The following is a 49,975-nucleotide window of genomic DNA, read 5'->3' as shown; positions in this document are numbered from 1 at the left end:
ATGGATATGCATAGTAAAGAAATAAATCAATAGTCCTTTTTAATAATGGAATAAAATTTCAAGTTTTTCTATTTATCAATAAATATTTAAGCACATTATGTATACCTGCTAAAAGTGCTAAACTCATTATATATAATATTATTGTAAATGCAAATAAAGTATCCCTATCATTAAGGTTAGCAATAAAATACCTAGATATTAAAATACCTAAACCAGCAAAAAAGTACCCTGCGTTTTTTATTGTTTGGCTTTTTTTATGAAAATACCCTTTTTCTATTTGTTTTATTTTAGAAATAATCAAATATAAAATACTTATAAGATAAATACATATCATTGCTATAAATATTAATTTATTTAGATTGAGTTTATATAGCGTACTAAATGAACCGGCTAATAATAACAAAGAAATAATTATGGAAAATACTCCTCTATATAAAGCCCAATTTTTAATAAGCTGAGACTCATCAAGAAGAATCTTTTTAGTATAAAATACCAATAAAATGCTTGATAATATCATAAATGATATTATCATTATATTCAATAAACCATATACTCCGATAATAATTGTAACCCCAATATAAATACCTAATAATCCCTTAATGTTTTTTTTAATACCCTCGTTATCAATCTTAATATGCTCATAATTTATATAAGCATCTATTTTCTCTCTATCAATTTCTAAAAAATTTTTCATTAATCGCATATGATATAGGCTATACCATTTCTCCTTTCATTCTATAGTCTTAGCTCGTTATGCAACATTACATAACGAGCTAAATTTATTGTTTTATTTAAAAACCATATTGCCAAGTAAAGTTATATAGATTATGAATTGCAGCTTCTTTGCCAATTTCACTAGGACTTTTATCTTCAAACATATATGCATTAGTATCACTTATATAGTCAGAGTAACTATTAAACCAATGAGACGTTCCTTTTTTAGCCCATTCTGTAATGGAATGACCATTAATTTTTTGATTATTAATAAGATAATCTAGACCTAGAGAAGAGCCTATCCCTACGATTGCACCTGGTATACCACCTATGGAAGTACTAATCAAAGTATAAACTAAACTACCAGATTCTACAGAAGCAAACCCAAAGCTTATATCAACAGTTAAATCAGAAATAACATTTGAAGCCTCAGTACCGTTCTCAATATTTTGTTGCATATTCTTACCTGCTACTGTAAAAACTTGAAGCTTTGATAAATTTGTTCCTAAATTCTCAAATATTTTCAAATCCTTTATGACCTCAGCAACTCTTGTAGCTACTAATTTATTCCATTGTCCAATCCCAATATTATTAGGTCTTTTTGCACTTTTAAGTATCTCAGGAATATATGTTTGACCTAATTTAGAAACTGAATCTAATACCTTTGAAGTCATGTTTAAACCATCTTCTGCTGAATTAAGATAATCAGCTGTCGTATCACTATTTTTAGTTTTTTTACCACAATAACCACTCGGGTCTACTAAGTTAACAGGGTTATTCTGTACGTAGGAGTAAAGATTAAGCCCGTCGCCTCTAAAACTATCTTCTTGAATAAATCTCCCAATTGTAGGATTATAATATCTAGCTCTTAAATAATATTGACCTGTTACATTATCATATTGTTCACCAGCATAATTATATCTGTTAAGTACTAATGCCTCTTTTGAAGTTATGTTACCATATGCGTCATAGTTATATGCATTTAACATTTTACCTTCGCTATTAACAATGCTTGTTATATCTCCATGAACATTATGTAGATAGTAATTAATTTGGTTAGTATCATCTTTCGTAGCTATTTGTTGATATCCTCTTATGATATTTTGTCTAATTTCACCATAAGAATTATGCTCACTAACTACTTGTCCAGCATTATACACAAATCCTGTATATACACCATTTTCTTCAATTGCTTTTCTTAAGTTACCTACTGTATAATAATTAGTTTGATATTGTCCATCTGGTTTAGTAACGTTAATTAATCTATTATACGCATCATAATTATAATAAATTGTACCTGATTTTGAATTATTTTCATTGATCAAGTTACCATTTTTATCATATGAATATGTAGTTATTATATCATTTTCTATAGATTTTGTTAACTGGTTTAGATTATTATACTGATAGTTTGTAGTTATTTCTTTTACTATCGGTGAAGATTGTCCGTCTAATATAGATTCTTTTAATGTTCTTTTTTGTCTATTACCTGAAACATCATATGTATATTTTTCTTCTATATTATTTGGATAATTAACCTTAGTTAATTGATATAATTGGTCGTATTCATATTTTGTTGACTGTTGGTTTTCTAGTTTTTCTATAATATTGCCATTCAAATCATAGATATAATCATAAGTATTTAGAATCTTGTTACTATCCTTTTTGTGAGTAATTCTTGTAACTTGATTATCTTTATTATAATCATAATTAATACTTAATCCATTATTATAGGTAACAGCATCAAGTTGATTATCTTTATAATTGTAGGTTGCCAATGTACTAGTATTATCTTTTACTTCTTTTATCCTAGCTTGACTATCATAAGTATAATTTATAGCATTTCCTTGTATATCTGTTAGAGATTTTATTTGATTATTCGCATTATACTTATAGCTTAATATAATCTCATTGTTCATTATCTTATCTGTTATCAAACCGTTTTTATTATAATTATATCTCTCGATACCATTATTGGATATTGTTGCTTGTAACCTTCCGATTTGATTATATAGATAATATTGATCTTGATTCTTGCCTTCAACACTTTTTTGTATTAAATTATTATCCCTATTATATTTATAATGAATATCTTGTCCTGCTCTATCTGTTTCTTTTATGACTCTTGCTTCTAAGTCATATAAGTATTTTATTTCTTTACCTTGGGGATCAATTACTGTTTTTAACCTATTTTGACTATTATAAACGTATTTAGTCTTATTACCTTTTGGGTCAATGCTAGAAGTTACATTACCTGCATAATCATAAGTATATCTTGAAGAATTACCTTTTGCGTTAATAATTGTTTCTGCTCTTCCCCATAAATCTCTTACATATTTAGTTACATTGCCCTCTGCATCTGTGATAGTTATAATATTATCTTGGGCATCATAGGTATATGTTGTATTCTGTTTGCCTTTTTGTTTTAGTTCAGGTGTTGTTATAGCAATTAGCCTACCACCAATATCATAGGAGTACTCTGTTTTACATCTTGTATCGTCGTTAGCCGCAGATTGATATCCTTTTGGGTCTATTTGTTGTATGAGCTTGCCTTTAGCGTTATAGATATTTTTTTGTACAACCCTATTTTCTTCATCTCTAACAACCGTTAATCTTCCAAGATAGTCATAAGTATAAGAGACTGCTTTTCCATCATTAGTTTCTTCATTATAATTTTCTGGCTTGATTTCTTTAATAACATTGCCTTCTTCATCATACTTATAACAATATATGTTGCCCTCTTTATCTTTTTGTTTGATTAAATTATTTTGTAAATCATAAGCATATTCAATCACGCCTTCTGCATCAGTCTCTTTTATCAGATTTCCTGCCTTATCATATTCATAAGATGTTTCTCTGATAACCTTATCAGTACCTTTAGCATATGTAGTATTAATTATTTTATTTTTTATTTGGCTTATTCCTAATTTTTTGTAATTACTACTGTTATTATGGTCTAACCATTCACTTATATAGGTTAAATCATCTGTATCAACTTTTCCATCATTATTAGTATCATATTTGTACTGATAATTTGTATTGACTCCATTTTGACTTATTTGTTGTGCCGCTAATGTTAAGTCATTAATTTCAACCTTTTGATTTAGATTGAAATCAGGTCCCGTTATATCTAATCGTTGACCTGTTAATTCTGAAAAAGGTTTTACTTCTCCATTTTTATTTTTATAGGTACTTTCTTCTGTGAATGTCACATAACCTAAACCTATTATTTGACTCTTAGCTCGTAGCTTTATTTTTAGGATATCTGTTTTACCTATATTATATACTTCACTACTGGATATAGATATTTGACCTATAGTATTTGTGTTAATCTCTATACTTTCATTTTCTTTTTCGATTCCTTCTATATCAAATACCCTTGGGTCATATTTTATATTTAGGTTAATATCTGATATTTTTTCAGTAGTATCAATGTTTACATTATAAGTATATATATTATTCTCATATATTTTGTCTTTATGTGAATAGATATTAGCTTTTACATGTGTTTCATTCAACCAATCTTTTTCTACTTCTTCTTCTTTTTTTATGATTCTATTGTTTGCATCATATGTAAAAATAGTTTTATATCCTAGCGGAGTTTTTATCTGTGTTAAATTACCATTTTTATCATATGTATATTCTGTTATCGCTTCTTCTTTTTCATTAGTACTACCAATATCTTCACCATCTATAACTTGGATTTCCTTTATTATTCTCCCTAGCTTATCATATACATATTTTTTTATACTAAATACATCATCACTTATTTTTGTCTTTTGCTCTACTAATTGTGATTGATTATTATATTTGTACTGTATATTAGCTCCTGATGAATCTGTTACCTTAATTACTTGGTTATTTTTATTATAACTATAATTAATAATATTATATTCTTCAGCATTACCATCTTTTAAAACATAATCTTTAGATTTATATTCTTTTATTACTCTACCTAGTAAATCATATTTATATCTGGTTTGCCTATATAATACTTTACCCTTTTCTTCCTTTAATGGTTCTTGTTTTACTAATAACCAACCTGCATCATTGTTTTTGTATAATGTTTCATAACCATCACAATCAACAATCTTAATAATATTACCAACTTCATCATAGATATTTTTACTTATTGTATTTCCGTCTTTATCTTTAATAGCTACTATTCTATTCAATGAATCGTAAGTATAACTTATACCTTCTCCATCATCTGTTGTCTCATTATAGTTATTAGCTGTAATAGATTTTAAAACATTACCTAATGGGTCATATTTAATTGTAGCTTGTGCTCCAGAAGGATTTATAGTTTTTATCAATCTTTTGTTAGTATCGTATACAAAGCTCTTTCCTTCTCCGTCATCTTTTACGTCATCATATGTATTTGGATTAATTACTTTAGCTAAATTACCTGCATTATCGTATTTATTAGCGTATATATTACCTAATGGATCAATAGTTTTTATTATTTTATCCATGTCATTATACTTATAGGTTGTTCCTATACCATCATCGGAAGAAATATCATATTGATTAGGCTTTATTGATTTAATTAAATTCCCCATCTTATCATATTTCATTCTAGTAATATTACCATTTTGATCAATTACTTTCGTAATATTATTTAGATGATCGTATTCATATGTTAATGTACTATTATCTTTGGTAACTGTTTTAACCCGATTTCCATTATCATATGTATAATTTGTAATATTACCTTCTGGGTCAATGACCTTTATAGGTAGAGGACTATAATCATTATATTGATATGATGTTGTATAGCCTAATGGATTAGTACTTGATAATCTTCTTCCTGTATCATCATATGAAAATGTTGTAACTGCTTTTGTGTTTTCATCTAATTGTTTTTCAATTTCAGTTAAATTATTTCTTGCATCATAAGTATAATTTTCCTCTACACCATTGGGTCTAGTAATTCTAGTTACATTGTCGTTTTCATCATAATCTAACTTAGTTTCATAATTATGAGGTTCTGGAGATATTGTTTTAACAATATTATTCCTATCATCATAAATAAAGGTCGTAACATACCCATTTCTATTCCTTGATGTTTTTTTATTACCTTTTTCATCATAAGTATATTCTTCATAGGTACTGTCTTCATATATTTTTTTTGTAATATAACATCTTTTATTATATTGATATCTTATTTTCTCTCCAGTTTTTACATTATGATAATAATTTTCTTTTGTTATAATATTATAATCATAATTAATCTCTCCACCATTACCATCAGTTTGTCTTATTACTCGTCCAAATTCATCATAATCATTGGTTATATATACTTTTCCATTCTTATCTGTGATTGATTTTATTTTATTACCCTCATATGTATACTTCGTATATGCACCAGCATCATCAATTACTTTTTCTATTAAATTATTATTATACGTATATGTAATACTTCTTCCTAAAGAATCCGTTATTTTTATAATCTTACCTTGGTCATAAGTTATATTAATATATTTACCAAGAGCTCCTTTTACTTGAATCAATTGGTTTTGTGAGTTATATATTAAGCTAACTTCATTACCTTGTATATCTTTTATCTTAGAAAGTTTTTTATTAATGTTATAAAAATATTTAGTTTTATTTTTTAATATTAATGTATAGGTTCCATCATCTTCTTTAATTAATTGGTCATAGAAACCTGGTAAAGCTTCATACTCATTTTTATCTTTATTATATATATATACCCCAGTTCTTCCATTTGGATATATAACCTTTAAATTATTATTTCCTTCCATTTCTTGAATATAGCTTTCATAATTAAATCTCCATGATTGTCCAAGAATTCCCTGCCTCTCATCTTGAGCATTGTAGTATCTTGTTGCATTAATACTCATACCAAGATCTAATAACTCTAAATCAGTATCAGTAGAAAATGAATTACCTGTTATAATATTTACAGGATCACTAACAAACTGTTCTGATGAATCATTACCATGATTTGATTCTTTCATTTCTTTTGTTTTGTATTGAACTTTATATATAGCTTCATATATATGCTCATATTCTATTGATTTTATTGTCCCTTTATAATATCCAATATTATTTTTTGTTGTACCTTCAACTTGCTTTAACTTTTTCTCGATTGTATAATATTTTCCCTCCCATTCATCTATTATTGAATAACTACCATCAGAATTATTCTTTCTTTCAGTTTTTAATCGTTTTGCACTTTCTTTTATGTATATGTTATCATTTTTATCTTTGAAAATATCATGATCATTAGTATTATCCCATGAGTAAGTGACCCCAAGATATTTCCCTTTGGCATCATAATATTTAGTGGATATATTTATTTTTGTTATGTATTTTCTTTCATAATAACATACTAAGTGTTTTCCGTATTTGATTTCACTATCAGTACTTTGTAGGGTTAGTTCGCCTGAATATATTTCATTACCTATTTCTTCAGAATAAGTATACGTATCCGATGGTTCTTCTAAACCAAAATCAATTCTAACGCTTTTTTCTAATGTTTTCTCTATTTCTTTTTCATCAATGATTCTTGGTTTATTTTTGTTTTTTCTCTTACCAATTCCTTCTAAATCTTCATCTGTAAATTTTCTTTCATCAGTAAATGAACTTAAATCTGTTGATCTATATACTTCTTCTTTTTCAGTTATTTCACAAAAATCGACATCTAAAAGTCCAGCATAAACACAATTTGTACCAATAACTGCTACATTAGTTAGAATTACTAACATAGCTATAATCTTAATTTTAATTATTATATCTTTTTTCATAGAGTTTACCTCACATATTTAGTATAATGATGGGATGTCTAAGTCATATATCTCTGATATGTCTATTATATGTCCAACGGAATCAACCAAATTTATTTTATCTACATTTATTTTTGTATTATCTAAGGTTCGTAGATTAAGTGTAATTCTATAAACATTGACTAAATCATTATTTTGTGCTTTATTTCCTGTTAAAGATAAATTAAGATAGATTCGTCCTGTTTTTTCATCTAAATTAATATATTGATAAGGATTTTCTTCTAAATAAATAAGCTGATTAATACCATTAGCTGTTATGTCTATTTCTTCTTTATCATAGGTACATTCTATTTCAGCTGAATAAATATCATTGATATTTTTAGTCATAATATATAAATCAATTGATTCATAATTCTCTTCGTCTTTAATTCTTTCACCAATATAAGCATATGATGAAGGTTTATCATTATATTTAATGTATGTTTTATAAGAACTCCATTGTGATATGCCCTTTTCAGTGATTGATCTTACTCTGAAATAGTATTTTTTATTTATTTTAATATCTTTTTCAGTATAAAAATTATTGAATCCATTTTGCACTTTTACACCATTAATTTCAACTTCATATAAAGTCTCGTCTTCTACTTTATCCCATGTAAGAAGAATATCATTTCCAACTTCTTGAGTATTTAAATTATATGGAGCTTCATCTTTTTTTACATATGCTTTTTCTACAATATTAAGAGGAACTGCTTCATTAGTTCCACCTATTACATAAAGATTTTCATCTATAACAGCAACTCCTGAAGCATATCTTTCGTTTTTTAGAGTCGTTTGATGAATGAATTTATTATTATTAGGATTATAGAGCTCTATGGTATTAAAAGGTATGGTATTATATCCGCCCACTATCATTATTTGATTATTAAGTAAAGTAGTATTAAACGAATACCTTGGTATAGGCATCTGTCCTTTTCTTTCCCATGTATCAGTATCTATATCATATACTTCTACATCTCCTAAAACGAAACCATTATATCCTCCCATAACATATATTTTGTTATCATATACAATAGCATCCATTAGGCTTCTTTTTGTTGGCATAGACTTTATAGTTGTCCATGAATTCGTCTTAGTATCATATACTTCTACCACATCTAACACTTTTTGTTGGCTATTATAACCACCTATTACATAGATTTTATTATTATATTGTACTGCAGTTGCCCCACTTCTTTTGGTTGGCATAGATTTAACTTGTTCCCATGAATCCTTTTCCAAATCATAAACATCTACAGTATTTAATTCTTTTTCTTGGTTATTATATCCTCCAATAATATATATTTTGTTATTATGAGCTACAACACATGGCTGCATTCTATTGGTTGGTATAGTTGTTTTTATTTCCCACATTTTTTGTACTGGATCATATTCTTCTATTGTACTTATATAACCATCACCATATCCACCTACTATATATATTTTATTATTAAGTGTTACTGTTCCAAAACCATATCTTGGTTGTATTAATTCTTTACTACTTTTCATGATGTTTATATGTTGTAATTTGGGATTAGCTGTTTTTTGAGTTATTATAGAACTCCATTCATTTCTACCATTTTCATTTAATGCTCTGACTCTATAATTATGAGTTGTTAATGGCATTAGATTTTCATGCTCAAATATGGTGTATTGACTATTATCTATTACTACTCCATCTACTTCTATTTCATATTGCTTACAATCATCTACCTCATCCCATGATAATACAATCTTATTATCGTTAGAGGTTGCTTGAATATTTGTTGGAACTGATGGAAGTGAAGCTCCTTTAACAAATAAGCATGAATTTAAAACTATCAAAAAAGTCAATAGTATAAGATATCTTATCTTTTTCATTTATTTTCCTCCTTGCAAATCTAGAGCAATTATTTAATTCTACTTATATAGTTAAGTAAGTACATGTTATCAATTACTAAAATCATTAAGAGAGAACTCATTAACATATTATCAACATATATGTTAATGAATCCATCTTTTTATCTTAATTAGATTGTACTTCTTTTACATCAATTGCCATTATTGAGTCAAATAAAATATATTTTTTACTACTTTTATATGCACCATATCTATTCTTTGCTATTAATGTGAAATATGGTAAACCTTTTTTAACAGTATTATCTTGATACCAACTCATAAATTTAACTAGTTGACTGTGAGTTATGACATATTCTTTAGTTGAACCATTTTTCATTGTTAATGATAAGAGTATTTTTTGCTCTATATTATCTTTTACTACAACTCTTACTTGTTCGGAAGTTTCACTTTCACCTTGTTCATTTACAGCTATTATTTTATAAAAATATGTTTTGTCAGATTCAGCAGTCACATCTTTATAAGATATACCTTTTACATTTTCAATTACATTATATGTACCATCTTCAGTCTCAGAACGCATAACATTATAACTTACTGCATGATTAGCTGTATCCCATGTGAGATATACATTATTTTCTTTTACTTTGGTGATTATATTTATAGGTTTTTCTGGTAATACCTGTCCAGGTGTACCTTGTATTTCTTCACTATTATTACTGATACCTATAGAGTTATTAGCTGTTATCACATAATAATATGTTGTACCAAAAATCAAGCCTGAATCACTAAATGATGTGTCTGTTGTATTTTCCAATATTGTTTCATAAGGTCCGCCCGCTGTTTCGGAACGTTTTATAGTGTAACTACTTGCATTATATATTGGATTCCAAGATAAGTTTATTCCATTTTGTTGTGATTTTGCTGTTAATCCTGTAGGTGTTTGTGGTAATTTTGCACTTGGTATAACACTAGCTTCTAATGAATTATTACTTTCTCCACCTTTGTTAACTGCTGATACAACATAGTAATACTCTGTTCCATTAATAACTCCAGTATCAGTGTATTGTAAATCCACTATATCTTCTTGGATAACTGTGTAAGGACCACTTGGTGAAGTGGAACGTTTTATTTTATAGCTGTCTGCATTATCTACTTTATTCCATTTAATATTAACTCTTGTATCTTGAGAAATAGCATTTACACCTTGTGGTGTGTTTGGGGAGGTTTGGGTAAATTCGTATTTTATTAATTCTCCGGTATTTGCTAATGTTTTTTCTGAAAAAAATGCAAAATTAGTATTCTTTCTTAGTTTTAAATTGTTTTCATAATCATAGGATAAAGCTGTAAAAAAAGTCACTTTTTTAGGGGCATAATCATTACCTGTCCATAGATTAATTTTTGATATTCCAATGTTATCATCTAGTTTTAAAATAAATCTAGCCCATTGCCCATTGCCAAGTTGACTACCTATATACTTCGTATCATTATTATCATGTAAATTACCATATCTATAGTAATGATTCTCTTTTTTATAAATTCTACTTTCTGGATCATAGTCTATTGGAGTATTAAAGCATGCAGTTTGAGAAACTCTATAATTTATAATATCATCGTTATTATCCAATATATTCAATTCATAAAGTCTACTAGAATTATATGTAGTATTATTTGATTCAAATAATTCCATTATAACAAACATACATTTTGTTGTTTTCGCAGATACTGTTCCCAAATCTATAATATTACCTAAAAGGTCTTGAGCTTCTACTTTATAATAATATGTCTTTTGATTGTCAACAGTTTTGTCAGTATATCTGGTTGTTAAAATATTGCCTTCAATAACATTAAACGGACCAGTTTGATATTCTGCTCGCTTAATCATATAGCTTTTGACACTTGCTACAGAATTCCATTGTAAACTAACTTCTTTATCTTTACCTTGTGCCTCTAAACCTGATCTTAAAATTTCATATTTTGTATTGTTAGCATTAGTGAAAATTACTTCACCAAAAGTTTGTGGATTTTTAGAATATGATGTTTCAATAGTCTCATAAAAATTGGCTCTAATACCATATCCATTAAAGCTAATTTTTTTTATACCGATATGTGGTTTTAATTTTAAACCAATACGAGTTGTTGGTATATAATCTGAATTATAAGTATTTGAATTTGCTGAATTTAAAAACACTCCATCATTTTTAATAGCTGAAACCCAATTATAATATGAACCTCTAATTGTTGGATCATTAAATGATCCCTCATCAAAATAAATTTTATTATCTTTTTCGTCAAATAATTCTAACTTAGCGATTGATGAATTAAAACCATATATCTCAATCCATAAGTAATTTGATTTTGATGGCGTTGCTTCCACAATTTCAGACTCTTGTCCTTTTCCCTCAGCATTTTTAGCTATAACTTTATAATAATAAGTTTTTGCATTTTCGAGTTCTGTATCTTCATATGTATTCTCTAATAAGTTATCTTCAATAACAGTATAATTTCCCAATCTTGTTTCTGCTCTTTTTACTATATAACTAGTAGCATTAGAAATTGTAGACCATCTTAATTTTACCCCACCGTCTAAAGATTGAGTTTCGTATACTCTTACTTTTGAAGGTACAGTAGCATGTGTATCTATACTTACAATACTTACTAGTAGTACTAAAAGAAGCACTTGACTAATTATCTTTTTTATATTCATTGTACTTTCCACCTCATCCTTCTATTTCTGCATATAAACTTTATATTCATTGAGTTGATAATATAAAATAGTATTAAATCCTATATAATCTTTACTGTTTTCAAAAACGTCTTCTTTTTCTTGATTAAATAAGGTAAAAAATGGACTTCCAATTCCATTAGCTCTATTTAAATACCAGTTTATGAATTTAACAGCTGTAGATGTATCTACATCATATTCTTTTTGCATACCGTTATTAAGTACTACAAGTAAAATATATCTTTTATCTACAGAATCTTTTACAAGAGCTGATACCGGTTCTGTTTCTGGGCTTTCACCTAGACTTTTAACAGCAGATATAACATAGTAGTATAATTTATTTTCTTTTATACTGTTATCAACATAGTTTGTTCCTGTTATACCTTCACTTAATACCGTATAAGGACCATCTAAATTCTCTGAACGTTTTATTTTATATACATCTGTATTAGATACTGGATCCCATGATAATTTTATTTCTTTATCTACTACTTGTATGATTACATTATTAGGCTTTTGAATTCCTGGTACAGCTTCTTTCTCAATAGATGGCTCACTTTCACCTTTTTCGTTTTTAGCAATTATAATGTAGTAGTATGATGTTCCATTATTTAATCCTAACTCAGTATAGGTTGTTTTTGTTAAATTATTAGCTACTATTGTATAAGGTCCTCCTGAAGTAGTTGCTTTCTTGACTATATAGCTATCTGCATTAACAATTTTATTCCATGTCAAATTAACTCTTTTATCTGCTGTAGATACGTTAATCCCTGTTGGTGAATTAGGTTTTGTTATATCTGGTAGTGATATTACTTCAGTTGAATTTGCACTTTCTCCTTTGGTATTAACTGCAGATACTACATAATAGTAGCTTGTTCCATTAGTTAAACCAGTATCTTTATAAGTAGTACCAGTGATGTTATTAGCTACTAATGTGTATGGTCCGCCTGAAGTTGTTGCTCTTTTTATTTTGTAAGTAAAAGCTCCATTTGTATTGGACCATGTTAGATTGACAGATTCATTACTGCTCTCAGCTATTAAGTTCGTAGGTATTGCTGGTGGTCCATTTAATGGTATAACAGATATTTCATCTGAATTTGCACTTTCTCCTACTTCATTCTTTGCCAGAACTACATAGAAATATGTTTTTCCATTATTTAATCCTGTATCAGTGTAAGTCGTTGTTGTAATATCTGTTGCTATTGTTTGGTAATTGCTTTCTGATATTGACTTTCTTCTTATAATATAACTGTCTGCATCTGAAACACTACCCCATCTTAATTTAATCGACAAGTCATTACTTATAGCACTTAAGTTAGTTGGAGCTAATGGTTTACTATTAGGTACAGCTGAAACTTGTGCTGAATTATCACTTTCTCCAGCTTTATTTTTTGCAACAATTATATAATAATAGGTAGTACCATTAGTTAAATTTGTATCTGTATAGTTTAACGTAGTAATATTAGATGCTACAGCTGTATATCCATCATCTAATGTTGTACTTCTTTTTATTATGTAGCTTTCTGCTCCTGTTACTTTATCCCAATTTAATACTACTCTTTTATTATCTCCTGTGGCATTTACATTGGTTGGAGCTGTTGGTACTGTTATTGGTTCTTTTGGTTTTGCTGTAACTTCTGTTGAGTTTCCACTTTCTCCTGCTTCATTTTTTGATACAACTACATAGTAATATGTGGTTCCGTTACTTACTCCTTCATCTGTATAAGTTGTTTCTGTTATGTTATCTGCTACAACTGTATATTCACTTCCTGATGTTGTACTTCTTTTTATTATGTAGCTTTCTGCTCCTGTTACTTTATCCCAATTTAATACTACTCTTTTATTATCTCCTGTGGCATTTACATTGGTTGGAGCTGTTGGTACTGTTATTGGTTCTTTTGGTTTTGCTGTAACTTCTGTTGCGTTTCCACTTTCTCCTGCTTCATTTTTTGATACAACTACATAGTAATATGTGGTTCCGTTACTTACTCCTTCATCTGTATAAGTTGTTTCTGTTATGTTATCTGCTACAACTGTATATTCACTTCCTGATATTGTACTTCTTTTTATTATGTAACTTTCTGCTCCTGTTACACTATCCCAACTTAATTTTATAGTATGACTCGCACTTGTTGTACTCACATTAGTTGGTATTGTAGGCACTATTGTCTTAAATGTTGCTGATACTTCTGATGAATCGATTGATATACCATTATTAACAGCACTTACCACATAATAGTAGGTTTTACCATTAACAACATTCTTATCTATGAAAGTTGTTGATGTTATATTTTCAGCTAATATTGTATATTCTCCCCCTGAAGTTGTTGCTCTTTTAACTGTATAATTAATAGCATTTAAAGCTGTTAACCATGAAAGATTAATATTACTAATTTTTGGTATAACTGATATATTTTGTGGTTGTTGTGGATAATTAGGTGCATACAACGCATAAATATATGTTGGATTCAACACACTTCTTGCATTTATCCCATTTCCTAATTCTCCCCAATAATTTGATCCCCATCCCAATACGGTTCCATTTCTTTTAATTGCTATAGCATTATCACTTCCTACTGCTATTTTTATAACATCTGTTAGTATTTGTACTGGGATAGCCTTTTCTTTTTTTGTTCCGTCTCCTAGCTGCCCATAACTATTTATACCCCAAGCCCATACTGTTCCATCATTTCTTAGTGCTATACAGTAATCACTCCCTATTTGCACAGATTTAATATCCAATAAATTTTTTACTTGTACAGGTATAATCCTATCACCAGTTAATGTTCCATCTCCTAATTGACCATTGCCGTTTCCTCCCCAAGCCCATACTGTTCCATCATTTTTTAGTGCTATATTATGATACATATCAGCAGCAATAGTTTTTACATTTGTTAGTATTTCTGTTTGCACTGGAGTTAACCTATCTGTTGTTGTTCCATCTCCTAATTGTCCTTGATCATTTTTTCCCCAGCCCCAAACTGTTCCATCATTTTTCAGTGCTATACTATGAAACCAATTAATGACAATACTTTTTACATTTGTTAACTCTTTTATTTGCATTGGTATTAACCTATCTGTTGTTGTTCCATCTCCTAATTCTCCATTTTCATTTTTTCCCCAACCCCAAACTGTTCCATCATATTTTAGTGCTATATTGCGATACCAATTTACAGCAATAGTTTTTACGCCTGTTAATCCTTTTATTTGCACTGGAGTTAGTCTATCTATTCTTGTTCCATCTCCTAATTGTCCATTATTATTCGCTCCCCAAGCCCATACCGTTCCATCATTTTTTAGTGCTATAGTATGACTACCTCCAGCAATAATGTTTTTAATATTCGTTAATCTTTTTATTTGTATTGGTATTAACCTATTTGTTGTTGTACCATCCCCTAATTGTCCATGATGATTAGCTCCCCAAGCCCATACTGTTCCATCATTCTTTAGTACAAAGGTATAACCATCACCATCAATGATAGTTTCAATATTCGTTAAGCCTATTACTTGAACTGGATAATTTTTACCTATTGTTGTTCCATCTCCCAATTTTCCATCATGATTAGCTCCCCAAGCCCATACTGTTCCATCATTTTTTAGTGCGATGGTATGGTTACTTCTAAGAACATAATCAATGTATCCTTCTGCTAAATCTTGTGCATATACATTTATATTTATTTTAAATTTACTATATAATATAACACATATAACGATATATATAATAACACTGAAATTTTTTCTTATTATTTTCATAATTTAATCCTCCTCTAAATTAATCAACTAGATCTACTATTACTTACTTTTTAGTTAAATATTTTAGCAACTTTACTTTGATACGTAATTCAATAATTTTACTATTTTAAATACAATTATTCTTATTATATTCTAAAATACATTTATCCATATTATTCCTATTTATATACTGTAACTAAATTGCAGTTAACGTCATTTTTCACACCTCCATAAAAATATCTCCTCTTATATAAGGCACACAATCAATAAAAAGTTACAAAAAAAAGTAACAAATTATTAATTCGTCACTTTCTATAACTTCACTGTAGACTATTGTCGTTTTTTAGTATAATTTATCTATATATAAATTATCTCTCCTTATAATCCGCTATCCTCTCCGCCAATTCATTCAAATACTCCCACCTATCCATCAACTCCACCAACTTACTCTCCAACTTCTCTTTTTCTTCAGTAAGTTCCTGTAACCTCACAAAATCACTGCCACCCTTACCTATCTCTTCTTCCACCTTACTTATTTTATCCTCAACTTTTTCAATCTTACCATCAATCTCCTCATATTCTATCTTCTCTTTGTAACTAAACTTAGGAGCTCTTTCTCTTTGCTTATAGTTAGATTTTGTATTTTCTTTTTCTTTATTATTAACTTTTACATTCTCTTCATTACTATCCATAACATTAGGATTAATCTTGATATAATTAGTATAATTTCCTGTAAACTGTTTAACCTCACCATTGCCCATGAAAACAAATAATTTATCACATATCTTATCCAAGAAATACCTATCATGAGATACTGTAATAACTACACCCTTAAAGTTCTCAATATATTCCTCTAGAATAGTAAGTGTTTGTACATCAAGGTCATTAGTAGGCTCATCTAGTAGAAGTACGTTAGGATTCTGCATCAATACTCTAAGCAGGTACAATCTTCTCTTTTCCCCACCTGATAAACGATTAATAAAAGTATATTGCATTTCTTTTGTAAACAAGAACCTTTCTAACATCTGTGAAGCTGTTATTTTATAATTATCTCCAGCAGTTATATATTCTGCAACTTCTTTAATATACTCAATAACCTTAAGGCTTTCATCCATTTCAAGATTTTCTTGTGAGTAATAACCGATAACTACTGTTTCACCTATATCTATACTTCCATTATCAGGGGTTAGTCTACCGTCAATCATATTAAGTAATGTTGATTTTCCTATTCCATTAGCACCTATAATACCTACTCTATCATCTCTAAGAACTGTATAGTCAAAATCCTTTAATACAGTATTACTATCAAAACTCTTAGATACATTATGGATATCAATAATTTTCTTACCTAGTCTTCTTGACCCCACTGTAATATCCATATTCTGCTGTCTTAAATCAACTTTTTGTTCTTTTAGTTGTTCAAATCTATCTATTCTAGCTTTTTGTTTGGTAGACCTAGCTCTTGCTCCTCTTCTTATCCATTCTAGTTCATTTCTAAATATATTTCTTCTTTTTAATTCTTTATTAATGACTTCTTGCTCTCGTTCGGCTTTCTTTTCTAGATATAAACTATAATTTCCTATATAGGAATATAACCCGCCTTGGTCCAGCTCCAGAATTCTGTTGGTAACTCTATCAAGAAAATATCTATCATGTGTAATCATTAATAATGCACCCTTACGATTATTAAGATAATCTTCCAGCCATTCAATCAAAGTATCATCAATATGGTTTGTGGGCTCATCTAGAATAAGTAAATCTGATGGTTGAATTAAGGCGGCTGCTAAAACAACTCTTTTTCTTTGTCCACCTGATAAAATCCCCATTTTTGACTCAAAGTCTCGTATACCAAGCTTAGTTAGAATGCTTTTAGCTTCACTTTCCATTTTCCAAGCATCGTAAGAATCCATGTCACTATTAAGTTTTGTTAATCTTTCTTGTAATTTAACATTATCGTATTCTTTTTCTAATTTCTGGACTACTAGCTCATATTCCCTTATAAGTTTCATTTCTTTACTATCACCTTGAAAAATCTGTTCAAGTACTGTAGATTCGTTATCAAAGTCAGGATTCTGGGATAGGTATTGAATTTTTACGTCTCTGCCAGTAACTACTTTTCCTTCATCAAGAGATTCTATACCTACTAAAGTCTTTAGTAATGTGGATTTTCCTGTACCATTAACGCCTATTAAACCTATTTTTTCATTATCATCAATACCAAATGTAATATTTTCAAATAAAGTTTTCTCTGAGTAACTTTTAGAGAGATTTTCTGCGGACAATATATTCATGTTTAAACCTACCTATCTATAATTTATTTATGGGTTAATATTAAATATTTGTAATTTAATTTTTCTCAATATATTTATATTAGATTATACCATAATCGTTTAGATATACTCAACTATGTAAGTTTGTGTTAGTTTAATTGAACTAACGGATATGATGTGAGTGTAATATGGTTCTTCGTAAAATGGATCATATTACACTTTTTTTCTTGTTTATTTCAATATTATTATGTTGTAATTATGCACAAATTTCAACCAAATTTCATCTTTTATTTTGTTATTTTTTAATTTTACATGCATTTTATCCCATCAAACGTGCAGTTCGTTAGGATTTGTTGAAAAATATTTTTTATAGTATTAACATTATGGTATATGAGTATATTAAATATTTTAAACATACATAATATTTAACAACTTATTTATTGGTAATATATCTACTTTTAAAAGATTTAATGTTGTTTTTATTATGTATGCTTATTAAAACTAGAATTTTATAAAATATTATGATAATATGGAGGTGAGATTATTTCTGATTTAACAATATGCTACCAAGAATTAAGTGAAAATGAAAGTAGAGTAAAAAGTATTGCATCTAATGTTGACAATGTAAAAGACCATTTTAATTCTATACGTAATTCAATGGACTGGGATATTAAATCACGAAATAGTATAGATAGTACTATGAGGAATCTATATCATGAATTGAGTAAACTTGAGGATGAAATCTTCAGGTTAGGAGATTTTATAAACTCCTCAGGACAAGCATATAGTCAAGCTGAAAATAGTATTAGTAAGTTAGTTGGTTTAGATAATCTTACTATTAATTCTTCTATAGGTAGCAATGAGAATTCTAATTCTGCTACAGGTAACTATCCTTTTAAGAATTTTGATTTTAGTTCTAATATAAAACATTTACTTAATTTTTTCAGTATAATAGGACAAATCACTGCTGACTTTATGAGACATGAATTTCCAATAACAGAACTTAATTATATCAAACAATTTTATTTAGACAATGGTATAAAAATTAATAATATATCTAGTGACTATATAGCAAAATCAATAGTGACTGATAAAAATCCCGTACTTATACAATCTACTGCTGACCCGATGGTTCAATCTTATTTAACTCAAATTATTAAAGATTTACCTGCTTTAGATAATTGTCTTAATAGGGCTCCTTACAGTGAAGAAGGTAGATTAGAACAAATTAAGGAATATCTCAGAAACCAAGGTTATGATGTACCTTATACTGGTGGACTTGAACCAAAAATGTTTAATACACTAAATTATCTACGAGGTTCTAATCAGTATGTTTTTGAAAAGATAACAAGTACAAATACACAGTTAGTCAACAATAATGAGACCGATGAAGATGAAGGCTGGTTTTCATGGGTAGATGATGTAGGTGATTGGATTGGAGACAGAGCTCAAGATGTTAGTGATTGGTATGTTGACAATCATATAGGTGAATATCTATATACTGGAGTAGAGATTGTAGGTGGTGTTGCTACAACTGTTGTATCCGCAGGAGGGATATTCTTTTCATCAGGTACTGCAGTACCTGCTTATGTATCATTAGCCCATGGTATTAATTCTGTATATAATGGTATTCAAGATTTTAAACATATAAATAACAATGATTTTAAAAGCGTAGGGTCTGAAAATTTATTTAGAGATCATGTTTACAAACCAACTGGAAAAATGGTTGGCTCACTTATAGGTGAAACAGTTGATATCGGTAATATGGTTTTAGGAAATGAAACTAATTATAGTGAAAGTGGAGGTAAACTGGGTGAATCTATTGGTGAACTAGGCTATTACGGCGTTGATATCTTTGGTGGTGCTTCTGGTATTAAATCTTCTGTAAATGCTATGAGAACTAAAGTTACACATTTAACTAGTACGTATTATTATGCTGGTAATGATATTATAGGTTACACGAGAATGAATGATATTAAACTAATAGACCGTCCTTCTAATATTGCAAGATTATATGAAGCTACCTCAATACTCTTAAATTCTTCTGGTATATTTTATAACCTAAAATCTTTAAAAAATGATTATATTGATAATGAACCTGATGACATAAATTACGATACACAATTAAATTAAATAGTCAAAGGATGGAAAAATGAAAAACGATAATCGTGAATTCAAAATACTGGCTAGGAAAAAATACTGGATTATTATTTTCTCAATATCATTTGTTTTAGTACTACTTTTAACAGTGATGGAATTAATAATAGGTAATGAAGTTATGATTCAAGAAAAATTATATATGTTTATCTCTTTGGTATTTTGTATATTTATTATTACATTATTAGTAAGTCTGATTAGATATACAATAAGGGATTTTAGAGAATCCAATAAAAAAGGAAAGTTATTTATTGTTATCTTACTTATTCTCTTCACATTAAAAGCTATAATGGAAATATTAAAGTCTAGATAATTATAATTACATAATTAAAATAAAGGAGCTGGCTCATAGCCAGCTTCTTTCAACGTAATATTTACATAGTCTAATTTTATTAACTTTTACTCTTCTGAGTTACTTTAATTTGACTGACGGATATGATGTGAGTGTAATATGGTTCATTTTACTTCGCCTTACTCCTGAAGGATCGGTCTTCGTAAAATGAACCATATTACACTTTTCTTTGCTTGTTGATTTCAATATTATTATGTTGTAATTATGCATAAATTCCAACTGACTTTCAGCTCTTATTTTGTTATATTTTAATTTTACATGCATTTTATCCCATCAAACGTGCAGTTCGTCAGGATTTGTTGAAAAATATTTTTTATAGTATTAACATTATGGTATGTGAGTATATTAAATATTATAAATTTACATAATATTTTACAGCATTATGATATTTGATTGATATTTAGTTTTATTTCAAGTAGTAATTCTTTTATTAACTTCATCTTGTTGACTTATTATAACTAGAATTTTATAAAACATTATGATAATATGGAGGTGAGATTATATCCGAATTAACAATACACTACCAAGAATTAAGTCGAAATGAAAGTAGAGTAAAAAGTATTGCATCTAATGTTGACAATGTAAAAGACAATTTTAATTCTATACGTAATTCGTTGGACTGGGATATTAAATCACGGAACAGTATAGATAGTACTATGAGGAATCTATATCATGAATTGAGTAAACTTGAGGATGAAATCTTCAGGTTAGGAGATTTTATAAATTCATCAGGACAAGCATATAGTCAAGCTGAAGATAGTATTAGTAAGTTAGTTGGTTTAGACAATCTTACTATTAATTCTTCTATAAGTAGCAATAAAAATCCTAATTCTCCTATGGGTAACTATCCTTTCAAAGGTTTTGATTTCAGTTCAAGCATAAAACATTTACTTGACTTTTTCCGTAAGATAGGTCAGGCAACTATTGATTTTTTTGTATTAGATGACCCAAGAAATGCTCTAAAAACAGCTGATAGTTTTATTGATATAAAGCCTTGTACAGGTATTGCTTACAGGGCTGGATTACCTTCTTATAATAATATACTTATTGAGACTGGTGATTTTAATATAACAGGCAATGACCCTCTTATTAATAAATATGAAGGAAAATATACTGCAGTTGATAAAACTAATGATTTTGAATCAGTATTCTCTAATGTATGGAATAATATCTGGTCTCATATTAAAAAGATAGGTGAGTTTTTTGCTCCTGTTTATGAAAATCTGAAAGATTTAGCTATAAAACATCAAGAAGCTATGAAGGAATTACCTAATGATATAGCTACGCTAGATTATGAACCGTGGATGAGTACATTAAATACTTTTCCTGATTCAGAAGATAAGTACAGGTGTGCAATTAGTAATATTCCATCTTATAAAGAGGCTGGGCATGCTATGGTACTAGGATGGATGGCAACTGACCCAAGCAGCAGAGGGATCAATCCTAAGTATTACCCACAACTATTGGCTACCCTTATGGTATATAAAGATAAGGAAGCATTAACTTTAGAGCAGATAGATGCTAAATATCTTGAGATTTATAATCGTAACGAGGAAGCTATAAGAAGGGCAGAAGAAAAGGAAAAAGAAGAGAACAGCAGTGTTTTAGATACAGCTTTAGAATGGACACATACAGTACTTGATATAGTTGGATGGGTACCATTTTGTGGTGATGTATGTGATTTAATTAATGCTGGATTGTACTTATTACAGAATGATTTTGTGAATGTTGCTCTATCATGTATAGCTTTTATACCAGCTATTGGACAAGGAATAAAAGGAATACTTAAAAAGATATTTAACGCAGGTGATGACGCTAAGGCTATAGCTAAGATATTATCTAAAATAGATAATCCAAAAGCTATTATAGAGAAAATTAAAAAAGCTTGTACTCATATGATTTCATGGTTAAAGAACTTACCTAATTCCATTGATAATCTCCTTGATAGTCCTTTTATTAGTAAGATGCTAGGAGGAGCCAAAAAAGGTGTAAGTAAGATTATTGATGGTATATCATCTATGTTGGATAAGTTTACTACCAAGATACAAGATACTATCGATAATGTAGTAGAGAAGATTGAGAAGAAATTTACTAAGAATTTAGATGATATTATTAATCCAAAAGTTGTGGATGAAATAATCTCCACCGAAAAAGGGTTAAGACCAGATCCTTCAACTTATATGCCAAAACAATATATTGATAAACATTTAGCAAAGTTTGATGATGGTGTAACTAAAATAACTTGGCAAGCACCAAATAGACCAGTTGGACCTCCTAGTGGAACTTTTGTAATGCCAAAATCAGTTGCTGATGATTTAATTGCTAAATCAGGAGGAGATGTATCTAAACTAGAGCAATTATTAAGCCTTGAACCAGGTACATTAGGCAATACACCTGTTCGTGTAGATATTGATAACCCAACAGGTTTAAGAATGCCAAGTGGAAATGAGTTTGGTGCTAATGATCAATGGATACCAGGTGGTTTTACCGGTGGTGGCATACCAGAGGCTACAATTGATCAGGTACCATTAGATAAAATAACTGTTACAAACTTATTTAATTAAAGGAGCGTGAATATATGAAAGTCATATTCTCTGATTACGGAATAGATATTAGTGAAGAAAATGGTCATTATTACATAACATTTGATGAAGGTGGATTTGCTATTCAAATGAAGACATATGAAATAACAAAATCAGATGCTGAAAAAGCTAAATTAAGCGCTAATGATTCTTATCAAGTAGTAATAAAATATCAGAATAAAGAAAAGAAACATAATTGAAACTTTTTCTAATAAAGGAGCTGGCATAGCCAGCTCCTTTACAACGTAATATTTACATAGTCTAATTTTACTCTTCTGAATTACCAAATAACCAGCTTTCATTATTACCAGTAATTCTATAATGAATATTCATATAGTCTGTTTCCTGCATACCTGAACCATTATCTAGTCCTAATGCAATCTTCATATTAGCCCAATCTCCAGTACTAACACTTCCACTTGAAAGTTCTGATAGTGGAATAACCATCTCTATTCTACCAGAAGTACTTTCCCATTGAGGTGCAATAACACTAGTGATTTGTTTATCCAACTGCCAATTGTTATTAGAATCTACATTGTAAGCTGTGTAATTGGAATCATCACTTCTTCTAGTAACCATGTAGCCATAGTCTCTATCTAATGTAGCACCGTAGAAACTGTTGTTAGTAGTACTAATACTTCCATTACTAAAATCTTGTGAGTAAACGGATACTACGAACTTATCACCATTTACGTTATAATTAGGTAAAGTATTTCCTACATTGTCAATTCTGATGTACATATTATTATCATCATTGGAAATATATATTTTTTCAATATCTCTTGTTGGATCACCAGCAGTATTATCACCTATTTTATCTAAGTAATAAGGTATGTATGTCCATTGATGCCAATCTGATATAGTATCATAATCATTACTTGTATCTCTGCATCCATCATGAACATTAACAGTATATCTAGCTCCTGCATTATATTGATTTGGTGTAATACGCATATCAAATTTATCTTCGTAAGTTAGAGCAGTCATAATATATGAAGCTCCTGTGATAGGCTCTATCATAGTACTTATACATGGTTTCAATGTAACATTAGAAACTGCTTCTCCTTGTGGAGCATAACCTAATGCAGTTCTATCAGCAAACCATTCTAGGCGTCGTAGAGCATTGTCTCTAAGAGAATCATAACCGCTGAAAATTTCCATCATAGCCACCCACATAGTCATTTGTGTCCACGAAGGCTCGTCTTCAAAAGCTTCGACTCCACCTGGATCCCAAGAATTTTTACCTGTATAGAAGGTATCTCCTTCATATCTTGTTACACCATATGTATCATGAGATATTGTATTAGTCACTTTATTATAATGGTCATAAGCACGCTTTGACATCATATCAATAACACCATAAGTAACTAAAACATCACTTGAAGCATCTACTGTTGTTCTTGGTGTACCATCTAGATTAACAGCTCTGTTGTAATATCTATTATTAGGATCTGTTTGATTCCATAATCCTGGTACTGAATCTGTTGAACTTCTTTGGATAGCTGAACGTATGGAACCTGCGGCACCATTATAACTATCTGCCAAAGACTGTAGTCCTTTAGCTTTTGCCATTTCTTGAGCAGCATCTAAACCAGCAGCATATAGAGCTTCTGTAAATGCATTATATTCAACCTGTTCTTCCCATATAGAACAATCTGCTTCACCAAAACCGTTTGAATCAATGTTATTCATTACAAAATCTGCTGACCTTTTATAATCATCCCATATATTGTTTAGGAAGTTAGTTTTAGCTGGTTCATCCAAACTTTCATAATGCCTATAAGCTCCTACTAGAAACATACCTATAGAATCATACTCTGGTTCTACAAAAGAAACTGGTTCATTATTCCATATCCAATAACAAGTCCAGAAAGTACCTGGTTTCTTCCAACTGCCTTGGTCAGTCTTTATTTGACGATCTGCCAGCCAATACCAATAGCTCTCAGCTTCATCAGTATGACCTGAAGCATCTAGTGACATAGCTGTAACAGCTGAATCTCTTGCCCATACCTTATAAGAATAAGCTGATGGATTAGTAGTAGCTGGTAGTGATGCAAATTTAGCTACATCTTTTACACCATCATTATATGTTCCAGGTACAATTGATTGCTTTAATGCTACAGATATATTTTCATAACAATAATTTAATTTTGGCTGGTCAAAGTTTACAGATTTACCTTCGTTCAACCAATTTGAGTAATTAGTTTCCATAGTATTCATCCAATAACTACCATTTTGTGCTGTTATTGTATTAATGGTATTTTGAATTTCTGAACTATCTTTACCTATTGTTAAATAAAAATATATATCAGTTGATTCTTGTGGTTGTAGAGTAACTGACTTAGTAAATGCAGTGGATATATCTCTACAAGTTACAGAACTGTTATTTTTCAAAGTACCATCGTTATTAAAAGTATGCCATGGTGAGCAAACATTATTATTTCTATCTGATACTGTATCATCTGCTACTTGGTAGTCATTAATAGCTGATTCCAATGTACCATGAGCAATATAATACTGTCCTGCCCCACTCATGTCTATAGTAGTTACTTTATTAGTAGAATCATATGAAGCTGTTATATCATTACTACTATGATTATCCACATGAAGCATATCCATGATATTATAAGTCTTTTCATTTCCTGTATTATTCTTAACAATATATCTTACAACCATAAAATTCTCATTTGGAATGGCTGCATAATCTCTTGATATCTCTGGAGACATTTTTTCTCCTGCATAAGTCTCATAAGCAGTATAGAAAATACCATCATCATCAAAATGACCTGAAGCTCTGAAATTACTTCCAGTTGTATATACCTTGTTATCAGTTTCATTTCTAAAGAACATGCTGTAATTCTTGATTTCGTTTCTATTATAATCATCAACATCTGTTTTTTCATAGAATCTTAATTCATATATAGATGGACCATCATTTAATAAAGGTTGTGTTATATTATTTTGAGTTTCTTTCCATAGGTATACTGAGTCTTTCCAGTTATTCATATATACTCCTCTTACACTCTCAGATAGCTTAGCAACACGTAAGTTATCTAAATTAATGTAACCTGTATATTCATTAGTGACCAGCACTACTAATCTATGTCTACCTGGTAATAGATGTACACCTTTTTCAGCTATTCCCCAAGTATCCCAATCTGATAATGGTTGGAAGGATATCTTACCTTTGTTCTGATTATCAACAATAAGTTCCCTGCTGCATTCACTACCTGTTGCATTAGCATATGAAAAACTTAATGTATAATCCCCTTCTTCTTCAACTTCTATGTCAAAAGAAACGCTATCCCATGTTTCTCCATAGGAATCAACAAATCCTGATCCTGTATAACCATAATGATTAGTATTAGTACTTACATCTTTTTTAATTGAATCTTCTGCTTCATATATTGATGGTTCACTTTCGTTACCAAATGTAAAATAAATCATATCCCAATATTTTAACTCAGGAACTGTAAAACTAATATACTTACCAATACTATCTGTACCTGTAGTAAATGAAAGATTCTCTGTCATACAATCATTTCTATCTGGACTAGCCATATATAAGTTAGATACTGATTTATGATAAGGTATATAATATTTTACTTGAAGGTTAGTTTTAGTTGTTGGTTCATCTGTAACATCCCGCCAATTAGTATTAGTCTCTGATGTTAAATTAATTAAATGCAATATACCATAGTCGTCATTTTTTGTTTTTGGTATAAACCATATATTTCCACTTTCACCTGAACCAGTAACACTTTCATTTGCAATACTGATTGTTTGTGTTCCTCCATCAACAGGGTTGATATCTGGATCATATAGAAGATTTTCATAAGCAGTAATGAAGTCATAATGATTTTGCATTTCACTTCTCAAATCATTCCTCATCATTTTGAAAGCTTTTGGATAATATGGGTGACCCAGCATAACTGTATCACAGAAATTACCTGATCCATTAGCCATGCTTAGACCAGTTCCCATTTCAATATGCATGGCACCTGATGCAGCTATTGCTGAATCTGTTAAACGAACTGAAGCTTTGTTAAAAGTACCAAGTGTAACACTATCCACACGAATATCTCCAGTATTATCACTGTCATGTTGAACTTTTATGCTATGATTTCCTGCTGTAAGATATAAAGTTTTTGGATCTGTAAAAGCTGCTTCGTTAGAATAATTAGACCAGCTTGGGTCAGCAGGCATTAATCCAGTTCTAGTTAAATCAAAATAAGCTGTCATAACTTTTTCATTATCAACATAAATATTTTTATCTGCTCTTGCTGAAGCTCCATTAGAGAATCTGAATACTAAGGTATATACGCCATCTTCTGGAACTGAAATATTAAAATCTGCACTATCACCAGCACTATCAAAACCAGTAATATAAGTTGTACCATTATCATTTCCACTTGTTAATCCGTTCAAACTTGCATTTTCGGCTTCGTATAAAGTTCCAGCGTTAGTATGTTGATTCATATAAGCTGCTAGAACCATTGTTTTTCCACCATCTGTTAATTTCTGCCATTCTATATATTTTTTCAAACTATCATATGTAGGAGAATTCTGCCAGATTTCACTGAATTGAAAATCTGTATCAGCATTATTCATAATATCCCATGTAGAGAATCTATCATTTGGTGGTACTGCTCCATTAACAGCATTCATTGTCACATAATTTTTACTGCTATTATTATTGGTCAATGTTTCTTTTGAATCATTTACAAAATCTGAGAATGTTTTACCAAAATCAACGTAATTACCCCAGTAATCATAATAATTAATGTTTCCCCAGAAATCACCCATTTGGTCTATTTGGATACCATCAAAACCTAAACGGTTAACAGCTGAAGTATATTGATTATTCATGAAATCCTGCCAATCCTTATTAGCTGGGTTCATGGCAAATAATATAGGTGCTGGACTTCCTTCAAGTGGGAAAATCAATTGATCTATGTTATTAATAGTTGATGGGTTATCTTTATCATAGCTTATATTGTAATCTTTGTTTCTATAAAGACCCCATTCTTTCTTAGCACCATAATCTTCATAATCTTCACGTACCATATATGCCATTTGATAAGCCATAGCACTTTGGTTGAGAGCATGTCCCTTATTAATTCTATTTTGAAGAGTTGTTTCACTAATAGTGTTACCAAATAAATCAACCCATGTATTTCCTGTACTAGGGAAGTTCATATCATGTCTATACATCCAATCATAGTATTGAACAACATTGATATTATAATCTTTTGCTAATTTTTCTATCATTTCATTACTTTCTTCTAACGTTTCTCCCACAGGAAAGTCTACAGAATATCCATATCTAGGGTATCTTGTAAAATCATTGGACACATCAACTCCAGTAGTAACCTCAACACCATCACCTATGTCTGCTGATATTAAATAGCCTGTGTAATTGTTGCTAGGTGCTGTCCATGTTACTGTATGAGTAGTAACTGTATTAGGCTGAACATCAACAACTGAACTATAAGTATCAACAAGATTTTCTAAATGATATATTTTAGTTGTTACTGTTTTTGATACTGCCATGCTATCCGGGTTATTTATTTCAATAGAAATAGTAACATTATCACCAGTATTAAATCTTGCTTTATCAACGCTAACTTCAGTAATAGTACAATTATCAGCAGCGAATGCAATATTACCAGTAGTGTTTATTGTTAATAAAAGTAAGCTAAGAGATAAAAATAAACTCATTAATTTTTTCATCTTTCCACTCCTCATTTTCATATATAGTATCTAACATATCTATCCAAGTTTAATTACGATAACTGTCCACATTTCTAGTCTGTTTATGTCCATTATTAATATATTTCCTCTTTCACCAGCTACTATATTGTAAGGGCATTTTATAGGTGCAGCTTGCTCTGGTGAAGAAATATATACATCTTTTACTTCCTTTTCTACTTGAATCTTAAGATTAATAGCAGAATTCATCTTTGGTTGTTTCTTTCCCTTATTCCATATCACATCATTTCCTTTCAAATTAATCAATGAGATTAGTTTCGTGTCAGCACTTTCTCTTATAATTGTCCATATTTTATTAGAATCAGCTGTTGCACTAAAATCATCGCCTTCAAAAACGTATTCCATATTGTCTCCATAAGCATGAGTCATAGATACGTCTATCAAGCTCTTATCATAGAACAAGTCTGAATATCTAATCATAAAATCATAATACTTCCTTATTTCACTAAACAGATTATCGCTTATCTTGGTATAATCCACATAGTAGCCTTGTGTTAAAACCCCTTGATTTTCCCCAAGTATCAAATGATATGCTCCATTAGAAATAATTGCTGCAGTCAATATTTTCAGAGCATATGCCCCTGCTTCTTCACCTTCATCCATAAAAGGTTTCAAATAGGCAGCTAGTATAATAGGTTTATCTGTTTCTCTTCTAGTATCTCTAATGATAGATTGTATGTGATTATAAGTGCTATAAGGATCCCACACTTCTATATAAACCATATCCTGGTCCGCTACACTAGTAGTACTAACAGGCCAATTCCCAACATTATTAAAGATTAAAGTAACATCTCTTTTTACCTTACTTAATTGTTCTCTTGTATTATTGATCAATACAGGAAACTCATTTTCTAGATTAACTATGTGATTATCATCACTCAATTTACTTACGGCTTTTTTTGGATAACCATAAGTATCCATATGTATACCATCAAAATCCAAGACTCTAATAGCTCTCTCATACTCATTTATGATATGTCTATGCCATGGAGATTTCTCTTCAATATTCATAATTATGAATTTATCTATAAAAGATATTGGCTGCATGTTGCTATTATATAACGCCTCATCTTTATGGTTTTCATAAAATGGTTTGCTTGCTGCATAAACAGCACCATAGGCAATTGCTTTCATACCATTTTTATGACAAAGGTCAATTTTATTCTTAATTGCATTCAATGATATTTTTTTACCCATGAGATCAGTATAGTTTTCTTCTTCATTAACTAAATCATCATGTCGATACATCCAATCATAGAACTGTACCATATTGATATGAAGTTTTTTCATGGATAATACATCTTCATCATCCAATACATCTTCTGATTCAAAGTCGCTAAGGAAACCATATCTTGGAGAATCCTTATGACTTGAGGCTACATCAACAGCAGTTGAATAGGTTGCTACAATCTTTTCTTCATCAAATATACTAATGTCTACACCATATCCATTAACTTGCAGAGGTTCTATTTCTATTATTGAATTTCCACTTTTATTATCAACTGCTTTCGTAATGGACAGGTACTTATCATCTAAGTGAGAAACCACTAGAGAAATACAAACATCAGTTGGCTTAATATCTGGATTCCATTCTATTACAATTTCTACGGTCTCTCCTTCTAGATATTGAGCTTTGTTAGGGTAAATATCTTTTATCAAATCTTTCATAATATCACCTTTCATTTTATGTAATCCTGCAATATTTATCTATCCTTTCACAGAACCTGCTGTAATACCTTTAATAAAGTACTTCTGGAAGATAATAAATATTACAACTGCTGGTGCTAAACCAATCATTGCTGCGGCTGCCATTAGATGCCACTTTGCTCCATATTGTTGATAGAACATGGAAATAGCAAGTGGAATGGTACGCATAGATTGTTTTTGTAAGAAAAATATAGCTTGAGCATAGTTGTTCCAGATATTCAACCCATTAATGATTATTACTGCTGATGTAACAGGTTTTAATATAGGAAAAACAATCCTCCAGAACGATCCTATTTTTGTACAACCATCAATGATAGCTGCTTCTTCAATATTTATTGGTAATCCCCTTATAAACCCAGTAAATAAGAAAACTGAAAAAGGTAAAGCATTAGCGGCGCAGACTAAAATCATTGCCCAGTGTGTGTTAATTCCACCTATTTTAATCATCAAAGTATATAAAGGTACCGTATTAATAATACCTGGAATCATCATACACCCTAATATTAAATAATATATTATTCTGTTGAATTTATTATTTACTCTAGCGATAGCATATCCAGCCATACTAGCAAATGAAACAATAACTGCTACTGATCCTAGAGTAATAATCAATGAATTAATAATTGAACGTCCCATTTTAGCCTTTTCCCAAGCGACACCAAAATTCTCGAAATATGATTGTGGAAGGAGAATCAATTCTTTTGAAAAGTTCATAGATGATGGTGTAAAAGCTAATAAGCTAAGTATATAAAACGGGAATAATGCAAGTAATGTAATTAATATTATAACTAGAATTCTTAGAAATTTTTTCAACCATGTCGCCTCCTTACGCATCATATTCTTTTGATTTCATCAATTTCAGTGATAATAAAACAGGAAATAGAATTAATAAAAATAGGATAACTGCAACTGCTGTGGAGTATCCAGTGAAACTACCATAGCACTTTCTCATGATATAGATACTTAATGACTCTGTACTATATCCTGGACCTCCATCAGTTAATGCCATTATTATCTCAAAAACTGATAATGATCCTATAATGTTGGTTATAACATTAATCTTAATAGGCTGAATCATCATAGGAAGAATTATATATCTTATCCTTTGACCGTAAGTAGCCCCATCAATCTTCCCTGCTTCGTGCATTTCTTCAGGTATAGCTTGTAATCCTGCTAGATAAACTACCATAGTCATTCCTACGAACTGCCATACATTAACCACAATAATTACCCACAAAGCCATATATCTATTCCCCATCCAATTGGCATTGGCAACATTAAGACCAATTCTTTCAAGAGTTGCGAATAAGAATCCTCTTTGTGGCTGTAAAATAAAGTACCATATGTAACCCATAATCAATGGACTTACAACTGCTGGTAAATAAATAATAGTTCTTACTATACCTTTACCTTTGAACTTACTATCCAAAAGTAAAGCATATAGGAAACCGAATATATTCAATAGTGGAGCACTTCCCAAAGCAAATAGAACTGTGTTTATTACGTCATTCTTTGCTCGACTATCATGAAAAAAACTGGTAAAATTCTTTAATCCTATAAAATTGGCTTTAGTCATACCATCATAATCTGTTAAGCTTAAGCCAATACCTTTTATCAATGGATATATAAAAAATATAAAGAATAAAATAAAAGCTGGTAAAATCATAAAATTATGTAATTTGGAAACTATCTTATTTCGAAAAATCACTCCGTCATCACTCCACTTTAATTATCTTACTATATGTACCTAATTAAACTATAAAAATATAGGGGCTGCCTATTGTATACTATATAACCTAGTACAGCCCCTAAATAACTAGTTAGATGCATTCCATGCTTTATCCCAAACTTCTTTGTAAGCTTTTGCAAAATCTATGGAAGCAGCATATTGTCCTGCATATAATTCTTGAACCATTCTTCCTGCGTCATCACCTGAGAATCCTGAAGGACACTCATTACTAAATCCAATGTTAACTCCATTACTAAGTGCATTATTAACCTGCTCTTTTATTGGACCCCAATCTGCATCAACATCTTTGAATGCACATGGTGATTTTATTGATTCACTATATTTCTTTAAATTCTCTGCTTTAAATAGATAATCTAAGAATTCTTTTGCTTCTTCTGGATGTTTTGAAGCTGAAGTAATAGCATAAGCTGAATCTTCAGCACTTAATATTACTGGTTCAGTAGAATCTGTTATAGCTGGATAAGGCATGAATCCAATGTTTTCTGCCATATCTGGGTTTTTATCTAATATACCACTAAGAGCCCACATTCCTTGACTGATAACAGCAGCTTCACCATTAGCGAACATTTCAACTTGATTATCATAAGTAGCTGTCAAGAAATCATCGTTGAATAATTTCTTATCTCTTCCACTTATAATTACAGAAGCAAAACTATCCATTGGTCCACCTTCAGCACCAAGCTGAAGTTTGGCATCATCATTAGCTAAAAATGCTTTTTTGGAATCAGTAACACCATAAGTCTGTTTAATAACTCCATGTGCCATAAACTCTATTAGATGTCCTAATGTCCAAGAATCTTTTCCAGCCATGAAAAGAGGTACAACATCTGGTTTGCTTTCTTTAATCTTAGCTAAATCTTCTTCAAACTCTTTCCATGTTTTTGCTTCATCTATTCCTAGTTCATCGAATATTGCCTTATTATAGAATAAACCAGCCATAGTCATATTACTTGCTACTCTATACTGTTTACCACTCTTAACATCTGTACACATATCTTTTATTGCAGGTTGGATACGGTCCCACCATGCTTCATTGGATAGATCTAAATATTTCCCTTGATCGATGTATTCCTGTGCAACTACAGTAGTAATATCAGGAATGTCACTTGATGCAAATTTGACTTTGATAACATTGCTTGCATCTTTTTGGAACTCTTGTTCAACTACAATTCCAGGATGTTCTTTATTGAAATCATCAATGATTTCATTCATCAAATCAACTGTTTCAACTTTTCCTGTAAAAAATTTAATATGCACAACTTTATCTGAATCTGTTTTTTGTTCTTTGTTCTCTTGGTCCACATTATCTTCTTTCACAGGTGTATTATCTACAGTTTTATCTTTTTCTTTTGAACCACACCCAGTAAATAATGAAAAAGTCATGATAACTAGTAACAAAGATATAAATTTTTTCATAGTCTTGTAATCCCCCGTTTTCTTATTAATTTGGAAATTTGATAATTCCCATTGTTATTGCTGTAATTTTATTGTATAACCACCACATGAAAAAATAAATACCCTATATTTTCGATGATGGTATGTTTTTTTTATATATAATCAATAAAATATAAAAAATATGGTATAATTAATTAGTAATTTTTATGTACTGAGCAAGCTAACTACCTAATAAGAAAGAGAAAAGTTTATAGGAGTATGATAAAATGCGAAGAATAAGTTGTAATTTTTCATTTAAACTTTTTATATGCACAGCGCTGCTTACATTAACGTCTATTTTATTTATATCAATATACTCTTATAATAAATATAGTGACAGTATTATGGAACAATCTTCACAAAAGGTTCAGCAGATAGTTGAACTGACGTCACTGAATATTAGAACATATTTAGAAGACCTGTATAGATTATCCTTATCTCCTTACTATGACCAAGATGTAATGGATGCATTAGATAAAACCATTGATGACTCTGACCTGAAATCTCTATATAGAACAAGAACAATAGAAGATTTTCTTGAACAGATTCTGATTATTCCAAGAAAAGATATACTACGAGTATTTATATTGACTGATGAAATATATAAAGGTGAACGTATTACTTCTACGATAAAATCCAATCAGGATTTTACTAAGTATCATTGGTATAAAAAAGCTCTAGAGAAAAAGCAGCCCATATTTGTTTCAGCTCATCTTGAACAGATTATCAAAGACCCTAAGAATATTGTTTTTTCCATAGTGAGTATTCTAAGAAGTACCAGAAATACTGATAAGATTCTAGGAGTAATCAAGGTAGATGCTAACTATTCCGGTATTAGTGATATCTGTAACAAAGTAGACTTCGGAAAAGATGGAGGTATTATAATCGTTGATGCCAATCAGCAGGTAATATTCTCTAATGTACCTCATTTAACTTCTGATGATATAGATGATGTATATACAAAAACCTATAATGGCAAAAAACCTTATACAACTATTAACTGCAATAACAAAGGATACTTGATTAATAAAAATGTTATAGAATATGCTGATTGGACTGTAATTGGTGTTACTTCATTATCAACCATCAATGAAAAAATATCAGATGTAAGAAACAGTGCTTTCATAGTAGCTTTGATTAGTTTTATCCTTGCACTTTTACTAATATCATTTTACCTGTATATGTTCCTTAGCCCACTGAATAAGATAATAAATAATATACATAAAATTCAAGATGGAGACCTTGATGTAGCCTTTCCTATAAAATCTAATGATGAATTAGGCTATCTATCAAGCTCATTGAATAACATGGTGGGTGAACTTAAGAATATGTTCAAGGAAAATCACAAATTGGTTCGTGAAATCTATGAAGCGAAATATCTCCAAAAAGAAGCACAGATCAATACACTGTTCAATCAGATTCAACCTCACTTTATATATAATACTCTTAACATGATAAGTATGTTAATTCAGTCTGACAACTTGCCCCAGGCTGTTAATACTATAAATAAGCTAAGTATTATTCTACGTGGTTTGACTCATATGGATAAAGAAATTACTATATCTGTAGAATTACAATTGCTGGACGCTTATTTAACAATACAAAAAAATAGATTCAACGACCGACTAAACTATAAAATCCATGTAGATAATCACCTTAATAATTATATTATTCCTGCTCTATTATTACAGCCTGTAGTTGAAAATTCTGTTATTCATGGATGCGAAGCTAAAAAACAAACCACAACCATTGAAATAACAGATACCATCACAGATAATAATGTAATCTTCATAATCAGAGATAATGGAGTTGGAATGGGAGAACAAGCGCTAATAATATTAAGGGAAAAGTTGAACACTGAAAAAGAAATTGGAGAAAGCTTTGACTTATCTGCAAAGGGTAATGGTATTGCCCTAATTAATGTAAACAGACGTATCAAGATAAAATATGGTATTGAATATGGTATTGAAGTTGAAAGTAAGGAAGGTATAGGAACAACAGTTAAAATAATTTTACCAAAGACATCATTATAGGGAGGTTTAACCATGTATAAATTATTAATTGTTGAAGACGAACAGTTGACAAGAAATTTTCTGAAACAGATTATTCCAAAATTATGTGATAAGTGGGAAATCGTTGATGATGTAATGGACGGTGCAGATGCACTTGAAGTATTAAAAAACCAATCTGTAGATCTGATTTTGACTGACATAAAGATGCCAGTAATGGATGGATTAGAGTTATGTAAACAAGTAAATATCCTTTATCCAGAAGTACATTGTGCCATATTATCAGGCTATGGGGAATTCGATTATGCCAAATCTGCAATTAAATACAACGTGAGCAGCTATTTATTAAAACCAATAATCAATGAAGAATTAAAAAATATGCTTGAATCTGTAGCAGAAATATGCCACAAAAATCAATGTGAACAAATTAAATATAATGACCTTATATCAGCTTCTAACAAATATAAAGAAGCCATTATAGCCAAGTTTTTGAAAGCTCTCATTACAAGTTCTCATATGGAAATCCAATCACTATATCCTATAATGTATGACTTGAACATAAATCTATTCGATGCAGAAGGAATTATACTCATACTTCAGATAACAGAAGATAACCTGATTGAAAACAATGTCAAGATAACTAATCTGATTCTACTGAAATTATTGCTTTTCAATACAGCAAAAAAACATACTATGGATACCTCTACAAAAGTATTTATAGATTCTAATGAAAACACTGTATTGCTTATACCCATTGATGAACATGAAGATTATAAAAAAGTTATTATAGATATGTATGAAAAGATTGATACTGCTTATTATAAAGAAACTAACTTACACATATTTTCTATAGCAGGAACTAAAGAGAATGAATTACTCCAATTAAATGTTTCCTATGAAAACGCAAAAAAGGCTTTCTTACAAACCTTATTCACCAAAGATGAACCTAGTAATATTCAGTTGTATTCTGAACAATTCTATCAAAATTATATAAAGACTTTACATAGCTATATGGCAAATTTGATTTATACCATCCATAACAATGATACAGTTAATCAAGAAGTACTATCCAAAGATATTAGCAACTTCTTATATGAACAGATCAACAGCTGTTACTTATTAAAAACACTAAACTACATAATAACTCAGTTAAAAACTAATATTCCTCTAAACGAAGATGTTATCAATAAAATATATAAAATACTGATAGATTCAAAAGACAACTTAACTGACAAAAAAAATATATCAGCCTTTATTATCAACATGTCAAACATAATAATAGAAAATCTGCATAAAAAGAATTCAATGTGTGATGAAAATCTACTCATAGAGCAGACAAAACAATTCATATACAAACACTATATGGAACCAATCAGTCTGTCTCTCATTGCAGATGAATTAAGTATTTCCTATTCTTACTTAAGCAACTTATTTCATGAATTAGAAGGCCAATCCTACATAAAATTCTTGACAGAAGTAAGATTAAAACACGCAGCCAACCTACTAAAGAACAACGAATTGAAACTAGGTTACATCACCAAAAAAGTTGGTTATATAAGCGTAAAACACTTTAGTTATGTTTTCAAAAAATACTATGGTATCTCCCCAGGAGAATATAGAAAGAGATTTAAATAAATTCTCCCACAACATTAACTGGAATATCAACCATCTGTTTTAATTTATCAAGATACCCGATATCCATAGCCAAAACAGCACAAGTAGCAGGTCCACCCGATTTATTTACATCAACACATACATCCTCATAAACCTTGAACTCCAAATTACCAGTCCTAGCCATTTCACTTGCCTCATAAGCAATACCTTTTGACCCAACTGGTAAAACATCTTTTATAAACTCAAGGCTCTTGATCTTCTTAAGAATATCCAATGTCATTATCTCACCTTTATCACCTACTACTTCGTTGCCTACTTTTGGAATCCCCACAGCAACAGCTATATTACCCTCTTCAGCCTTAGGAAAACTCCATATATCTGTATTCACCTTCCCAATAACCGTCAACCCTATCCCCGTAACCGTAACCGGAATATTCTCTTCAGTACTCCCTGTAACCACAGACTCCTTATCCAACCCAATCTTATCCAAAGCATCATTAATACCATCCATAATCCTTCTACCCGTATCATTCATTTCAACCGCAAAAGTATTAACGACCGTAATAGGTTCAGCCCCCAACGCAATAGTCTCAGACAAAGAAACAACCGCCGTATAATACCCCGTAACATACGGATCAACCTTTATCACATCATTCTCCTTATTACCAATCCCCCCACAAGAATCACAAGCAACCGTCAATATACTCTTATCCCCCAAACGAAGTATCGTAATATCCCTAAATTTCTCAATCATTGTTCTTACTCCTTTTAATTATATTTTGTCTATATCTTTTAATCTATATATATCTTTTTCTCTTAAACAAATATCTGTAATCGCCAAAAATCACTCACATAGAAGAAAAAGTGTTTTGTAACGGGCAATCAAGTAAGTAAAATAGTATATGTATATGTGGAGTAGTGAGGCAGGACGCCGAACCCAGCTTTTAACCTGACAGCCCTACTGGACTGTCAGGAATAATAATGGACTCGATGTCCATTATTATTCGTTGGGCTCAGGACGAGCAAGTTGCTGGCGTAACATATACATATACTATTTTACCAATGATAAGTCTATACAAAACACCATTTCTGACATACTTGCAAGATGACTAATTATTATCTCTCATTTGAACCAAAACCCCATACCCATTCTTATACTCAATCTCAATTATCATCCCAGGCAATATCTTAAAATGCCACCTATCCTCACTATCCAAATCCAACAAATACATTATTGCTGTTCTTATAACTCCTCCATGAGTCACAATCACAGTAGTCCCATTATCATCCTTTATCTTATCAAGAAAACTAATCACCCGTTTATCGAAATCCAGTACATTCTCACCTTCAGGAATAATATAATTCCTATAATCATTCATAAAACTATTATATTCCTCTGGATATTTCTCCAAAACCGAATTAGATGTCATTCCTTCAAAAATCCCATAATTCATTTCACTCACTTCTTCAGCCACTTCCGCCTTCTTACCAATACATTCTCCAATCTTTTCAGCAATAATCCTAGTTCTTTCAAGAGGACTAGAATAAAAATAATCAACTTCTTTTAACTTTATATAATCCAATATCCTATCTATTTGATTCAACCCATTCTCAGTAAAATCCGAATGAGTAACCCCATAAATAAGTTGTTCCACATTAGCACGAGTCTCACCATGTCTAACAAAAATAAATTTCATCCTTAATCCCCCATCATATATTTTAATAAACTAAACTAACGTTTCCAACAAATAAGCACTCAATAAGAATACAACCTGTGAAAACTCAACAGTCATACCAATAACATCACCTGTTATACCACCAAGTTTCTTACTGATACTAGCACTAACCATCATCACAATTACACTGGTTATAACAACAGCTCCTAACAACAAATATTCTTTCAACAAAATAATCAATACAACTAATAATAAAAATCCAGCTACAACATGAAACCACTTAGTATTATCTATAAAATCTTTCCCCATACCTGATTCTTTTGCATATTCATTAATTGAACACACAAATAATGCAAAACATCTCCCAGCAACAGGAAAAATCAATATAGTAACTGGATTACTATAACCAAGTAACGCAAACATACTCATGAAATATAGTATCAAGGCAATAACACCAAAAGAACCTATCCTGCTATCCTTCATAATCTCAAACATTCTATCCCTATCCCTGCAACTGAATATCCCATCACTCACATCTGCTAAACCATCCAAATGCAAACCACCAGTAATAATCAAATAAACTACAATTATCAACAGGGATGCTACAATAGGAACCATCTTATCCCCATAATAACTTATTGGATATAAAATCCCTCCTATAATTAGACCAATCACCGGCATATACTTTATCCCTTTAATAAAATCCTTACTATTAAAAGAAAAACTATAACTAATAGGAATTCTCGTTAAAAAAGTTAACATAAGTATGAAACTCTTCATCACTTATCAGCTCCCTTAATCTTCATAGGTATTGACGATACCATAAAATAAACCTCATCCGCTCTACTTGCTACATATTGATTAATTCTTCCCGCTATATCTCTAAATATATTACCTAACCTATAAGCTGGAACCAATCCCATCCCAACCTCATTAGTAACTAATATAATCTCCTTATCATTACTCTCCATGAAATCAAGAAGCTTCTTAACTTCACCAAACACATAATCTTCAACCATCTGTATATCCTCATTACTACAACTATCATAATCAACATCTTTATCAAACATAAGATTAGTCACCATCGTAGTAATACAATCCAACAAAAACAAATCAGTTGACATAACTACATCTTTTTCAATAGAATCAAATCCCTTATACCTCTCAATAGTCAACCACTCCTGAGGTCTTGACTCCCTATGCTTCTTAACCCTATCTTCCATATCCTTATCAGTAACAATAGCCGTAGCAATATAAGCAATATTCCTACCCCTAACCTTAGCCAATTGTTCACCATAAGTACTCTTACCACTACGAGCACCACCCGTTACCATAACAATTCCCACAACGTTCACTCCTCATTATAATAAATTCAATATCTTTAACTACTAATATTTAAAATAAAAAAAATCTAAAGGTAAGATATCTTACCTCACATTCAATTCATTTCCCATTCACCACTACCCCAGTAGGTAAATATGTATACAAATAAAGCGACTTACAAATATTTGAAAAGAAAATCTTAATGAGTGGAAAGAAATATTACGTTAAGAACCTTAACTGTTTGACGAAGGAGTTGTTAAGGTTTAGTAATATTTCTTGGAACGAATTTAGTTTTTCTTCAAATATTTGTTAAGAGCTGTTTTGTATACATATTTAACCTACGGAAGTTCACCACTAAATAAAAATCTACAAAATTTTATTTAACATACTAACCAGCTTTTCATTATCCCCATGCCTCTTAACCGCAATCCTAACAAACTCCTCACTCAACGATTTAAAATCATCACAAACCCTAACATACATATTATCCTTCAATAATTCCAAATTCAACATATTTCCCGAGAAATAATCCAACTTACATAAAAAGAAATTACTATAACTCTTATACACCTTAAGATTTCCTACACTACATAAACCCTCATACATATATTCTCTTTCTCTTTTCACCCATTTATTAACATTTTCACAAAAATCACTGTCTCCAATAATCTTTGGCACAATATCAAGAGCAAAAGTATTCATAGTCCAAGGTTCCTTATATTCTTCCATCTTTTCTATAACCTTATCATTAGTCACCCCATAGCCTATCCTCAATCCAGGCACAGCATAATACTTAGTCATGGATCTAAGAGAAAACACATGTTCATAACCTGTACAATTCCCAACAGGCTCATATCCAGTAAATTCAACAAAAGATTCATCTATAAACAAAAAACTGTTTTCTCTCTTTACTATATCTACTATTTTACTAACTATGTCTACTCCAAGATATTTTCCAGTAGGATTATTAGGATTACACAATACTACAACATCTGGCTGAAATACCTCCATCTTCCTAGAAAACATTTCCAGGTCAAACCCAAAATCATCATCACTATCTAATACATAATCATCTATCTCACTACCAGCCAATAAAAAAGCCCTTCTATATTCATTAAATGTCGGTTCAATAATAAGAACCTTTTTAGGCTTCATAGCTCTAGCAAACAAATATATAAGTTCACTAGCACCATTCCCCATAATTATTTTATTAGAATCAACATTTATATATTTTGCTACAGCTTCTTTTGCAGCAGTTCCTCCAATATCAGGATATTTACCTATATTGTCTATACTAGATATTATAGTCTCTCTAATATCATCTGGTAAACCTAAAGGATTGATGTTAACACTATAATCAACAACATCTGAGTTACCATAATATCCACCATGCTTATTCATAGAGTTCATTCCTTCCTATGTTAACAACTATTAAGTCAATCTCCAACAATAATTCTAATCTTGTAATTAAAATACCATCAATATTATATAAAAGATACTGCTAATGATATTAAACAAATCATTCCAACTGTAATAATCTCAGATACATACATAATCTTAGTAGATTTTATTATATGTTCTCCACTTAATTCGTCTTCAATATCACCTATTGTTGGCTTTACAACAACTTCATTAAAATATGTGTTGGTTCCACCTATTTGTATATCTAATAACCCTGCTACTACTGATTCTGGATAGCCGCAGTTAGGGCTTTTATGATTTCTATTATCCCTTTTTAATATTTTCCAGCCTTTTCTAAAATTATATCCTAGTATACCTCCAGCCAATAACATAAAAAAGCTTCCAATCCTAGCTGGAATATAGTTAAAGATATCATCCGTTTTAGCGGAAGCAAATCCTATATCTTTGTAATGGGAATGGAGATATCCCACCATTGAATCTAGCGTGTTTACTGCTTTGTACATAAAAACAAATTGTACAGGCATATTGAATATGAATCCAATACCTATAAACATAAGAGGTGCAAGTATACCGTCTACGGTATTTTCTGCTGTTGTTTCAATGGCTCCTCTAATAACCTCTTCTTTAGTTAGGTGATTGGTATCTCTTCCTACTAGATAGGATAATTGTTTTTTGGACAAGTCTAGATCATCTTTGTCTATGGCTTTCCAAACTTTCAGAACTTCATCCTTCAAACATTTAGCTGCTAATGATGTATATAGGAGATAAGTTGTAACAACATCTCTAACATAAGGATGTATTTTCCCACAAGCAAATAATAGAAGAGTAATTATAGTTACAGTTATCCCTATTGTTGCAAAAAGCAAGATGAAGCCACCTGCTTTTAGAGGTATTTTGCTTTTTCTTATGGTTTTTTCTAGTTTGCTTATTAGTTTTCCTATGTAGATGATAGGATGGGGTATGTTTAGTGGATCGCCGAAAATCCTGTCAAGTATTAGGGCAATACATGTTATTATAATAACTTTCAATGATAACACCTCTTAGATGTAAATTTTTGTAGCTAACTTATCAAAGGGGTCAGGGTAAAGTGTTATAATCACTTGCCTTACCCTGAGAAGCGGTCGGTCTGCGTGATTATAACACTTTACCCTTCTACCCGTAATTGTAGTAGTAAATATCAATTTCTTTTATTTTTATTATAAATCAACTATTGTAAATAATGTCTTTTATTTTTTCTAGGTCGATATGTTGACGTACTAGTTTTGCTAGTTTATCGTATTCCATGTCTTTTAATTTTGCGTAGTCTATGTTGTTGTTGCAATCTAGTCCTTTTTTCTTTCTTATGTTATCAAGTATTTGTTTTCTTAGTTCATCGTTATCGAATATTCCGTGTAGGTATGTTCCGAAAACATTTTTCTTGGCGTTGATGGCTCCGTCTAATCTGTTATCTTGTAGTTTTATTAGAGGAGTACTTTCGCCCATTAGGTAAGTTTTGCCCATGTGGATTTCGTATCCGTTTACTTTTAGGTTACAGGAATTTTTTGCGAAGGGGATTTCCAGCATTATGTTTCCTGTTATTTGGGTTGTTTGTTTGATTTCTTCCATTTCTGTTTTTATTTCTAAAAGACCTAGACCATTTATACTGTTCATGACAGTTTCTACGCCTTTTTCATCGGTTATGGTTTCTCCGAGCATTTGATAGCCACCGCATATACCAATTATGGGGATATCATTTCTGTGAGCTCTGTAGATACCTGCTTTTAGGGATGAATTATGTATGTATTCCATATCTTTGAGGGTATTTTTACTTCCTGGGATGACTAATAGGTCTATGCCTTCAAAATCTTCGGTTTCTTTTATATATCTTACGGATACTCCTTCTTCTAATTCGAAGACAGTGAAATCCGTGAAATTGGACATGTATGGTAAACGGAGTACTCCAATTATGATGTCTCCTTCTGCTTTTCTATCAAATCTTTCTGTAACGCTGTCTTCATCATCTATTTTTAATGGTTCAAAGGGAATGACTCCTAGACATGGTATTTGTAGTTTTTCATAGAACATATCTATGCCTGGCTGGAGAATTTTTTCGTCACCTCTGAATTTGTTTATTATGTATCCTTTGATTCTTTTTCTTTCTTCCGGTTCAAGAAGCATGACTGTTCCATAGATTGAGGCAAATACACCACCTTTATCAATGTCACCAATAAGAATTACTGGAGCGTCTACCATTTCAGCCATACCCATGTTGACTATATCATTTTCCCTAAGATTAATTTCTGCTGGACTTCCTGCTCCTTCTAATACAATGACATCATACTTGGATTGTAACTTGTTGTAAGCCTCTACTATATGGTCTTTTAATCCGGCTTTTGTACCAAAGTAATCTTTTGCACACATATTCTTGAATATTTTACCATTCAATATTACTTGACTTCCAACATCACTTGTTGGTTTTAGTAGGATTGGATTCATTTCGACAGTAGGTTTTATACGAGCGGCTTCAGCTTGTACAACTTGAGCTCTGCCCATTTCGTTCCCGTCTTCTGTTACAAAAGAATTTAGCGCCATATTTTGTGATTTGAATGGAGCTACACTAATTCCATCATCATTTAAAATTCTGCACAAAGCAGCAGTAAGTATACTTTTACCAACGGTAGAAGCTGTTCCCTGAAACATAATATTATTCATTTTATCACTCCATTTTTTATTATAGATGCATTTTATTTAGTACTTTTTATATTTTATCAAGTTATTGATTGTAATATGGAACTTACATTTTTTTGTTTCCAATGGGGGATAATGTTTGCAGAAATGTTTATCAGAATTGATTTATGTACCATAAATATACATTAAAACAAACCCATATCTCCACACGCAATCTGGATTTAATATACATAGTAATCCAAATAAGTATCCTGACTTATACATTAGCCTAATGCAATGCCTTCCCAAATGCTGATTCAGTGGCTTTTATTGCATTAGTAGTAAATACAGTAGCGGTGGCTGTACTGGATTTTCACCAGTTTCCTTATAAATATAGATTACTTTACTCACTTTTACATATTATAAATAATAATGGTGAGCATATATTAAATTATATATATGGAATCATTATATTCTATAATAAATATAAAATCAATAACTTGACATAATTAAGTTTTTGGATTATACTCAAGTAAAATCATTTAGATGTTTGTCTAATAATCTAATAAGCACATAAGGAGTGATATAAACATGAAAAGATTTATTATTTCATTAACAATAATTGCAATGATATTAGTTGGTTGCAAAGGGACTGAACAAGAAAATAATGAAGATACCAAAAACGTAATTAATGATGAACAATCAGATATAAAAGATGATACATCTGATACAGGTCAATCAGATAATGAAGCATTGGTAGATGGTACCGAAAAGGAAATTGCTACAAGCCTCAATAATGCTTTTATGGATAAAGATTTTGAATTCATTAGTAACAACTTTAATTATTCTGCTAAATTAAAACAGATAATTAATGTAGAAATGTTAAAATCAGCAGATAGTCAGATTAATGGTTTAGCTGGTGAGTTTGAAGAAGTATTATCCACAAAAGTAGTAGAAAAAGATAATAATAAAATAGTTATTATAACAAATAAGTATAGTAAATCCAATATCAACTGTACTGTATCATTTAACCAAGATAAGGTTATTGAAAATTTTTCCTTAACACCAGCTCAGGATGTAAAAGAAGTAAGTGTTCCTGAAAATGTTAAAGAAATACCTGTGGAATTTGGTGAAGAAGAGTACAGACTTCCTGGATTGTTAACTATTCCAAAAGATAAAGATAAATATCCTATTGTCATTCTTGCACATGGTTCCGGACCACAAGATAAAGATGAAACTGTAGGACCTAATAAGCCATTTAGAGATATTGCATTCGGACTTGCAAGTAAAGGTATTGGAGTTCTTAGATATGATAAAAGAGTATTTGCTCACCGTGATAAATGGATATCAGAACAAGAGAAATTGACCGTTTATGATGAAACCATAGATGATGTGGTATATGCATACAATTATATTCTTGATAACAAAGATATTAATGCTACGGGTGTTTATGTACTTGGTCATAGTCTCAGTGGTTACTTGATGCCTCGTATAGCTAATGAGATTCCAGATGCAAGCGGTTATATTGTATTTGCTGGTCCTGCTAGACCTTTGGAAGATTTATTGGTATATCAAATACCTTATTTATCTAATCTAGATGGTAAGATTACTGATGAAGAACAACAACAAATTAATTATTATAGGAGTGTTTATGATAAAGTAAAAAATATTGATGAGTCCAGTAATTATACATCAGCAGATTTGGGTGGAGTAGGCAAAGCTTATTACCTTGATCTAAAAGATTATAAACCTACTATAGTTGCAAAAGATATTACTAAACCAATGCTATTTTTACAAGGTAAAAGAGATTATCAAGTTACTTTAGAAGACTTTAATATGTGGAAAGAAAGCTTGGAGTCAAAAGATAATGTAACAATGAAATTATATGACGGACTTAATCATCTGTTCATAAAAGGTGAAGGTACCCCTAATCCTGATGAATATTTTATACCTTCTAAGGTGGATAATAATGTTATTGATGATATTTCAGAATGGATTCTCCTAAATAACTCAAACTAATATTATATATGAAACTTTCATAATAAAGGCTCTGTTTAATTAATCTTCAACTTAAACAGAGTCTTTATTATTATTAATCTCTTAACCTATACATACTTGTTATGTAATTATAATATATTAAATAATAATAAAAAACTTGAATTTAATTGTAACTCCCTTATCCTTTAACAATGCTGGTTAATTCTTTTGCTCTCAAATCTTCCAATTTATAATACTCTCCATTAATTTCATCTGATAATTTTTTACCTAACCCTAATTGAATAAAACCACTTTCAGTATCTATAACCATAGTTTGTATACCTTCATTTCTTATTATCCCAGCCATATGTAAGGCATCATCTATAGGCTTACCATTGTTCAATGAGACATTGGCTTTGCCATCTGTGACGAGTACTATCAAAGGCTCCATATCCGGTTCTTTTACCTTATAAGATTTTAGCAATTCATAAGCTGCATATAAACCAGAAGCTAAAGGGGTTTTCCCACCTGTAGGTATATTCTTCAGCCGCTTATCTGCCATATCTACACTTTTTGTTATTTGAAGTAGAACTTCAGCCTTATTTTTTCTAAAAGCAATCATCCCTACTTTATCCCTCTTCTGATAAGCATCATTCAACATTGAAATGATTGCTGACTTTACAGCCCTCATTCGTTGTTTTGTTCCCATAGAACCACTTGCATCAACTACAAACAATATTGTACTACCTGTCCTTCTTTCTCTTATTTTTTCTCTGATATCTGACTTATCAATAACTATAGATACTTTATCATTATTCCTAAACTTTTGATAAGGCAATGCAGCCCTGAATGTTGCATCAAATGCAATAGAATTAACTTTACCTTTTGGTATGGAATATTTGATATATCTACCCTTTAGAGAATCATTCTTTACTTTAGTCCTTTTTCCAGTACCTTTTATCTTTTTAGCATTATTTGTAGATTTTATTTCCAGGGGAATAATTTTGTCGTTATATAAGGGGTGTTCTATCTTTTCTTGTGAATTAGATTTATTGCTTAATTCATTACTCTTATCATTTTTCTTACTATTATCACCAATCTGTTCATCACAAGTAAAATCATTGTCCTTTTTATTTATAAAATCATCATTAGTATTATCCCTTTGGCTAATATCATCATTTTTTATATCTCTATTTCTTATATCATCAGTTTCATTCTTATTTGTATTTGAACTCGTATTGTTCTGTGTTTCATCTTTATTAGTGTCCATGTCATTATTATTTAGTTTTTTACTAGACTCATTAACATTCGTTATCTCTCTCATCCTATGGGGCAAACTATAACTTGCCGCCTCTTCAATATCATCACCAATAACATTTTTTCTCATATCAAGTGCTGCTATTGCCTTAGCAGTTTCCACTATTGATATTTCAGCTCTGTGACCTGAACAATTTCCCCCTCTAGCAATATCAGCTGCAAAATACATTAGTTCTTCATCTACCACTACATCTCTGATAATCTCTCTAGCAATAGCTATTTCATCACGTATTCTATGATTTTCCTTTTCCCAGTCCTCAATAAACCTAATAGGATCTTCTTCATATTCCATCCTTCTCTTTATTATTTCCTTACGCTCCCCAATATCTCTAGAACCTCTACTCTTCACATATAACCCGAATCTATCAATAAATTGAGGACGCAAATATCCCTCCTCAGGATTCATTGTTCCTATCAATATGAACTTAGATTCATGACTGAAAGAAAAGCCTTCCCTTTCAATTTTGTTAATACCTGAAGATGATACCTCAAGCAAACAATTAACAATATGTTCACTCAAAAGATTGACTTCATCAACATATAAAATATTTCCATTAGCTTTATGTAAAACACCACAATCTACAGCTTTCTTACCTCTAGAAATTGCTGTTTCAATATCTATAGTCCCAATGAGCCTATCCTCTGTAATATTTAACGGAAGATCAACAACACTTTCTCTAATAACACCAGCTAATCCTCTAACCAAAGTAGACTTTGCTGTGCCTTTCTCACCGCTAATCAAAACACCACCAATAGCAGGATTAACCGCATTAAGTATAAGAGCTTTCTTAACTTTCTCCTGTCCAGCAATAGCTGCAAAAGGAAATATCACTTCTGATCTTTTCATAGTCAAACACCTATCCAATAATTTGTTTTACCCTTTCAAAATCTAATACTCCTTCTTCAAAAGGTCTTCTTCTCATTCTATGTGGTAACACTAACTCTGCCGCCTCTAACAAATCCTCTTTCATTACCTTAGTTCTTCCATTAAATGCTGCAATAGTGACTGCTGTCTTAACCATCGTAATATCCGCCCTATGTCCATCAACCTCTAACTCAATAGATAATCTTGCCACCATATCCAATATCTCATCTGTATATTCAACCTTGCTCAACAAACTCTTAGCATTCATAATTCTTTCATTCAATCTATTATTATCTTGGGTATATCTCTCAACAAACTTCTCAGGATTGTCTTCATACTCCAATCTTCTCTTAATAACCTCAACTCTTTTTTCTGTTTCCCTCTCTCCCATAACTTCTACAACAAGTCCAAACCTATCAAGAAGCTGTGGCCGAAGGTCTCCTTCCTCCGGATTCATGGTTCCAACCAACACAAATCTAGCAGGATGAGTATAAGATATCCCCTCTCTCTCAATAGTGTTAACTCCCATAGCTGCCGAATCGAGCAAAATATCCACAACATGGTCATCCAACAGATTAACTTCATCAATATATAGTATATTCCTATTAGCCTCCGCCAAAATTCCAGATTCAAATTTCTTCTCACCCATCTTAATAGCATGCTCAATATCAAGAGTTCCAACAACTCTATCCTCTGTTGCACTAACAGGCAAATCAACAACTTTCATCTTACCCTTATGCTGGGTGACATCTCCAGACTCAATTAAACCCACACATTCATCACAACACTCACTTATTTCATCTGGATTACAATGAAACCTGCAGCCACTAACCTCTTTTCTCTCCGGCAGCAAATCAGCCAAAGCTCTCACAGCAGTAGATTTAGCTGTTCCCTTCTCACCTCTAATCAATACCCCTCCAAGAGAAGAATTAATTATATTAAGCAAAAGAGCTTTTTTCATATTATCTTGTCCCACTATAGCAGTAAAGGGATACTGCCTTTTGATATTTTCCATAACTTTAACTCCTTTTACTATTTTTTAATAGAAATTAATCTTAACTAATTATTTTTATAGAACTAATATTTTTTACTTATAATTACTTATATTGACTTATACCAATTACTTTACAAGTTACCACTACTGTAATTATTGTAATCTTGCAAATGAGTCAGAAAAAATGTTTTGCTCTTACGTGGCTTTTGCAAAATAGTATAGGTATATGTTTCGCCAGCTACTTGCTCGTCCTGAGCTCAACGAATAATAATGGACATCGAGTCCATTATTATTCCTGACAGTCCAGTAGGGC

27 protein-coding genes and 1 riboswitch are annotated in these 49,975 nt (G+C 30.6%); of the genes, 7 read left to right on the top strand and 20 right to left on the bottom strand.

From position 1 onward, the window contains the following. Nucleotides 1–58: 58 nt before the first annotated feature. The 6 genes from AACQ14_RS01155 to AACQ14_RS01130 all read right to left on the bottom strand — a co-directional run bounded on the left by AACQ14_RS01155 (nt 59) and on the right by AACQ14_RS01130 (nt 18,086). Nucleotides 59–694 carry a hypothetical protein gene (locus AACQ14_RS01155; RefSeq protein WP_339361732.1) on the bottom strand — a complete coding sequence of 212 codons (636 nt, stop codon included), beginning with the start codon at nt 692–694 and terminating at the stop codon, nt 59–61. A gap of 97 nt (nt 695–791) precedes the next feature. Continuing rightward, nucleotides 792–7,484 (bottom strand): RHS repeat-associated core domain-containing protein, encoded by a 6,693-nt coding sequence (locus tag AACQ14_RS01150; protein WP_339361731.1) that lies wholly within the window; start codon nt 7,482–7,484, stop codon nt 792–794. A gap of 18 nt (nt 7,485–7,502) precedes the next feature. Next, nucleotides 7,503–9,362, bottom strand: coding sequence for a Kelch repeat-containing protein (locus AACQ14_RS01145; protein ID WP_339361730.1), 1,860 nt, complete (start codon nt 9,360–9,362; stop codon nt 7,503–7,505). A gap of 145 nt (nt 9,363–9,507) precedes the next feature. Next, on the bottom strand, nt 9,508–12,045 hold the full coding sequence (locus tag AACQ14_RS01140) for a fibronectin type III domain-containing protein (protein ID WP_339361729.1): 2,538 nt from the start codon (nt 12,043–12,045) through the stop codon (nt 9,508–9,510). A gap of 21 nt (nt 12,046–12,066) precedes the next feature. Continuing rightward, on the bottom strand, nt 12,067–15,816 hold the full coding sequence (locus AACQ14_RS01135; RefSeq protein ID WP_339361728.1) for an RCC1 domain-containing protein: 3,750 nt from the start codon (nt 15,814–15,816) through the stop codon (nt 12,067–12,069). A gap of 347 nt (nt 15,817–16,163) precedes the next feature. Next, entirely contained in the window at nt 16,164–18,086 is a 1,923-nt protein-coding gene (locus AACQ14_RS01130; protein ID WP_339361727.1) for an ABC-F family ATP-binding cassette domain-containing protein, read from the bottom strand. Between the two features lie 699 nt (nt 18,087–18,785). Here AACQ14_RS01130 and AACQ14_RS01125 point away from each other — a divergent pair. From AACQ14_RS01125 to AACQ14_RS01110, 4 genes are all read left to right on the top strand, one after another. Then, on the top strand, nt 18,786–20,198 hold the full coding sequence (locus tag AACQ14_RS01125) for a hypothetical protein (RefSeq protein WP_339361726.1): 1,413 nt from the start codon (nt 18,786–18,788) through the stop codon (nt 20,196–20,198). 19 nt (nt 20,199–20,217) lie between these two features. After that, entirely contained in the window at nt 20,218–20,535 is a 318-nt protein-coding gene (locus AACQ14_RS01120; protein WP_339361725.1) for a hypothetical protein, read from the top strand. A gap of 716 nt (nt 20,536–21,251) precedes the next feature. Continuing rightward, complete coding sequence (locus AACQ14_RS01115; RefSeq protein WP_339361724.1) at nt 21,252–23,138, top strand: hypothetical protein; 1,887 nt, start codon at nt 21,252–21,254, stop codon at nt 23,136–23,138. A 14-nt stretch (nt 23,139–23,152) separates the two neighbouring features. Beyond that, nucleotides 23,153–23,356 carry a hypothetical protein gene (locus tag AACQ14_RS01110; protein WP_339361723.1) on the top strand — a complete coding sequence of 68 codons (204 nt, stop codon included), beginning with the start codon at nt 23,153–23,155 and terminating at the stop codon, nt 23,354–23,356. Nucleotides 23,357–23,423: 67 nt separating this feature from the next. On the opposite strand, the gene AACQ14_RS01105 is transcribed toward AACQ14_RS01110, so the two are convergent. The 5 genes from AACQ14_RS01105 to AACQ14_RS01085 all read right to left on the bottom strand — a co-directional run bounded on the left by AACQ14_RS01105 (nt 23,424) and on the right by AACQ14_RS01085 (nt 33,801). Continuing rightward, nucleotides 23,424–28,889: a glycoside hydrolase family 66 protein gene (locus AACQ14_RS01105; RefSeq protein WP_339361722.1), complete on the bottom strand. Its 5,466-nt coding sequence runs from the start codon at nt 28,887–28,889 to the stop codon at nt 23,424–23,426. Between the two features lie 39 nt (nt 28,890–28,928). After that, a complete protein-coding gene (locus AACQ14_RS01100; RefSeq protein WP_339361721.1) occupies nt 28,929–30,611 on the bottom strand; it encodes a glycoside hydrolase family 66 protein in 1,683 nt (560 codons plus the stop codon). Nucleotides 30,612–30,635: 24 nt separating this feature from the next. Then, nucleotides 30,636–31,448 carry a carbohydrate ABC transporter permease gene (locus AACQ14_RS01095; protein WP_202975197.1) on the bottom strand — a complete coding sequence of 271 codons (813 nt, stop codon included), beginning with the start codon at nt 31,446–31,448 and terminating at the stop codon, nt 30,636–30,638. A gap of 13 nt (nt 31,449–31,461) precedes the next feature. Next, nucleotides 31,462–32,343: a carbohydrate ABC transporter permease gene (locus AACQ14_RS01090; protein WP_339361720.1), complete on the bottom strand. Its 882-nt coding sequence runs from the start codon at nt 32,341–32,343 to the stop codon at nt 31,462–31,464. Between the two features lie 108 nt (nt 32,344–32,451). Next, nucleotides 32,452–33,801 carry an ABC transporter substrate-binding protein gene (locus AACQ14_RS01085; protein WP_339361719.1) on the bottom strand — a complete coding sequence of 450 codons (1,350 nt, stop codon included), beginning with the start codon at nt 33,799–33,801 and terminating at the stop codon, nt 32,452–32,454. Between the two features lie 245 nt (nt 33,802–34,046). Here AACQ14_RS01085 and AACQ14_RS01080 point away from each other — a divergent pair, with 245 nt between their 5' ends. Continuing rightward, nucleotides 34,047–35,852, top strand: a complete 1,806-nt coding sequence (locus AACQ14_RS01080; protein WP_339361718.1) for a sensor histidine kinase — start codon at nt 34,047–34,049, stop codon at nt 35,850–35,852. Between the two features lie 12 nt (nt 35,853–35,864). Further along, nucleotides 35,865–37,463 carry a response regulator transcription factor gene (locus AACQ14_RS01075; protein ID WP_339361717.1) on the top strand — a complete coding sequence of 533 codons (1,599 nt, stop codon included), beginning with the start codon at nt 35,865–35,867 and terminating at the stop codon, nt 37,461–37,463. Here AACQ14_RS01075 and AACQ14_RS01070 read toward each other — a convergent pair. The 7 genes from AACQ14_RS01070 to AACQ14_RS01040 all read right to left on the bottom strand — a co-directional run bounded on the left by AACQ14_RS01070 (nt 37,456) and on the right by AACQ14_RS01040 (nt 44,554). Then, complete coding sequence (locus AACQ14_RS01070; protein WP_339361716.1) at nt 37,456–38,196, bottom strand: AIR synthase related protein; 741 nt, start codon at nt 38,194–38,196, stop codon at nt 37,456–37,458. The two genes, AACQ14_RS01075 and AACQ14_RS01070, sit on opposite strands and share 8 nt — an antisense overlap. A gap of 355 nt (nt 38,197–38,551) precedes the next feature. Then, nucleotides 38,552–39,139 carry a histidine phosphatase family protein gene (locus tag AACQ14_RS01065; RefSeq protein WP_339361715.1) on the bottom strand — a complete coding sequence of 196 codons (588 nt, stop codon included), beginning with the start codon at nt 39,137–39,139 and terminating at the stop codon, nt 38,552–38,554. Nucleotides 39,140–39,169: 30 nt separating this feature from the next. After that, nucleotides 39,170–39,898: an adenosylcobinamide-GDP ribazoletransferase gene (cobS, locus tag AACQ14_RS01060; RefSeq protein WP_339361714.1), complete on the bottom strand. Its 729-nt coding sequence runs from the start codon at nt 39,896–39,898 to the stop codon at nt 39,170–39,172. After that, nucleotides 39,898–40,464: a bifunctional adenosylcobinamide kinase/adenosylcobinamide-phosphate guanylyltransferase gene (gene cobU / locus AACQ14_RS01055; RefSeq protein WP_339361713.1), complete on the bottom strand. Its 567-nt coding sequence runs from the start codon at nt 40,462–40,464 to the stop codon at nt 39,898–39,900. Before cobU ends, cobS begins: the two co-directional genes overlap by 1 nt. 343 nt (nt 40,465–40,807) lie before the next feature. Then, nucleotides 40,808–41,842: a pyridoxal phosphate-dependent aminotransferase gene (locus AACQ14_RS01050; RefSeq protein ID WP_339361712.1), complete on the bottom strand. Its 1,035-nt coding sequence runs from the start codon at nt 41,840–41,842 to the stop codon at nt 40,808–40,810. An 83-nt stretch (nt 41,843–41,925) separates the two neighbouring features. Then, a complete protein-coding gene (gene cbiB, locus AACQ14_RS01045; protein WP_339361711.1) occupies nt 41,926–42,891 on the bottom strand; it encodes an adenosylcobinamide-phosphate synthase CbiB in 966 nt (321 codons plus the stop codon). Between the two features lie 175 nt (nt 42,892–43,066). Beyond that, nucleotides 43,067–44,554, bottom strand: a complete 1,488-nt coding sequence (locus tag AACQ14_RS01040) for a cobyric acid synthase (RefSeq protein ID WP_339361710.1) — start codon at nt 44,552–44,554, stop codon at nt 43,067–43,069. Nucleotides 44,555–44,754: 200 nt separating this feature from the next. Next, nucleotides 44,755–44,930, bottom strand: a riboswitch (cobalamin riboswitch). Between the two features lie 170 nt (nt 44,931–45,100). Here AACQ14_RS01040 and AACQ14_RS01035 point away from each other — a divergent pair. Then, a complete protein-coding gene (locus AACQ14_RS01035; protein WP_339361709.1) occupies nt 45,101–46,528 on the top strand; it encodes an alpha/beta hydrolase in 1,428 nt (475 codons plus the stop codon). A 157-nt stretch (nt 46,529–46,685) separates the two neighbouring features. Here AACQ14_RS01035 and AACQ14_RS01030 read toward each other — a convergent pair whose 3' ends face one another. Together AACQ14_RS01030 and AACQ14_RS01025 are read right to left on the bottom strand one after the other, a co-directional pair. Further along, nucleotides 46,686–48,650, bottom strand: a complete 1,965-nt coding sequence (locus AACQ14_RS01030; protein ID WP_339361708.1) for a magnesium chelatase subunit D family protein — start codon at nt 48,648–48,650, stop codon at nt 46,686–46,688. Nucleotides 48,651–48,660: 10 nt separating this feature from the next. Further along, nucleotides 48,661–49,683 carry an ATP-binding protein gene (locus AACQ14_RS01025; protein WP_339361707.1) on the bottom strand — a complete coding sequence of 341 codons (1,023 nt, stop codon included), beginning with the start codon at nt 49,681–49,683 and terminating at the stop codon, nt 48,661–48,663. Between the last annotated feature and the right edge of the window lie 292 nt (nt 49,684–49,975).

The organism is Vallitalea maricola, assembly GCF_036985595.1.
GTDB lineage: Bacteria > Bacillota > Clostridia > Lachnospirales > Vallitaleaceae > Vallitalea > Vallitalea maricola.
The sequence above is the reverse complement of the archived record's forward strand: the minus strand, read 5'-3'. Positions and strand labels throughout refer to the sequence as shown.

Bases quoted from the DNA above. Each gene is read 5' to 3' on its own strand.
- AACQ14_RS01155 (WP_339361732.1), bottom strand. From the start codon at position 694: ATGAAAAATTTTTTAGAAATTGATAGAGAGAAAATAGATGCTTATATA.
- AACQ14_RS01150 (WP_339361731.1), bottom strand. From the start codon at position 7,484: ATGAAAAAAGATATAATAATTAAAATTAAGATTATAGCTATGTTAGTA.
- AACQ14_RS01145 (WP_339361730.1), bottom strand. From the start codon at position 9,362: ATGAAAAAGATAAGATATCTTATACTATTGACTTTTTTGATAGTTTTA.
- AACQ14_RS01140 (WP_339361729.1), bottom strand. From the start codon at position 12,045: ATGAATATAAAAAAGATAATTAGTCAAGTGCTTCTTTTAGTACTACTA.
- AACQ14_RS01135 (WP_339361728.1), bottom strand. From the start codon at position 15,816: ATGAAAATAATAAGAAAAAATTTCAGTGTTATTATATATATCGTTATA.
- AACQ14_RS01130 (WP_339361727.1), bottom strand. From the start codon at position 18,086: ATGAATATATTGTCCGCAGAAAATCTCTCTAAAAGTTACTCAGAGAAA.
- AACQ14_RS01120 (WP_339361725.1), top strand. From the start codon at position 20,218: ATGAAAAACGATAATCGTGAATTCAAAATACTGGCTAGGAAAAAATAC.
- AACQ14_RS01110 (WP_339361723.1), top strand. From the start codon at position 23,153: ATGAAAGTCATATTCTCTGATTACGGAATAGATATTAGTGAAGAAAAT.
- AACQ14_RS01105 (WP_339361722.1), bottom strand. From the start codon at position 28,889: ATGAAAAAATTAATGAGTTTATTTTTATCTCTTAGCTTACTTTTATTA.
- AACQ14_RS01100 (WP_339361721.1), bottom strand. From the start codon at position 30,611: ATGAAAGGTGATATTATGAAAGATTTGATAAAAGATATTTACCCTAAC.
- AACQ14_RS01085 (WP_339361719.1), bottom strand. From the start codon at position 33,801: ATGAAAAAATTTATATCTTTGTTACTAGTTATCATGACTTTTTCATTA.
- AACQ14_RS01080 (WP_339361718.1), top strand. From the start codon at position 34,047: ATGCGAAGAATAAGTTGTAATTTTTCATTTAAACTTTTTATATGCACA.
- AACQ14_RS01075 (WP_339361717.1), top strand. From the start codon at position 35,865: ATGTATAAATTATTAATTGTTGAAGACGAACAGTTGACAAGAAATTTT.
- AACQ14_RS01070 (WP_339361716.1), bottom strand. From the start codon at position 38,196: ATGATTGAGAAATTTAGGGATATTACGATACTTCGTTTGGGGGATAAG.
- AACQ14_RS01065 (WP_339361715.1), bottom strand. From the start codon at position 39,139: ATGAAATTTATTTTTGTTAGACATGGTGAGACTCGTGCTAATGTGGAA.
- cobS (WP_339361714.1), bottom strand. From the start codon at position 39,898: ATGAAGAGTTTCATACTTATGTTAACTTTTTTAACGAGAATTCCTATT.
- AACQ14_RS01050 (WP_339361712.1), bottom strand. From the start codon at position 41,842: ATGAATAAGCATGGTGGATATTATGGTAACTCAGATGTTGTTGATTAT.
- AACQ14_RS01040 (WP_339361710.1), bottom strand. From the start codon at position 44,554: ATGAATAATATTATGTTTCAGGGAACAGCTTCTACCGTTGGTAAAAGT.
- AACQ14_RS01035 (WP_339361709.1), top strand. From the start codon at position 45,101: ATGAAAAGATTTATTATTTCATTAACAATAATTGCAATGATATTAGTT.
- AACQ14_RS01030 (WP_339361708.1), bottom strand. From the start codon at position 48,650: ATGAAAAGATCAGAAGTGATATTTCCTTTTGCAGCTATTGCTGGACAG.
- AACQ14_RS01025 (WP_339361707.1), bottom strand. From the start codon at position 49,683: ATGGAAAATATCAAAAGGCAGTATCCCTTTACTGCTATAGTGGGACAA.